The sequence below is a fragment of the Mucilaginibacter tolerans genome (assembly GCF_030519375.1).
Classification (GTDB): domain Bacteria; phylum Bacteroidota; class Bacteroidia; order Sphingobacteriales; family Sphingobacteriaceae; genus Mucilaginibacter.
This window is the reverse complement of record NZ_JAUMKB010000027.1, coordinates 1-48,350: the sequence shown is the minus strand read 5'-3', so window position 1 is coordinate 48,350 and position 48,350 is coordinate 1. Positions and strand designations below refer to the sequence as shown.

Here is a 48,350-nt window from a genome sequence, read left to right as displayed (position 1 = left end):
TCAATAATTTCATCACGTAAACTTTTTTGAAAATGACCCCGCTCGTGGAAACGGGCTACAACCTCTGAATTCTCGTCTGTTGGTTTCATACACTTTTTTTTAAGTGTGTAGTTTTTGCCGGACGAGTCAAATCTCTAATCAATTTTTATAACTGTCCTTCCAATTGCATCAATCTTATTTTTAATATAGCAGCAATGAATACTGAATCGGTGATTTTGCCATGGCAAACCATCTGGTAAACTTCATTAAAAGGCACCTTTTTAATAACCAGTTGTTCTGTGTCTTCTGGCTCTGGTTCAAATTGCTGTAAGTCTTGCGCAAGGTAGATAATGGAAAGTTCATCGGTAACTGAATTTGAAAGATGCATACGCTGTATCTCGGTCCAGCGTGATGCCTTTAGCCCGGTTTCTTCCAGCAACTCCCTTTTAGCAGATTCAAACGGATCGGTGCCTAATGGCGCGCCTCCCTCGGGTATTTCCCAGCTATATTGTCCCAAGGCAAAGCGGTATTGCCCCACCAGGTAGGTATTCATTTCTGCATCAAGGGGTATGACACCAATGGCAAAATTCTTAAACCTGACCTTACCATATATTCCCGGATTACCGGATGGATTGATCACCTGGTATTCGGTCAGGCCAATCCAGGGATTGTCATAGATAGTTGTCTCAGCGGTTACCAGCCAGGGGTTTTCTTCGGGATGTTGCATAGGATGATGTTATTTTGCAAAAATAGAGATTGAATTGTAACTTAAAGGCATATTAACCGTCTTATTGATGTTATGCGTTACTTCCTTTGCATATTATTTCCACCGGCTGCGGTTTTAACAACCGGGCGCATCGGCGCATTTCTGCTAAGTTGTTTGCTTACGCTTTTCTTTTGGATACCGGGCGTTATACATGCAGTATTAGTTACCAACGATTTTTACGAAGCCAGGAGACATCGCCAGTTAATGCGTGCTGTCAGGAGGAATAGCTATTAATTGATGTTGCCTGACTGGAGTAAGAATAGAGACAATTAATAATCCGATTAATAATCCTGAAATTTCGCTCATAATCACTTCGCCATAATCATGGAGTTTTAGTCCTGCTGCAAATCTGATCAGTAATACCAGAATACTTATCACCACTAATTTTATCCAATACATTGTGCTTTCTTTTGCTTTGGTAATTCTTACAACGGGCATTTGATTGATTGCATAAATGATGACTAAAGCACCAATAATAGAACTCAATTGTTGTAATATGCTGTAAAGTGGCACAGGCAAGTGTTTGATCGCGATCTTGCGTGATAGTAAATGGCTGTGCTTTACAAAATATCCCATTGGATGAGTAAAGCTGTTCCAAAAAATATGAGATGCGGCGCCAATCAATAAGCAGATTATAATGACGATAAAGTTAGCCCGAAGTATTGAGGCGTTTCATTTTTATAGACTGATAAGCGTTTATTAAAGTACATGGGGAGGTGATCGATTAGCTTGTCTTTAATAAACCCATTGTAAATGATAAGCAATATTAAAGCAAGCGGCAGATCAAACCAGAACAAGCCGCCCAGAGTGTGGCTATAAATTGAAAGCACTTTCATCCTGATGAAATATTCAAAATCGGGAGTCATGCTGCCGATCGCCAGCGCAGTAATTGAAATCCAGCGTTTGCTGAGGCGACTTAAAGGTAGTATTATAGCAGGATGTGAAAAGGTAAAAGGCATTGGCTTCGTTTTGCTTATTTTTTCTAAATTTAGAAAATGAAAAAGATAATCTCCCTGGTTATTTTAACTGTTGTTTCAGTAACCTTTGCCTTTGCACAATCTACCTGGGTGAATCACAAAGCGGATAACCGGATATCATTGAAATTTCCTAATGAGCCCAAAGAAATTGTCGCCGGTACTTTGGCAGCGCACGATAAAGATAGTATAACTTATGTTTTTACAGTTGTTGATTTTGTCGCTGTTGCAGGCATCGATTCAACCGCCCTGGCCCCTATGCAGGATTCTCCTGAATTTGCGGCTCAGCTAAAACAGGGCATGAACTCGACTTTGCATAATGTAACCCTAAGTGATTTTAAGATCGGTAAATGGAAAGGGCACTCCAGCTATACATCTACCGGTATAAATAATAAAGATAAGTCTCAGTTATATACGTTTATGGTACTCATAGGTAACAAAATGTATAGTTTATCAACAGTTGTTCCTGCCGGAAGACCAACAGCAGGCAGTGATGAATTCTTTTCTTCGTTAGCGCTTACGAATTAGACCGCACAAATGTAGAATCAATAAAAAAGCGACTTCAGTAATACCAAAGTCGCCTTTCCTTTTATCTATAAAGCATTATAACCCGAAAGCTGCTTTTACCTTATCTACGTAATCCAGTTTTTCCCAGGTAAACAGCTCCACTTCCACTTTAAGCTCTTCGCCGTTAGGGCTGAAGAAGCTCTTTACCACTTTCTGGCTTGGTTTTCCAAAGTGGCCATATGCTGCAGTTTCGCTGTATATCGGGTGACGCAATTTAAAGCGGGTTTCGATAGCGTAAGGAGTCATGTCAAAAATAGCTTCCACTTTTTTGGCGATGTCGGCATCGCTTAAACCTACCTTTCCGCTTCCGTAAGTATTCACATAAATACCCATCGGCTGTGCCACACCAATAGCATATGATACCTGCACCAATACCTCGTCGCAAACACCCGCGGCAACCAGGTTTTTAGCAATATGACGCGTTGCATAAGCCGCAGAGCGGTCAACCTTTGATGGATCTTTTCCTGAGAAAGCACCGCCGCCGTGTGCACCTTTACCGCCATACGTATCTACAATAATCTTACGGCCGGTTAAACCGGTATCGCCATGCGGGCCGCCGATCACAAACTTACCTGTAGGGTTAATGTGGTATTTGATGTCATCATTGAAAAAATGGGCATATTTTGGATATTTGGCCTTTACACGGGGAATCAGAATATTGAGGATGTCATCATTGATCTTTTTCAGCATGGTTTTTTCTTCATCAAAGTCGTCATGCTGGGTAGATATCACGATCGCATCAATTCGTGAAGGCTGGCTGTTATCATTATATTCGAGGGTAACCTGCGATTTTGCGTCCGGACGAAGGTATTTTATCTCTTTGTCCTCGCGACGGATGGCTGCAAGCTCTATCAGTAAAGCATGTGCTATGTCTAATGCTAACGGCATATAATTGGCAGTCTCCACAGTTGCATAGCCAAACATCATTCCCTGATCGCCAGCACCTTGTTCCTGTTTTTCTTTACGATCAACTCCCTGGTTAATATCAGGAGATTGTTCGTGAATAGCCGATAGGACCCCGCATGAATTCCCGTCAAACATGTACTCGCTCTTGTTATAGCCAATCTTGTTGATCACGTCGCGCGCAATTTTCTGCACATCAAGGTATGCTTTTGATTTTACCTCGCCTGCCAAAAATACCTGACCGGTTGTAACCAGCGTTTCACAAGCTACTTTTGATTCAGGGTCAAAAGCCAAAAAGTTGTCAATTAATGCATCCGATATCTGGTCTGCAACTTTATCCGGGTGTCCCTCTGATACGGATTCTGAAGTGAATAAATAGGGCATAAAAAATTTTGTTTAGCAATTAATTAAAGTAATTAAAAGCAGGAAATCTAACGGGATCGCGGGTTAAAAAAGGAAACTGGGTTTAGCACTTTTTTACGTGGTTGCAATCCAGTTCTGTACTTTGTTATCAAGTTACAAGAACAATCAAATCAGTCCACTTTCAAAGGGCAAAAATAAAACAATTTTTCACAAAGCAGAAAATACGGTTACTTTTGACGGCCAAATTATAATTAATTGAAAAGGAAAGCCTTATTTATAATAAATCCCATCTCGGGAGGAAAGAGGAAAGACCAGGTTCCCGCACTGATAAACAAGATATTGGATCATACACAGTTTGAAGCCTCTATCGTTTATACAGAACGGGCCATGCATGGGGCCGATTTGGCAAAAGACGCCATTGATACAAATGATTACGTGATTGCAGTGGGCGGAGATGGCACAGTGAATGAAATTGCATCCGCCATAGTAGGTACTACGACAGCATTGGGTATTATCCCCTTCGGTTCGGGTAATGGGCTGGCACGCTTCCTTGGTATACCAATGGATACCGCTAAATCAATTGAAACCATTAATGGCGAGCAGGTGGAAGCTATAGACTCAGCGATAATAAATGGACAAAGGTTCTTTAATGCTGCGGGTATGGGATTCGATGCCCATATCGCGGAGGTCTTTTCGCACGATAAGAACAGGGGCTTTTGGGCCTATGTGAAATCATCCTTGCGCGAAATTGCGAATTACAAGGCTGAGACCTATCATATAAATATTGACGGAACGGACTATGTGCGCGATGCATTTATGCTTAGCATCGCCAACTCATCCCAGTTCGGCAATAATGCACACGTTTCTCCATGTGCCTCAGTGCAGGATGGTTTGCTGGACATCTGTATCATCAAACAATTTCCGTTGTGGCGCTTTATTGAAATGGGCATCCGCATGTTTGCGAAAACAGCGCATAAGTCCAAATATGTGGAGATTATCCGCGGGAAAAATGTAACGATCAAGCGTTCAGCTGACGGTCCGGTACACCTGGACGGCGAGCCACAGATGATGGGGAAGGAAGTGAGGATACAAATGGTGCCTGCATCATTAAGAATAATAGTGGGAAAAACCCTAAATTCTAAGCTCTAAACCCTAAATAAATACGAAATGCTAAACTCTAAATTATTTTGCGTTAGTGAATTTTAGAATTTAGACCTTAGGGTTTAGAATTTAATCAACAGTTATGTCAAAAAAATTCAAAGACTTTTCGGGGATCGTTTATTCTACAGATTCCGACTATCAATACAATGGTGATACCGGATATGCGGCATCAACCCTGCCGCCACAGCAACAGGATCTAAGAATACATCTTGACCGGAAAGGCGGTGGCAAGGTAGTTACCCGCATTGTGGGCTTTGTAGGTAAGGAAGCTGATTTGGAGATAATCGGCAAGCAATTAAAATCTAAATGCGGCGTGGGTGGGGCTGTAAAAAACGGCGAGATATTGATCCAGGGCGACTTCCGTGACAGGGTGCTGACTTTATTACAAGCCGACGGATATAAGGTTAAAAAAGCAGGTGGTTAGTGTATTGACATTTTTCAAAGTAAAGTTTTAAATTGCTTTAAATCAATAATTTACATAAGTGTAAAATTTACATAATGTAAATAAATCTTAAAATTTTCTTGGTTTTTGCTTTTTAAAAGCGGTATTTTTGCATAAACCAATTATACCTATTTTAATGAGGAATGCTTCTAAAAACCTACCTGACCTGGGTTACTTGAACCTGGGTCGGGCGAATACTGTTTTATATCAGTTAACGCCGGCCGAGCTTGTTGAGGCTGCCTTATTGAGGCGCGAGGGCGTGCTGTCAGATACAGGTGCACTGGCAATTGACACCGGCGAATTCACAGGCCGTTCGCCTAAAGACAGATTCATTGTTGAGGATGATATAACCCGCGATACCGTTTGGTGGGGCGAGGTGAATATCAAATTCGATAGCAAAAAATTCGATGCACTTTACAAAAAAGTAACTGACTATCTGAGTGAAGGTGAAATATTTGTGCGCGACTCATCGGCTTGTGCAAATGAGAAATATCATATAGATATAAGAGTAATAACAGAGACTGCCTATCAGAACCTCTTTGTACACCACCTATTCCGTCGACCCGAGGTGGCCAACCCTACATCAAAACCTGAATGGACAGTAATAGCCGCGCCCGGCTTTAAGGCTGATCCTGCTACTGACGGCACCCGTCAGCATAACTTTTCTATTTTGAATTTCAGCAAGAAAATTGTCCTGATAGGAGGGACGGGATATACAGGCGAGATTAAGAAAGGAATATTTTCTGTTTTGAACTTTGTTTTGCCGCACGAAAAGAAGGTGCTTTCTATGCATTGCTCGGCAAACACAGGGGCTAAAGGCGATACCGCTATATTTTTCGGATTGTCCGGCACCGGAAAAACCACGCTGTCGGCTGATCCGGAACGCAGCCTGATAGGAGATGATGAACACGGATGGAGCGATTATACCATATTTAACTTCGAAGGCGGGTGTTATGCCAAATGCGCCGATCTGACGCCTGAAAAAGAGCCACAGATATTTAGCGCTATTAAGTTTGGGGCATTGCTGGAGAATATCAACTTCAATGATGGCACGCGTGAGGTGAATTTTGCCAATATCGATAAAACAGAAAATACGCGCGTAGCCTATCCAATGTATTATGTAAATAATGCGGTGATTCCTTCATTGGGGGCGTCGCCCAAAAACATTTTCTTTTTAACCGCCGATGCGTTTGGGGTATTGCCTCCTATATCCAAATTGACCGATGCGCAGGCTATGTATTACTTTATTTCGGGCTATACAGCTAAAGTTGCAGGTACTGAGGCCGGTATAAATGAACCCAAAACCACTTTTTCTGCGTGTTTTGGCCAGGCATTTTTACCGTTGAACCCAGTTGAGTACGCCAGATTGCTGGGAGATAAACTAAAAGAGCATCATGTAAATGTATGGCTGGTAAATACCGGTTGGACGGGCGGCCCATATGGCACCGGGAAAAGGATGAAGCTGCAGTATACCCGCGCAATGATTACCGCCGCCATAAACGGGCAACTGGATCATTTACATTACAAAAAGCATCCTATATTTAACCTGAATATGCCTGTAAGCTGCCCGAATGTTCCTGATTATATATTAAATCCGCGTAATACCTGGGCTGATAAATACAATTACGACGAAAAAGCAAATAATTTGGCTATGGCATTTATTAAAAACTTCGAACAATATGTAAATCACAGTAATTCAGACATCATAAGTGCCGGTCCCCGGGTAACTATCGCAGTATAGTTACATATTTTTATAGGTGATTGCTTGCTATTATTAAAAAAAATAGTTTTCATTGCAAAAAATTGTCTGTAAGAAAGACAATTTTTTTGTTTGGTGGCGTTATGTAAATCACCAATTACATGTGAATAACACCAATGACTATTAAATAATTATAAAGATTATCAGAAAAAGTTTTTTTATTTAAGTAAAATTCTAATTTTGTTATCCGCTTTTAATACACGCACATTAATTAACTTTATATAAACAAAAACTAAAACTAAAATCTAAAAGTAATGGCAACCGCACCAACAAAACCAACAACTCCTGTAAAAAAAGAGAGCTCAAGCAGTGCAACAGGCATGTTTGCAGTATTGGCGATTCCTATCTGTATTATTGTCGGCATCCTGATTTTCATATTCATATTGGGCAATCCGAGCCATTATGCAGGTGGTGACGTAGAACATGGTTTACCGCAGGATATCTTCGGTACAATCCACAAAGGAGGTCCAATCGTACCGGTGATTATGTCATTCGTATTGATGGTAATTGTATTTTCAATCGAAAGAGCTATCGTGATCGGTAAAGCATCAGGCACCGGCAGCATGGATTCTTTCGTAAGAAAAATTGTTTCTTTGCTTAACGCAGGTAATATCGATGCTGCTAATGCAGAATGCGATAAACAAAAAGGTTCTGTAGCTAACGTTATCAAATCCGGTTTAAAGAAATACCGCGAGATGGAAGCTGATAATGAACTGACCATCGATCAGAAAACGCTGGCTATCCAGAAAGATATCGAAGAAGCAACTTCATTGGAAATGCCAATGCTGGAGCAAAACCTAACCATCATCGCAACCCTGGTATCTATCGGAACACTGAGCGGTCTGTTAGGTACTGTTGTGGGTATGATTGGTGCATTCGCTACATTGTCTGCATCAGGCGCTCCTGACACCTCACAACTCTCAGCTAACATCTCTGAAGCTTTGATCAACACAGCACTGGGTATTACTACATCTGCTTCATCAATCGTGTTGTATAACTATTTTACATCAAAAATTGATAAGCTGACTTACGCTATCGACGAAACAGGTTTCAGCATTGTACAAACGTTTGCTGCTTCCCACGCTGCAAAAAGGGTATAAAAATATTTTAGTGATAGTTTTTTCCCGTTCCGTTAACCTGATTAACGGAACGGGTGTTTAATCATCATACTAACACACTATTATATTTTAAAAGAAATTAATTATGGCGAGGATAAAGATTCCAAGAAAAAGTACAGCAATTGACATGACGGCCATGTGCGACGTGGCGTTTCTGTTGCTTACCTTTTTCATATTAACAGCAAAATTAAAACAGGAAGACCCTCTGCGCGTAGACGTTCCCGGAGCCAGTGTTAAAGTAAACGTACCCGATGTGGATATGGCTACAATAACAGTAGGTCACGGTAAAGTGTTCTTCGGATTAGAAGGTACTGACCTGCGCAAGTCGCTGCTTGAAGAGATGGGAAAAAAATATACTCAGAACTTTACTCCTGAGGAGATACAAAAGTTTTCGTTGATCCCAACTTTCGGCGTACCTGTCAATACTTTAAAGCAATATTTAGCTTTGAGCACAGAAGACAAAAAGAAATACACACAGCCTGGCATCCCAACTGACACAACCACCAACAGTGAATTGTTCAATTGGATTTACGAAGCACGTATCGTAACCAAGAATCTTCACAATAAGGAACTGCGTTTCGCTATAAAAGGCGACTCACATGAGAATTATCCTGAGATTGGAAAAATAATTGATGTGTTGCAAAAACAGGCAGTTAATAAGTTTAGTTTAATAACGGCACTTAATCAAGGTAAGTAAGAAATGGCAGAATTAGATACCTCCGGGGGCGGAGGGAAAAAAGGCGGAAAGGTAAGAAGTAAGAAGGCGTCTACACGTATCGATCTTACAGCAATGGTTGACCTTGCATTCTTACTGATTACATTCTTCATCATGGCCACTACCCTTGCCAAACCCAAGGCAATGGATACATTTTGGCCTGATAAAACTAAAAAAGACGTGCAATTACCGGTACCAGAGTCCCGGACAATGACGGTACTCCTGGGGAGCAACCATAAGTTGGCCTGGTACGTTGGAGCGCCGGGTGCTACGCCACCTACAGTGGATAACTTTGGTAAAAATGGCATTCGCAAAACACTTATTGAAAACAATAAGAAAATTGAAGAAACGCATGCAGGCAAGGATAATTATATGATCGTATTGGTTAAAGCAAGCGACAAATCCACTTACAAAGATTTTGTAAATATTCTTGACGAGCTCAATATTACCGGTATACAAAGCCGCGCTGTAGTTGCAATTACCGCACCTGAAGTAAAGATGCTTAAGGACAACCAGCTGTACTAAAAAATATTATTTCACGTTAAAAATTAAAAGCCAACAAGATGCTAGGATCAAAGTTAGATATACTGAAACCGGAATGGCTTGATGTCGTTTTTACCGACAGAAATAAAGCATATGGGGCTTATGACCTAAGAAAGCAGAACCCCAAAAATACAAGTAAGGCCTTGGTTATCGGCATTATTGTATTTGTGTTTTTGATTTCATTCCAAACTATCCTCAACTTTATCAGCGGCTTTATTCCAAAAGCTAAAGAAAAGGTGAAGATTACCAACGTGGTTTTACAACCACCACCACCATTAGACAAAACAAAACCACCACCGCCACCACCGGAACCACCAAAACCAAAGGTTGACCAGGTTAAATTCCCTCCTCCGGTAGTAAAACCGGACAATGAGGTGAAGGAACAACCACCAACGGTGAAAGAACTTGAGGTTGCTGACCCTGGTCAGAAAACCGTAAAGGGCGACCCTAATGCTGAAATCAAGATCGATGAACCGGTCGGTAATTCGGACGTGAAGCAAGTAACTGAGGAAGACCCGAACAAGATCTTTACTGCGGTAGAGCAGGAACCTTCATTTGCAGGTGGTATTGATAAATTTTACAAATACCTTCAAAATAACATTCATTATCCTGCTGTTGCAAAGGAAAACAACGTTCAGGGTAAAGTATTTGTAACCTTTGTGGTTGAGAAAGACGGATCACTTACCGATATCAAAGTTGCCCGTGGTATAGGCAGCGGTTGCGATGAGGAAGCGATGCGCGTTTTAAGAAACTCGCCAAAATGGAAACCAGGTATACAAAATGGCCGTCCGGTTCGTGTTCAGTACACCATGCCGATCAGCTTTACATTACAAACTGAGGATCAATAATCAGGCAGATGCCTTATAAATTTAATCTTAGGCAAAAATCGCTCAAAAGGCGGTTTTTGCTTATTTTGGGCGTTGCCACCCTTATTGCCTGTGTCAGCTTTGGACTCATGATCATGTTTTATGAGCCGCTTATCGAAAACCTGGATATGTCTAAAACAGAAAGATTGGCACTCGGCGGCTTGCTATTGTTATACAGTGTATTGAGATTTTCCCGGCTGTTTAAAAAAGACCCATCGGATGAAGAATAAGATCATAGTACTGATTTTGAGTTTACTTGTTCTGTTTGCTTTTCAAACTTGTAAACAGAACGGGCCAACTAATTATAATGATACAAAGAACTCAGGTGAGGCGCTTTTTGTATCAGATGAATCCTTCGCACCAATTTTAGACCAGGAGTTATATATTTTCAAAAATGATAACCCAAAGGCTAAGCCAACGATGTATTACAAGCCGGAGAACGACGTTGTAAAGATGTTAGCAGGCGATAGTGCCAGATTTGGGTTTTTATCAAGAGACTTGACGGATGACGAACGTAATGCGCTAAAAGCACATAATTTGCCTGTTTTGGTAAAGAAATTTGCTGTTGATGCTATTGCCATTATTGTAAATAGCGCATCTGTCGACACAGCTATAACGGTTGGGGACATAAAAAAAATGCTTGCCGGACAAACTAAAACCGACAGAAGCATCGTTTTTGATAATCCGAGCTCAAGTTTGGTGAGGTATCTGAAAGAGTTTAGCGGGCAGTCAGATTTTAAGCAAAAGAATATTTACGCTTTAAAATCAAATAAAGAGGTGATTGAATATGTTAGTAAACACCCCGATGCAATAGGGATTACCGGCTTTAGCTGGATAAATGATCCCGACCCCGATTATGCTGATGCGGCCAAAAAGGTTAAGATTTTGGCGATAAGGGATGAGAATAGCAAGACTGCGTCAAATGCATATTTCAGGCCATCGCAGGAAACACTTTATTTGAAACAATACCCCCTGTTTAGGTATTTATATATCGTGAACTGCACCGGAAGAACCGGGCTCGGGTATGGATTTGAGCACTTTATTGAAAGTGATAAAGGACAGCGCATCATATTGCGTTCGGGTCTGCTACCGATTAATATTCCGGAAAGAAATATTATAATTCATAGTAATAAACTTTAATATTGCATTTCTGTTATAATTGAATATTAAACCTTCATTTGTATCATAGATCAATATAAATGATGCAATTTTATACAACGGATTGAAAACAATAAATTATAATACCATACAATAAAGAATGATTGTTTTGTACGTCAATTCTTACACACCACATTACCATTAAAAACTAATTAACAAGATGAAGATTATCAGTAAAATAGCTGTAGCCGGACTGGGCCTGGTATTTACGGGGACATCGGTGTTCGGACAGAGCCTTGCCGATGCGAAAAAAGCTATTGATGCGGAGCAATTCCAGAAAGCAAAATCAATGCTTAAAAATTTGGTGGTTACTCAATCAACCAAGGATGAAAATTATTTTTACCTGGGTTGGGTATACATAAAGCAGGATTACCCGGATTCCGCAAAAGCGGTATTTCAAAAAGGACTAGGTGTGAATGCAAACTCAGCATTAAATCACGTGGGGCTGGGTATTGTTGCCCGGCTGGATAAAGATAAGGGCGGAGCATCAGCTCAATTTGCACAGGCCACTACTTTGGCCGGTAAAGACAGCAAACCTTACGTGTATATGGCAAAAGGTTACCTGTTGCCCGATGCCAATGGCAAAGTTGCTCCTGCCGACGCTACTGCAGCTCTTGACATATTGAATAAAGGCAACACTGCAAGTGCAACAAAAGGCAAAGACAAAAATGCCGTTGCTCAATCAAACGATCCCGAATTGTTTATTACAATGGGTGAAGCTGACCGAGTATTACTGAAAAGTAATGATGCTTACACCAATTTGTCAACTGCTCAAACTCTTGACCCAAGGTCAGCCGCAGCTAATGTAGGTTTGGGTGTTTTATGGAAATATGCCGATAACTTTGAAGATGCCGAAAAACAATTCCAGGCAGCTTTGGCTATCGATCCTAATTACGGCCCTGCTTATCGCGAATGGGCCGAGACAGATTTGCGTTGGGCACAAAGCAACCCCAGCAAAGCATCTGAAAAAGTGAAAGAAGCTGCCGAGCAGTACAAAAAATATATCAGCTTAACTGACTATTCTCCTGAGTCTCAAATGCGTTATGCAGACTTCCTGATCAACGCAGGTGATTTCAAGACCTTGCAGCAGGTAGCTGGTGACATAGCTAAAAACTCAAATTCTAATTTAAGAGCAAACAGATACGTATTGTATTCAGCAGTAGAAAATAAAGATTATCCTGCTGCTATAACCGCCGGAAATACATGGATTAGTAAAGCCGACCCTAAACGTATCATCCCTCGCGACTATTTGTATTTGGGCCGTGCGCAAATAGCCAGCGGACAAGATTCCTTAGGTGTTCAATCTTTGCAAAAGGCTTTGCAATTAGATAGTAGCTTTGTGGATGTTTATCTAGATATAGCAAAATCCAACTTTGCCAAAAAGAAATTTAAAGAAGCAGGTGAAGCTTATGATATCTATGCTTCCAAATCACGTAATGCTAAACTAACCGACCACTTCTATGCCGGTATGGGTTATTATTTTGGATTCGTTATCCAAGGTTCAAAAGGGATAAAGGACCCTAAAGCCCCAAGAACAGATAGTGCGTTACTTGTAAAAGCTGATTCAGCATTCAGCTATGTAGCACAAAAGGCAGGTGCAAATACTCCGGCTATTGCTTATCTGTATCGTGCTCGAATAGCGGATATGCATGAAACAGATAGGAACAACATAAAAGGTTTAGGTAAACCAATGTATGAAAAATTCATTGCCGCAGCTGTTGCTAAAGGCCCTCCGGCTACACAGACAGATAAAGATCAGTTAACCGAAGCTTATGATTATCTCGGTAATTATTACGAATTCAAAGAAAAAGATGAAGCTAAAGCGGCCGAAAATTTTGGTAAAGCTAGGGAAATCGATCCGGCTAATAAAGCGGCGGTGGACTACTTTAAACGCAAAGGCGGCGGTAAGAGCAAGTAATTTTAGAAAGAAAATGCAGGCCTCCCGGATTCGGGAGGCTTTTTTGTTTATAATTATTTCCGCATTGCTATATTTGCACCATGGAAGGACAAAGTTTGCCTGTAGATTATCTACCTATCATTTTCCAGATGGCAGTGGCAGTAGGTTTCGTGGTTACCACCATGTTTGTAACACATAAAATTGGCCCTAAACGTGTTACCAGTGATAAGCTGACCCCGTTTGAGTCAGGTATTGAGGTAATTGGTAATGCCCGCACGCCAATGTCAATCAAGTACTTCCTGGTGGCTATATTGTTCGTATTGTTCGACGTGGAAGTAATATTTATGTACCCCTGGGCAGTTAATTTCAGGGACCTGGGTAAAGACGGCATGATCGAAATGTTCATCTTTATGGGTACACTGTTACTGGGCTTCATTTACGTTATCAAAAAGGGCGCATTAGATTGGGACTAGTAGTGGTGCTCAGTAGTTTAGACTAATTCTAAATAAAATACCCTATCGTTTTGGTGTACATTTTACAGCGTTATTATTATTAAATTTGCATTCGTTATCGATCAACGGTAACGTTTATTCTATTTATATAGATCATGAGTGAAATTCAAATAGTTGAAGCTCCTCCAGGCGTAGAAGGCGCAGGCTTTTTTGCTACCTCGCTTGATAAAGCAATCGGCTTAGCGCGTTCCTACTCATTGTGGCCACTTCCTTTTGCCACCTCTTGTTGTGGTATCGAATTTATGGCTACAATGGCTTCTACTTACGATTTGTCGAGATTTGGTGCAGAGCGATTAAGTTTTTCCCCACGCCAGGCAGACCTTTTGATGGTGATGGGTACAATTTCAAAAAAGATGGGCCCTGTTTTAAGGCAGGTATATTTGCAAATGGCTGAACCCCGTTGGGTAATGGCCGTGGGTGCTTGTGCTTCAAGTGGTGGTATATTTGATACCTATTCGGTACTGCAGGGTATCGACGAGGTGATCCCGGTTGACGTTTATGTTCCCGGCTGCCCTCCGCGTCCTGAAGCCATCATTGATGGATTTATCGGGATCCAAAAATTAGTGCAAACCGAGTCGTTGCGCAGAAGGAATACACCTGAGTATCAAAAATTATTAGCTTCATACGGTATTCAATAATGAGCAAGATAACCAATGAAGAGTTGCTGAACGGCATCAAAGCAAAGTTTGACAATGATGTAACTAATATCAGCGAACCTTTCGGACTATTAACCCTTGAAACCAGCCGCGAAAAGATCATCGATCTGCTGACCTTTTTAAAGACTGATGCTGCATTGCAGTTTATATTTCTGACGGATATTACAGCTATTCACTATCCTGAACGGCAAAAGCCGATTGGCATTATTTATCACCTACATAGCCTGGTGAACAATATCCGCATCCGGATAAAGGTATTTCTGGCTGATGGCGATGTGAAAATGCCTACTGCAACCGGGCTTTGGAACGGCGCCAATTGGATGGAGCGTGAAACTTACGACTTTTTTGGAGTTGACTTTGAAGGTCATCCCGATTTGCGCAGGATATTAAATGTGGATGACATGACGGTATTCCCTATGAGAAAGGAATACCCATTGGAAGACCCGAACCGTGTTGATAAACGAGATTACTTTTTTGGAAGATAATAAAAGATGAGAACTCATCCTGTATATACTGATAACGATCCGCAAACCGAGTACTCGACCCTGAATCTTGGGCCTACGCACCCGGCCACACATGGTGTATTTCAGAACGTGCTGACCCTGGATGGCGAGCGCATTGTAAGCGGCGTATCAACCATAGGCTATATTCATCGCGCCTTTGAAAAAATAGCGGAGCACAGGCCTTTTTACCAGATCACTCCGTTGACCGACCGCTTGAACTATTGTTCGGCGCCGATCAATAACATGGGCTGGCACATGACAGTTGAAAAACTATTGGGTATCAAAATTCCTAAACGTGTGGATTACATGCGTGTCATCGTTATGGAGTTGTCGCGCATTACCGACCACATTATTTGTAATGGGGTATTGGGTGTGGATACGGGTGCATTTACAGGATTTCTCTATATGATGAAATTTCGCGAGGATGTATACGAAATTTACGAGGAGATTTGCGGCTCCCGCCTGACAACCAATATCGGTCGGATAGGTGGTTTTGAACGTAATTTCAATCATATCGCTTTTGCCAAGATCCGTAAGTTCTTAAAAGAATTTCCGGCGGCCTTGAAAGAGTTCGAAGCGCTGTTTAACCGTAACCGTATTTTCATTGACCGTACCAAGGACGTAGCTGCAGTTACTGCTGAGGACGCATTGAGCTATAGCTGGAGTGGTCCGTTGCTGCGCGCCGCTGGTGTGGATTACGATGTACGTGCAATGGAACCATACAGTTCTTATGAGGAATTTGATTTTGAAGTTCCCGTAGGCAGCAATGGCGATGTTTACAACCGTTTCCTGGTTCGTAACGAAGAAATGTGGCAGAGCCTTCGCCTGATCGAGCAGGCCCTGAACAAGTTGGAAAAAGAGCCTTCAGATATATTCCACGCGGATGTACCTGAGTTCTACCTGCCTCCGAAAGAAGAAGTTTACAATAATATGGAAGCCCTCATATATCATTTTAAGATTGTGATGGGAGAAATAGATACACCGCATACCGAAGTTTATCATTCAGTAGAAGGCGCTAACGGCGAGTTGGGCTTTTACCTGGTAAACGATGGCGGACGTTCGCCATACCGTTTGCATTTCCGCCGGCCAAGCTTCATCAATTACCAGATGTATGCACCAATGAGCCGTGGTATGCTGATATCAGATGCGATCATTAACATGAGTAGTTTAAACGTTATAGCCGGAGAATTAGATGCTTAGAGTTGAAGACACTGGCGTTCCGGTTACATTTTCGCCGGAGCTGATAAAAAAGTTCGATGAAATAGTAAGCCGTTATCCGAAAGGAAAACAGAAATCAGGCTTATTGCCTATCCTGCATTTAGTGCAAGCCGAATATGGTTGGGTAAGCTCTCCTGCTATGGATAAAGTAGCGGAGTACCTGGGCATACAGCCAATAGAAGTATATGAAGTGGCTACTTTTTATACCATGTATTTTATGCGCCCGCAAGGAAAATATGTGCTGGAAGTTTGCCGTACAGGACCTTGTGGTATAGTAGGCGCCGAAAAAATAATGGATCACATTGAGGAAAAACTGGGTGTGAAAGAAGGTGAAGTTACTCCCGACGGCCTATTTAGCTGGAGGGGAGTAGAGTGTCTGGCAGCATGCGGTTTTGGTCCGGTATTGCAGATAGGTCCTGAATATACATTTTATGAAAAACTGACCAATGAATCGGTTGATCAGCTGATCGGCGATTTACGGGCAAAAGCAAATAATTAATGACAGTAACTAAAGCGAGAGTAATATATGGGGATGTGGTCTTGTTGATCGCACTCCTCGCATTTTACTTTCTGACCAAACAATTGACCGAAAATGTATTGGCGATGAGTTTGATCATATTACTGTTAGTTGGCCGGAGTATTTTCTGGCATATCAACTGGTACAAGGCAACAGGTAAAATATATTAATGCAATTGCAATCAATTAATATGAGCAGGACCACCCTGATAGTAGCTGATCTGGTATTCGTTGTTGTGATGATCCTCATTTACAATAACGGCGACCTGCAGAAATACCCGGTGATACTGGCGCCTTTTATTATTGCTGCATTTGTAACTTGTGTTATACGTCATATTCACTATTATAATATGACCAAAAGAATTTATTAATAGCAATGGGACGCAAATTACTATTAGAACATATAAACGTACCCGGCATCAACACTTTTGATGTATACCGGTCAAAAGGCGGTTATGCTTCTGTTGAAAAGGCCTTAAAAATGGCCCCGAACGATATTGTGGAGGAGGTAAAGAAATCAGGCTTGCGCGGCCGCGGTGGAGCAGGTTTCCCTACCGGGATGAAATGGAGCTTTTTGGCTAAACCCGAAGGTGTTGCCCGTTACCTGGTTTGCAATGCCGACGAGTCAGAGCCCGGAACTTTTAAGGACCGTTATTTAATGACCTATATCCCTCACTTACTGATCGAGGGTATGATCGTTTCGAGCTTTGCTTTGGGTGCCAATACATCTTACATCTACGTTCGCGGCGAAATGATGCCGCAGATACGCATCCTTGAAAAGGCCATTGCTGAAGCAAAGAACAAAGGATTTCTTGGCAAAAATATATTAGGCAGCGGCTATGATCTTGAATTGTATGTTCAGCCCGGTGGTGGCGCTTATATTTGCGGCGAAGAAACTGCCTTGCTGGAATCACTGGAAGGTAAACGCGGCAACCCGCGTATCAAGCCACCATTCCCGGCGATTGCTGGTTTGTATGGCTGTCCTACGGTGGTAAATAACGTAGAATCTATCGCAGCTGTAGTGCCGATCATTAATGAAGGCGGTGAAGAGTATGCTAAATTAGGTATCGGTCGTAGCACAGGTACTAAGTTGATCTCGGCTGGTGGTAACGTTAAAAAACCGGGAGTTTATGAGATCGACCTTGGCCTGCCTGTTGAAGAATTTTTGTATTCGGATGAATATTGCGGCGGTATAGCCAATGGCAAACGACTGAAGGCGGTTGTTGCTGGTGGTTCATCGGTGCCTATCCTTCCTGCTAACCTGTTCTTGAAAACTGCTAATGGTGAGGCACGTCTGATGAGCTATGAATCATTGGCTGACGGTGGTTTCGTAAGCGGCACAATGTTAGGATCTGGTGGTTTTATAGCCTATGACGAAGATCAGTGTATTGTTCGTAATACCTGGAATTTTACCCGTTTCTATCATCACGAAAGTTGCGGACAATGTTCGCCATGTCGTGAGGGTACAGGCTGGATGGAAAAAGTATTGCACCGTTTGGAATATGGCCACGGCAAAATGAGTGATATGGACCTGTTGGTAGATGTATCGAAGAAGATAGAAGGTAATACCATTTGTCCGCTGGGCGATGCAGCTGCATGGCCGGTAGCCAGTGCTATCCGTCACTTCCGTGATGAGTTTGAATGGCATGTTACCAATCCGGGCGAAGCAACAAAAAGAAATTTTGGATTAGCGCACTATGCTGATCCGCTGCCAAAAGTAGAAACAAAAGTGGCGTAAGCCCTTTATATATTTTGACTTACTATAATGTCAGATAAATTTAAAGTAACGATAGACGGTATACCCGTTGAAGTGGACCCGGGGACAACCATCCTGAATGCCGCAAGGCAGATAGGAGGGGATATTGTTCCGCCGGCAATGTGCTATTACTCCAAATTGCAGGGTAGTGGCGGAAAGTGCCGCACCTGTTTGGTAAAAGTGAGTAAGGGATCTGAAAAAGACCCCCGCCCTATGCCTAAGCTGGTAGCATCATGCCGTACCACAGTGATGGATGGAATGGAAGTGCAGAACATTACTTCGCCTGAAGTAATTGAGGCACGTAAGGGGGTAGTAGAAATGTTATTGATCAACCACCCGCTGGATTGCCCTATTTGCGACCAGGCTGGTGAATGCGATCTTCAGAACTTAGGATTTGAACACGGCGCTGCCAAAACCCGTTATGAGTTTGACCGCCGTACTTTCCATAAAATTGATATCGGCGACAAGATACAGCTGCACATGACCCGTTGTATCCTTTGCTATCGTTGTGTTTTCACTGCCGACCAGATTACGGATCACCGTATCCATGGTATCCTGAACCGTGGTGATCATTCTGAAATATCTACCTACATCCAGGCTGCTGTTGATAATGATTTCTCTGGAAATGTGATCGATGTTTGTCCGGTAGGTGCCTTGACCGATAAAACTTTCCGCTTCCGCAATCGTGTTTGGTTTACCAAGCCTGTTGAGGCACACCGCGATTGCGACCATCCGGGATGTAATGGTAAGGTTACCCTTTGGTATAAGGGAGAAGATGTATTGCGGGTAACTGCCCGTAAGGATGTGTATGGAGAAGTAGAGGAATTTATCTGCAATACCTGCCGTTTTGATAAAAAGAAAACCAGTGATTGGGTAATTGAAGGTCCGCGAAAGGTGTCGAATCAATCAGTGATTAGTGCAAACCACTACGAAACGATGCACCCGCTGCCAGTAGTAAAAACGAACCCGGTATTGCAGGAGGCGAATAAAGAACAATTTGAACGGGAGACGCGATTATAATGGATACTAGAGAAATAATAGTAAGATTAGTACTGATCGTAGTAATATTCCTGATCAGTTTGGTGATTGCCATGTATTCAACATATGCTGAACGCAAGATCGCAGCTTTCTTCCAGGATAGGGTTGGCCCTAACCGCGCCGGTCCGTTTGGTATATTACAACCGTTGGCCGATGGTGCCAAAATGTTCCTGAAAGAAGAGATCATCCCAACCAATTCAAGTAAATTTCTGTTCATTGTTGGTCCTTCACTGGCAATCATGACAGCCTGTATCGGTTCAGCTGTTATCCCCTGGGGGCAACAGATACAGATCGGTACCAGAATGTATGATCTGCAGGTAACTGATATCAACGTTGGTTTGTTATACATATTCGGCGTTGTTTCATTAGGGGTGTATGGCGTCATGATCGGTGGCTGGGCTTCAAACAATAAATATTCGTTATTAGGCGCTATCCGTGCTGCATCGCAAAATATCAGCTACGAAATTGCAATGGGTTTATCCATCATCGCGTTGCTGATGGTTACCAACACGCTTAGCCTGAAAGAAATAGCTGCACAACAGCATGGCTGGCATTGGAACGTGCTTTATCAGCCGATTGGATTTCTCCTGTTTATCGTATGTGCATTTGCCGAGACTAACCGTACACCATTCGACTTGCCTGAGTGTGAAACCGAGCTGGTAGGTGGTTATCATACCGAATACTCATCTATGAAACTGGGCTTTTACCTGTTTGCCGAGTACATCAACATGTTTGTATCATCAGCGGTAATGGCTACACTTTACTGGGGCGGATATAACTATCCGGGTATGGACTGGGTGGCGGCACATGTTGGCCCGGTGGTTGGCCCGCTGATTGGTATGGTGGTATTATTTGCAAAAATATTTTTATTCATCTTCTTTTTTATGTGGGTGCGCTGGACTATCCCGCGTTTCCGCTATGACCAGTTGATGGATCTTGGCTGGAAGGGCTTAATTCCCCTTGCCATTGCCAACATTATCGGAACAGGACTTTGGATCACATTTGTTAAATAACTGGAGGAGGACGAGATTAAATGGAATCATTAAGTAATAAAAGAAAGGTAATTGAATCAAAGCCACTCAGCCTTTGGGAGCGTACCTACCTTCCTGCGGTTGTAAAAGGCCTGGCAATTACCCTGAAACACTTCTTGTTTAGGAAGGATGTGACCGTGCGCTATCCAGAGCAGAAACGTGAGTTTTCTGAAAACTTCCGTGGTATGCACTCACTCAAACGTGACGACGAAGGACGCGAGCGTTGCACCGCATGTGGACTGTGCGCGTTGTCGTGCCCTGCCGAAGCGATCACCATGATCGCAGCAGAACGCAAACCAGGTGAAGAAAATCTGTACCGCGAAGAGAAATATGCTGCGGTATACGAGATAAACATGCTACGTTGCATTTTCTGCGGGCTTTGCGAAGAGGCTTGCCCTAAGGAAGCAATTTATTTAGATGGAGATATTGTCCCTGCCGATTACCTGAGAAAGGATTTTATTTACGGCAAAGACAAATTAGTGGAGGCGCCCTTAAATCAATAAAAGAAGTTTATAACTTTGCCTCACTTTTTTGAGGCAAGGTTATATTGTAAAAAATAGAAATGAGTATATTTTACTTTATCGCATTTTTGTCCATACTGTTCGCAGTACTGGTTATATCTGCAAAAAACCCGGTGCACAGTATACTTTACCTTGTACTAACTTTTTTCACTTTTACTGTTCAATACATCCTGCTGAATGCCCAGTTCCTGGCCATCGTAAACTTTATCGTGTACATGGGGGCCATCCTGGTATTGTTCCTTTACACGCTTATGCTCATCAACCTGAATAAGGATTCGGAACCGATGAAAACTAATATGGTGAAGATAGCGGCGGTATTAGGAGGAGGTTGTTTACTGGTGGTTGTAGTCGCAGCACTGAAGGTGGTCGGTGTGTCGGACCCGGTATTGGTTAGAGACCCTAACCTGGGTTTGGTAAAGAACCTCGGTAAGGTATTGTTCGACGAATTTTTACTGCCATTTGAAATATCATCACTATTGTTGCTATCAGCAATGGTTGGTGCTGTATTGCTTGCTACTAAAGACCCAAAAATTGCGTAATGGATAGCTTTTTTAAAACTGCACAAACCGTACCGCTTAATCATTACATTCTGTTAAGCGCTATCATATTTTCAATAGGAGTTATTGGAGTACTGATCCGTCGTAATGCGATCGTGATCTTCATGTCGATTGAATTGATGCTTAACTCCGTTAACCTCCTGCTCACCGCATTTTCGGTTTATCGCGGCGATGCAACCGGACAGGTGTTTGTTTTTTTTATTATGGCGCTGGCAGCAGCCGAAGTAGCTGTGGGCCTTGCTATTATTGTGATGATCTACCGGAATACCAATTCGATAGATATCAATGTGCTGAACAGATTGAAATGGTAATTTGATTCGGAGGTCGGGCATCCGATTTCGGAGTTAAAGCTTATTAAATAAATATTGGCGTAAAACGCCATACGTACAACTACAACATGGATAAATACATCTGGCTTATTCCTTTATTACCTCTAGCCGGTTTCCTTATTAACGGTGTCGGCCGAAATATCTTCTCAAAAGGAGTTATAGGTTTTATAGGCAGCTTAGTTATTCTGATTTCTTTTGGTTTGAGCCTAGCTGCATTTTTGCAGGTAAAATCGTCAGGTCCGATCAATGTAACCGTATTCGATTGGTTCAGCGTTAATGCATTTAAAGTGCAGTTTGCCTTTTTGGTGGATCAACTTAGCGCCCTAATGCTATTGATCATAACCGGCGTAGGCTTTCTTATTCACTTGTATTCTGTAGGATATATGCACCATGATGAAGGGTTTGGTAAGTTTTTCTCTTATCTCAACCTGTTCGTGTTCTTCATGCTATTGCTGGTCTTGGGATCGAATTATCTGGTAATGTTCATCGGTTGGGAAGGTGTAGGATTATGTTCTTACCTGCTCATCGGGTTCTGGTATACCAATGCTGATTATGCGGATGCTGCTAAAAAAGCTTTTATCATGAACCGTATCGGTGACTTAGGTTTCATTATCGGTTTATTTGTAATTATCGGTTATTTCAACAGTATCACTTTTTCGGATATATTTCCAAAGGCGATCCACATGAACCCAAATGAAGTACCGTTTACTCTGATTACAATTTTGCTTTTTGTGGGTGCCGTTGGTAAATCGGCCCAAATACCATTGTTTACCTGGTTGCCTGACGCGATGGCCGGCCCGACCCCGGTTTCAGCCTTGATACATGCAGCAACCATGGTTACTGCGGGTGTTTACATGGTGGCCAGGTCAAACGCCTTGTTTGCTATGTCGCCGATCACCATGAATATTATAGCCGTGATCGGATTAGCTACGGCAGTGTTGGCGGCATTGATCGCCCTTTCGCAAACAGATATTAAAAAGGTACTTGCTTATTCAACTGTATCGCAGTTGGGCTATATGTTTTTGGGTTTGGGCGTAGGTGCTTATACTGGCGCTTTCTTCCATGTGTTGACTCATGCGTTTTTCAAAGCCCTGTTATTCCTTGGCGCCGGTTCTGTTATACATGCCATGAGCAATGAACAGGATATGCGCATGATGGGTGGACTGAAAAGCAAGTTACCGGTAACTTTCTGGACAATGCTGATCGGTACCATTGCCATATCGGGTATTCCACCGTTTGCCGGTTTCTTCTCGAAAGATGAAATATTGGCTGCGGCATTTGAGCACAGTACAACCATGTGGGTAATTGGTGCTATCACCGCAATGTTCACCTCGTTCTATATGTTCAGGATGCTATATCTTACTTTCTATGGCAAATTCCGCGGAACTTCTGAACAAGAACATCATTTGCATGAGTCGCCAAAAACTATGACAATTCCATTGATCGTACTGGCAGTGCTATCTGTTGTGGGTGGTTTTATTGGTATTCCGGAAGTTTTGGGCGGTCATCACTGGCTTGCTAGTTTCCTGGCCCCTGTGTTTGCGCCATCAGCGGCTGTATCAGTGCATAAGGAAGCGGTTGCTTCTACAGAATATGCGTTAATGGCGGCATCTGTTGTTCTTGCCGTGATCGCTTTAGGTTATGCCTATTTAAGATATGTAAAGAATGGGCATGTGCCTGCTGCCGATACAGAAGAGCGTCCGGGGCCGGTAAGCTTGTCGTATCACAAATTTTATATTGATGAGATATACGATTGGTTGATCCGTAAGCCGCTGGATGCCTTATCCGTATTTTTCTATAAAGTGATTGATTTGTTGGCTATAGATGGCCTTGTAAATGGATTAGGTAAGTTGTCGATAAAATCGAGCAAAGGATTAAGGCTTTTACAGTCGGGTAATGTGGGCTTTTACATCTTTATGATGGTGGCGGGTATAATCGCCATATTAATATTTAGTTTGGTTAAGATATAACAATAAGCGTTTACGATATAAGAAATGACAGTTAGTATTTTACTTTTTTTGCCAATTGTTGCAGCACTTGTTGTTCTATTATTTAAAGGCGAGGTGGCCAAATTTATTGCTTTTGCCTTTTCTATAGCGGAGCTGGCTGTTGCAGGATATTTCTTAAGCAAGTTTGTTCCTGACGGCACTATACAATTCGGTGTTAATTCCATGTGGATGCCTAAAATCGGCATTTGGTTTAATGCAGGGATTGATGGTATCAGCATGATTATGGTGATATTGAGTACCCTGCTCGTACCATTGATCATCCTTACTACCTTCAAGCATCAGTATAAGAGTTTGTTTTACGCTCTGATCCTGTTTATGCAGGCAGGTATGCTGGTTGTGTTTACAGCGCTCGACGGATTTTTATTTTACGTTGGCTGGGAGGCTGCATTGATCCCGATCTACTTTATATGCGCTATGTGGGGTGGTGAAAACCGTATCCGCGTCAATATTAAGTTCTTCATCTATACGTTTGCAGGTTCATTATGTATGTTATTGGGTATTATCTACCTGTATATGCAAACACCGGCAAAACTGTACGATCTGCATGCATTTTATGATCTTACGCTGGACGCCCGCCAGCAAAGTTGGATATTCTGGGCATTCTTTCTGGCATTTGCCATCAAGATGCCGATATTCCCTTTCCATACCTGGCAGCCAGATACCTATACCGAAGCGCCATCAGCCGGAACCATGATGTTATCAGGTATTATGCTGAAAATGGGTATTTACGGTGTTATCCGTTGGCTCATACCTATTGCACCACTTGGTGTTCAGCAATGGGGAACGTTGGCCATGATACTTTCAGTAATTGGCATTGTATATGCTTCCGTTATTGCATTTAAACAAAAAGATGGTAAACGATTGGTAGCTTATTCATCAATTGCCCACGTGGGCTTAATAGCTGCCGGGCTCTTTACTTTTACGCGTCCTGACGGTTCATTTGTATGGGCTTCACAAGGGTTGCAGGGCGCAATGATTCAAATGCTGAATCACGGCATCAACGTAGTGGGCTTATTCTTTGTATGGGATATCATTAGTCGCCGGTTGAATACACGTGAAATAAGCGAAATGGGTGGTATAGCCAAGGTAGCGCCTAAATTTGCAATTGCATTTTTGATCGTTACACTGGGTACAGTGGCACTGCCGCTTACCAACGGTTTTATCGGTGAGTTCCTGTTATTAAATAGCGTTTTCCAGTATAACATATGGGTAGCTGCTGTAGCTGGTTTAACTATGATATTCGGCGCGGTTTATATGTTAAGAATGTATAAAGGCGTGATGCAGGGCGAAACCAACGCATTAACCGCAACATTTACTGATATCAGCGGGTCTGAAGTTTTCGTGCTTGTTATTATATGTGCTCTGATTATTGTAATAGGAGTGTATCCACAGCCTATATTACATCTGTCTGAGGCAAGTGTGAACCAATTAATACATTTAGTACAAGGCAAATTGATGCCGGTAAAACCAATGTAAGATTTTAGAGAATGAACACCTTAATAATATTATCTGTTTTACCTATACTGCTTTTGTATTTAGGATTATATAAAGCAAAAGGCGCGTTATTGCCGGTTACGATTATAGGTTTACTTGCGGCATTGGCAACATCAGTAATGCAGTGGGGAAAAGGCCTTCAGCCGATTTACCATGGTATGATGTTGTTTGACAACTTTTCGGTAGCATTTTCGGTAATTACCATTGCTTCAACCATATTGATATTGCTCCTTTCAAAAGAATATTTTGAAAAGATAAGCACACATGTTGCCGAGTATTATGCGATTATTCTGTTCTCACTGGCGGGTATAATTGTCATGCTTTCATACAACAATTTAACGATGCTGTTTATAGGCATCGAAATTATGTCGGTAAGCTTGTATATCCTGGCAGGTATCAAAAAAAGCGATTTTGCATCAAACGAGGCGTCTTTAAAATACTTCCTGATGGGTGCATTCTCAACAGGCTTTTTGTTATTTGGTATAACGCTGATCTACGGTGCAACGGGCTCATTTAATTTGCAGGCCATCCGCGATTGGGTAGTAACGCACCCAAAGGGCATTGACCCATTATTAGGTACTGGCATTATGCTGATTATTGTTGGACTATGCTTTAAAGTAGGTGCTGCGCCATTTCATTTCTGGACGCCTGATGTTTACGAAGGCTCGCCAACGTTAATTACGGCTTTCATGTCAACAGTAGTAAAAACGGCTGGTTTTGCCGCCTTCCTGCGGTTGTTCTCTGTATGTTTCGCTCCGATGTCTGAATTCTGGGTGCCGGCGTTGCTGATCATTACAATTATTACGCTATTCATCGGTAATATAACCGCGTTGTATCAGCAAAGCTTTAAGCGCATGCTGGCATTCTCTAGTATATCGCACGCAGGTTATTTATTATTTGCGATCGTAGCGCTTGGAGCAAGTTCTGCTAACTCGGTATTCATGTATTCTACTGCTTATTCAATTGCTTCCATTATAGCTTTTGGTGCATTGATACTGGTACATCAGCAGACTGGCAGCGATAATTTTGATACCTTCAACGGTTTGGCGAAAAGGAACCCATTCCTGGCATTGGTACTGACTATTTCTATGTTATCATTGGCCGGTATCCCGCTTACTGCAGGCTTCATCGGTAAATTCTTTGTGTTCTCAGGAGCCTTGGAGCAATACCATACTACGCTGGTTATCCTTGCGGTTATCAATGCTATTATCAGTATATTCTATTATTTCAGAGTGATCATTGCTATGTATTTCCGCAGCAGCGACCGCGAAGAGGTGAGCGTACCTGGATACTTTAACTTTGTTTTAGGGTTAGCTGCTTTGGTGACCATCGTTATAGGTGTTTATCCGGCTTTTATCTCAAACCTCATTTAATCCGTAAGGAGCATACTATTAATTGATTTTATATTAGTAGTTTTACGGTGATAGTGAATGGAACAATTCTGGGAACATCTTCAAAATTTAACAGACGCTCAATCCATCATAAGCAAAGGAGGTTTTTATCTTTTGCTTGTTGTTATTTTCGCCGAGACGGGCTTGTTTTTCGGCTTTTTTTTACCCGGGGATTATTTGCTGGTTTTAGCAGGATTGCTATGTGCTACAAACATACTTGATGTAAGTATCGTTGTATTGCTGTTATCGCTAATGGGAGCGGGTATTTTGGGTAATTATGCGGGCTATTGGTTTGGCTACCGGACCGGGCCAATGCTTTTTAAACGTAATGAATCCTTGTTTTTCAAGAAACGTTATGTAGCCATGGCCGAAGAGTTCTACGCAAAGTACGGAGGTATGGCGCTGGTTTTAGGTAGATTTTTCCCTATAATTAGAACTTTTGCTCCTATCTTTGCGGGTGTGGTTAAGGTGAATTTCAGAAAATTCACCATATTCAATATTATAGGAAGCGCAACATGGGTATGCACCTTAACTTTAGCAGGATTCTTTTTGGGGAAAAAATATCCTGACGAAATTAAGTACTACCTGAAATACGTGATATTGGGGTTAATTTTAATAACATCTATACCGTTGCTGATTGCTTATTTGAAGAAAGCTTTTAAGACAGGAACCACGGAATAGAATTTTCTAACTATAAAATATATAATGAGTACACAACACCCTTGGCACCAGGTTTCTCCGGGCGATAATATGCCTGAGACGGTGAATGCTATAATTGAAATACCAAAAGGCTCAAAAGCCAAATACGAAATAGATAAAGAATCAGGATTATTGAAACTGGATCGCGTTCTTTTCTCCTCAGTAATGTATCCGGCAAACTATGGTTTTATTCCACAAACTTACTGCGACGATCACGACCCGCTGGATATCCTGGTATTATGTTCTGTTGACGTATTCCCGATGTCGATCATCGAAGCTAAGGTGGTAGGCGTGATGCATATGGTAGATAATGGCGAACAGGATGATAAGATTATCGCGGTAGCAAAAAATGATATGTCTGTAAATTACATCAATGACCTGAACGAGTTGCCGCCACATGCTATGAAAGAAATTGTTCGTTTCTTCCAGGATTATAAGAAACTGGAAGGCAAAAACGTAACCATCGAGCACCTTTTGGGTGTGCGTTATGCTCACAAAGTAATTACCGAAAGCCTGGAGCTTTATAAGTCCACTTTCCCGTCGTACCAATAACTGATTAATGGATCCTGCCGGAACAACGATTAATTATTTTTACCTTTTTCTTACAGGCGTGCTGGTGCTGCTCAACGGATTTTTCACGGCCGCTGAGTTCGCTTTGGTTCGCGTGCGCGGCTCACAAATAGAATTAAAAGTGAAAACCGGCAGCAGGGTAGCCAAGATTACACGCGGTATTATGAGTAACCTTGACGGTTACCTGGCTGCGACACAGTTGGGTATTACCATAGCCTCCCTTGGTTTGGGTGTGTTTGGTGAGGAGGTTTTTACTACTATTATGCTTTCAGTGTTCAAGTCGTTTGGCGTGGTTATCACCTCGAGCTTTGTTATTACACTTAGCCGCGTTATCGCTTTCATTCTTATTACTTTTCTGAGCATCGTATTTGGCGAACTTGCTCCTAAGAATATCGCTATTCAGCGCTCGGTACGTACAGCGCTTGCGGTGTCAACACCATTACGCTTCTTCTTTATTGTTTTCAGGCCCCTTATTTGGGTGTTGAACAGGTTTGCAGGTGTTATATTAAAGATGCTTGGGATTAAAGAATTTGAAGGTGAAGCTCACCATAGCTCAGAAGAACTACAGCTGCTTTTAGAACAAGGCAAGGAAACCGGAGCACTCGATTCAACCGAGCATGAACTGATACAGAATGTATTCGAGTTCAACGAGCGCGTGGTGAAAAACATCATGGTTCCGCGGACAAAAATATACGGTATTGACATTAATGCTGATAAGGAAGAACTGCTGGACATGATCATCAACGAAGGATATTCACGTATGCCTGTTTATGATGATACGATAGATAAAATTGTAGGTATTGTTCACGCCAAAGATGTACTTCCATTATTGGTGCGCCACCAGGATATTGTGCTAAAAGAGATCATCCGTAAGCCTTATTTCATCCCCGAGACGAAAAAGATAAACGACCTGATGGCAGAATTGCAGCAAAAACGCATACAGATTGCCATTGTATTGGATGAGTTTGGCGGTACAGCCGGTATGGTAACATTGGAGGATATAGTGGAGGAATTGGTAGGTGAGATCCAGGATGAATATGATGAAGAGCGTCCGATAGTAGAGATCGTAAATGCACACGAATTTATCGTTAATGCGCTCGCCCCCATATATGATGTCAACAGCCATTTGCCGCATGACCTGCCTGAAGACGGGGACTATGATACTGTTTCGGGTTGGTTAGGTGATATTTTTGGTAAGATACCTGACGTGGGTGAGCAAAAAGAAGCTAACGGATATAATATTACCGTACTAAAAAAATCCGATCAGAATATTGAATCTGTTAAGCTCGAACTACTACTTAACGCTGAAGATATTGTCGACCGGCATTAAACCACCCGGAAATGCAACTCTTTTATACACCGGATATTGACGCTGCTTCCACCGCTTATCAGCTAAACGAAGAGGAAAGCAAACATTGTGTACGGGTGCTCCGCCTTCAAACGGGTGATAAGATACAACTGATTGATGGGAAAGGAAACTTTTATACTGCAGCCATTACTGACCCTCATCCCAAACGCACAACATTACAAATCATATCTGTACAAAAGGATTTCCACAAACGCAATCATTACCTCCATATTGCTATTGCACCTACAAAAAATATTGAACGTTTGGAATGGTTCCTTGAGAAGGCCACTGAGGTAGGTATTGATGAAATATCTCTTATCATTTGCCAGCGCTCGGAACGCAGGGAGGCTAAAAAGGAACGTCTGGATAAGATTATTACATCAGCTATCAAACAATCTATAAAAGCATGGCATCCGCTTTTGAATGAGCCCGTTGCTTTGAATAAATTAATAACAGCACCTTTTGATGGACAAAAGTTCATTGCCCATTGTGAAGAGGGGGATCGTTTTACTCTAAAACAGGAGTTGAAGCCATTCGGAAGATATTTAATTTTGATAGGACCGGAGGGCGACTTTACACCAAAAGAGATAGATGATGCGTTAAATAATGGATTTAAAGCTATAACTTTAGGAGAAAGTCGTTTACGAACAGAGACCGCAGCGTTAGAGGCATGTTTCGAAGTGAATTTTTTGAACAGGGTATGAAAGCATTTTCATTTTTAGCTATCGTAGCGTTATTAAGCTTTAGCAGCTTCAATATACCGCCTACTTATAAAATGGCCAAGCTTAAGTATAATGGTGGAGGTGATTGGTACGGGGATAGGACGGCGCTGCCTAACCTGATCAAATTTTGTAATGAAAACCTAAGGACTAATTTTCAGCCTGAAGATGAGGTGGTGGACGTAGGCAGCACCGAAATATTTAATTATCCTTTTATTTTTATGACGGGTCATGGTAACGTGATTTTTTCTGACCAGGAAGCCCGTAACCTGCGTAAGTATTTGACTGGTGGCGGCTTTCTGCATATTTGTGATAATTATGGTTTAGATAAGTTCATCCGCCCGCAGATGAAAAAGGTTTTTCCCGAGCTTGATTTTGTAGAATTGCCCCTTAATTATCCTATCTATCACCAGAAATATGATTTCCCGAATGGCCTGCCGAAAGTTCACGAGCATGATGGTGGCCGGGCGCAAGGTTTTGGCTTGATATACAAAGGGCGCTTAGTTTGCTTTTATGATTATGAGTGTGACCTGGGCAACGGGTGGGAAGACTTTGGCACCTACGCAGGTGATACCCAGGATACGCGTACAAAAGCTTTAAAAATGGGTGCCAACCTCGTTCAATATGCTTTAACGCAATAGAGGCGAAAGATTAGTGATCGGGGATTAGAAATTAGTTAATCTTTAATCAAATAGCTAATAACTGATATTCCGTTGTCGAAAAATTCCAGTAAATTAACCGCTTTGTAACTAGTCTCTAATCACTCACTAACTAATCTCTAACGCCCATGTACAAACTCAAAATAAACGATAAGGCCGAATATAAAATTGAGAAGACCCGGGATAAACTGTTTATTAATGATAAAGAGATTAATGCTGATATACAGCAACTAAATGAGACGGGTTATCACATTATTAATGACCTAAGATCTTATAATGCTGAAGTTGTTAGTTTTGACAAGGAAGCTAAAATTGCTCAGATAAAAGTTAACGGCAACCTATATTCAGTAACTGCTCAAGACCAGTTTGATATCCTGCTGGATCAATTGGGCCTGAACGCTATGAATGCGAATAAGGTAAGTGATATTAAAGCACCTATGCCGGGGCTCGTACTAAAACTACTTGTATCTGAAGGCAGCCAGGTAAAGAAAGGTGATAACCTGTTTGTGTTGGAAGCAATGAAGATGGAGAACATCATCAAATCGCCAGCTGACGTTACCGTTAAATCAATAAAAATTAAGCCAGGTGACAAGGTGGAGAAGGGGCAGGTTTTACTATTATTCCAGTAGAGACGGGACGCATTGCGTCTCTACGCTGGTATCCTTATAAAATAAAAAAAGGTGCACTTATTATGGTGCACCTTTTGCTTATGAAGGAAATATTAATTACTTCGCTTTAAATTCTTTTGCTTTTTTCACGCTGTAGTGTGGTTTGCCTGATGGGCTGATTTCAGGGGCACCCACCATTGTCATTGCACAGCGGAACCCAACTTCGGCGCTTGATTCGTCCTCGTCCATAAAGCGACGGGTAGCAGGGTTTAACCAGTAAGCCAGGTCATTCCATGAACCGCCCTTGTAAACTTTTGAATGGTCGTTAACCAAAGTAGTTGTACCATACAAGGCCATGTTAACCGAGTCGTTTGCACCACGCATATCCGGGTTATAGGCTCTGCCAGAATATTTGATACCTGCTGGTGCTGCAGAAGCTGCACTGCCATTAGCAGGTGCCCCATTTGGCTGACCGTTAGCCGGGGCGCCATTTGGTTGAGTAGCATTCTGTTGTTGCTGGGCTTGCTGCATCGCAATCAGATCGCTGTACTTCATCTTTTTGCCGGCCTTAGCAGGATCTTTTATCGGTTTACCATATTTGTCTTTTGCGTATAAACCTTTAGTAGGATCGGCCAGGCGCTTATCTTTATACTCGTTACCGCGGAATGGATTAAAGTCTTCAAACTCTTCAAATGAGGTTTGGCGATAGGTATCCTGAACCCACTCGTTCACGTTGCCAGCCATGTTGTATAAACCGAAATCGTTTGGAGGGAATGAACGTACAGGAGCTGTAATGTCAGCCTTATCGTTCAGGTAACCACCAACACCCATGTTATCGCCTAAAGCACGTTTAAAGTTGGCTAATATTAAGCCACGGGTTTTCTTTTTAGGTGAACGAACACCTAAGCCGTTCCATGGATAAATTTTATTCTCGCTTATATTTTCAAATTCAGTATTACCAATTAATGATAGTGCAGCATATTCCCATTCGGCCTCTGAAGGTAAACGGTAACCTTGTTTCAATATACCATCCTCAATACGCACTGGTCTTGTTGCTTTAGCAGTTGCTTTACCATTTGAGCCGGTAGCCGGCTTTGCGTTAGGGCTAAGGTCTGGCATCATATTTTTGCCATCGATACCCGGGCCTTTATATTGACCATTCAGATAAATATCAGTATTGAAAGGGTCTTTCGTCATTGCAGCTTGTGTCTGAGCTCCACCTTTGCCTTTGCTTTTCGGGCCATTGCCGGATGCTTCCTGCCAACTGGCTAATCTGTTGGTTTCACGCAGTATATTTTCGTTCATACGGTCGGTTCTCCAGGAGCAGTAATCTTGCACCTGATCCCAGGTTATACCTACAACAGGATAATCCTGGAATGCCGGGTGACGGAGATAGTTATCTACGTAAGGCTCATTATAAGACAATGGTCTGCGCCATACCAGGGTATCGGGCAGCGCATTATAATAAAGCTCATGATCGGTAGGGAAAGTAACGCTTATCCAGTGCAGGTAATCCAGCCAATCCTGATTAGATACTTCGGTATCATCCATGTAAAATGAAGGGACCGTTACCCTGCGGCGAACATTGTTATAATCATAAGTAACATCCTGGTCAGCGCTTCCGCCCATTACAAATGTACCACCTTCAATCGGAACAAGGCCGGGTCCCGGTGCTGGGTGCACGTTTTTGAATCGTTCATAACCACCATTATTCTTATCATTATAAGTTATGCCGGTTTTTTGCGATTGCTGGCGCTTACTGCAGCTGCTAAACAAGGCTCCAACACCCATCAGCACTAAAGCAGTTCTCGTAAAAAGTATTTTCATATTTTTACTATTTAATATTAAGTGGTAAATCTAAAAAATTATATTAATAATTAATGTAACTAAAATAAGCTCAGGTACATTATCAAAACTAAATGAACCTTTATGCCACTTTAAACGTAAAAATTCGCATTGAGTTACACAAATCTACTTTTTTTGCTTTAAGTTGTAAATGTTGGCCCCCTTTGTTCCGATTATATTTTCAAATAAAGCGACGTGGATGCGCTGAGGAGTTTTAACACAAATTATAAAATAATAAGCTATATTGCACCAAATGAATTTTTTCTGTTTACAAATAAAAAGAGCTTTCTTTTTTGCACTGTTTTTGCTGCCATCCTTATCTTTTGCACAACTAGTAAATAACAGCGGTAACGGTGTAAATACTAACGGGACTAGTCAGGCCACGGCTATACAGACCGCTGTACCTTTCTTGCTAATAACTCCCGACTCTCGCTCAGGTGCAATGGGTGAAGCCGGTGTTGCATTATCACCTGATGCAAACTCCAGCTTTTGGAATCCATCGAAGCTTGCATTTCTTGAATCTCCGGATAATATATCCGTTAATTATAGCCCCTGGCTTAGGTCGCTTATTCCTGATGTGACGCTTTCTTATTTAGGCTATGCTCACAAATTGGACGAACGTAATACCATCGGCGCATCTATCCGCTATTTTAATGTAGGTACAATCCAGGCCTATGATAACCTTCAAAATTTTCAGGGCAATTTTATATCCAGCGAATATTCCATTGATGCTTCATTCGCACGAACTTTTGGTGAGGAATTTTCTTTAGGGCTAACGGCACGCTATATTCGTTCCAACTTGTCAAATGGTTATTCTGCATCAGGTGTGACGGCAAAACCTGGTAACGCATTGGCTGCCGATGTTTCCATGTATTATAAAACACAGGCGCAGCAATTTGGTAAGGATGCGACATTCTCATTCGGAGCCAATATCTCTAATATCGGCACCAAGATTAGCTACTCTAATGATGGCACCAAATATTTTTTGCCTACAAACCTTAAAATAGGCATTGCCGATATGGTCAATCTTGATGATGTTAACTCTGTTACGTTTGTATTTGATATCAATAAACTACTGGTACCAACTAAACCTAATAGTGACGTTTCTGTACCATCAGGCCTTTTTGGTTCATTTACCGACGCTTCTTTTACTGAAGAAATACAGGAGTTAAGCTTTTCTCCTGGTATTGAGTACTGGTATAATAAACTATTCGCTGTGAGAGCCGGATATCTTTATCAAAACCCAAACAAAGGCGGCTTGCATTATTTAACACTGGGAACAGGATTTAAATATCAGGAATTTACTTTTGATTTCTCGTACATAGCAGCCAGTCAGCAAAGCAGTCCATTGGCAAATACTTTAAGATTTTCTTTATCAGCTAACTTCGGATCGACCACCAAACAGTAAATGGCTAAAATAAAGGTAGGTTTCGGCTTTGACGTACACCAGTTAAAGGAAGGCCACCCTTTTGTTTTGGGTGGAGTAAATCTTGAACATCATTCAGGCGCCTATGGCCATTCCGACGCGGACGTGCTACTTCATGCTATTTGTGATGCGTTATTGGGCGCTGCCAATCTGCGTGATATAGGTTATCATTTTTCCAACAAGGACGAACGCTGGCGTGGAATCAGCAGCCTGATATTGTTACAGGAAGTTGTGCGATTACTAACTGAAAAAGGCTGGTCGATTGGTAATATTGATGCAATGGTGTGCCTCGAGGCGCCGAAAATCAATCCACATATTCCAGCCATGAAAACCCATATTGCGAAAGCCGCCGGCATAGACGAAGAAGATATCTCGATAAAGGCCACAACCAACGAGCAGTTGGGCTTTATCGGTCGCGAAGAAGGCGTGGTTGCTTATGCAGTTTGCCTGATCGATAAGCTTTAATTACTTCACGGCTTTGGCTGCTTTCCCTTTTACGCTCACACTACCTGTCCGTTTTAGCACACCCCAGCCGCTTAACTCGCCCTTCAATGCTTTGCGTATCGATTTAAACAAGACGTAATACATCAGCTGGCGCCATATAAATCGCTGAGGAATGATATACACGAGCTTCTTGTAATCCTCGCGTTCCATGCGGAAAGCTATTATAGCCACCAGGAAATCAATCATTACAAAAGCTACGTAATAAGCTAATATTTTCCCCGGTTTGTCACCAAGCAGGCCGATGATCATCATCAGATCCGCTAACGGCGAAAACAGTGGCAATATGATCTGGAAGATCAGGATATTAGGCATACCTACCATGCCAAAAAATTTGTATTTCTTATTAAACAGTGCGTCGCGGTTTTTCCAAAAGCTTTGGATCACACCGAAGCTCCAGCGGAAACGTTGCTTTAATAAGGCTCCCAATGTTTCTGGTGCTTCAGTGTAGGCGATAGCTTCAGCACAGTTTTTAATAATATAGCCCTGTTTTAGAATACGCATGGTCAGGTCGCAGTCTTCAGCCAAAGTATCCGAAGTAAAACCACCTGCTTTTTTGATTGCTTTTTTCCGGAATGCGCCTATTGCACCGGGGACTACCGTAATACTGTTGATCAGGTCAAAAGCACGGCGGTCCATGTTTTGGGCTGTGATATATTCAATAGCCTGCCAGCGGGTAATGATGTTGTTTTCATTGCCAACCTTTACCGTACCCGCTACTGCACCAATCTCTTCATCGGTAAAGTAAGTCATCAGATGATAAATGGCGTCATTTTTTAATTGGGTATCGGCATCGATACAAACAGCATAGTCATATTGTGAATGGCTAATGCCAAAGTTTAATGCCGAAGCCTTGCCACCATTAGGCTTGGTGAAAACCTTTACTACCGGATGATTACCATAAGCATTGTTAACCATCTCGTAAGTTTTGTCTTTTGACCCATCGTCAACAAATATGATCTCGAAATTCGGGTAATCCAGTGTCAGCAAACTTTGGATAGTTTTAATTGCTGTGACCTCTTCATTATATGCCGGAACAATAATGCTTACCGGTGGTAAATCTATCGCCAGAGGAAGTTCAGCTTTGTCTTTTTTGTCCTCATAATATTGACGAACAGCCAATATGCCGATCAGTACAATACGTCCCATCGCCAGAAAAATGGCCGTGAGGAACAGGTAAAGAAAAAACCAATTACCAAAAAATATTCCCTGGATGAAAATATCGTACAAAGTGCCCATAATACCACTGTTGGCATCATCCCTTATTGGTGGCATGAGGTCGGCTTTGTCTTTATGTAAAACGTCAGCGATAGTGGTGAACTTATAGCCGTGACTTTTGAAGAAATGGATGATCTCGGGCAATGCCTTTACGGTTTCTTCGCGGGTATCGCCACCTGCATCATGTAGCAATAACATGGTGCCGGCATCTTTTTGCCTTATGGTACGGGCAATGATGCTATCGGCTGTTACTCCAGGCTGCCAGTCCCACGGATCGATAGATTCGCCAATGGTAATATAGCTTTGATTACGGCTTTCCGCAACCGGAATAACTTCGGCAAGAGTTTGCGGTTCCGCATCTGCATTGAACGGCGGACGAAATAATATAGTACTGCGTCCGGTAACCGACTCGATGAGTTTACGCGTTGCATTCAGCTCCAGATTCACTCTTGGAATGCCAATAGTGGATATATCCGGATGGAAAAAGGTGTGGTTGCCTATTTCATATCCTTCCTCAAACTCACGTCTAAGTATGGGTATATTTTTCTCGGCCATTGATCCCACCACAAAGAAAGCTGCAGGCACATGCTCTCTTTTTAGAATATCAAGAATACGTGGTGTGTAATCTGGGTCCGGGCCGTCGTCAAATGTCAAAACGATCTTCCCCGGAGCATAGCCGTAACGCCTGATCACATATTTGGTAGGCAGTTTGATGTAGCGTTGATTGGTTACGGTATAATTGATAGTATCCATCGCCACGTCGATCTGCCCGGTCGTGGGGGTGGTTACCAAATCCAAAACTTCACCTTCACCTGCGTAGTCGATACGGTTATTCAAACCAACAGTTTGCAAGCGCTTAATGTCAACGCCCGTTTTTCTTAATGAGTCAAGTGACAGGTTTTTCTGAAAGAATGACCACATGCGTGGGTCCTCATAGCCCAGGCGCCATAAGGCTACGCCACCTGTTGCCCAATCGTCGGCCTTGCGGATCACGTTGAAATTGGTGGCTGCGTCGGTAAAATAAACAGTATGCTCTAAACTATCCAGGTCGAAATAGGTATAATGCAAGTTTGCCGAGGACGGGTCAAAAGTGATCTTGCTCTTGTTTTCCTGCGCAAAAGAAATAGCCTGCTGATAACTGATCGATTTTCCAGTACTGCTTTCGGGCCAGTCGTAGCCACCGCCCTGGACAGTAAGAATGACCTTTTCGCTTGGGACTTTGGTACAAACATCATCCAGTATTTCTTCGGCCCAGCGCTGGTTGGATAAGTCGCCGGGATTACTGTCTTCTGTATGCTCATCAATAGCCATAATAAACAGGAAATCATTAAAATGAGCCAATTTTACAAGGTCATACTGCTCATCTTCAGGCCATGCATTGGTGGTTACAAGATAACCTTGGGGACGGAGAATCTCGTACATTTCCCTCTGAAAGGCGACGAAGTTTTTCTCGTTACGATCCTTTATATTATCCAGTTCCAGGTTAATGCCTTGAAAATGGTATTTAGCCAATTGCTTAGCGACGCTATTGATAAAAGTGGTGCGCAGTTTCTTGTTCTTTACAATTCTATATACATCCTTGCTATCAAAACCGCCCTTTGTAGCATTATAATTGATATAGTTGGAAATAGAAACGAGTATAGGTTTTTTGTATTTTTTGTTCAGATTGGTTAAACCGGTATCTATTTTAGCAGTAATGGTGTCCATGCCCGGAGTAACGGTAAAACCCTCGGTTACCACCATGTCTAAGCGGCCGATATGGTCAATCAGTGAAGTGTACGCCTGTGGCTCCCACGCCCGGTAAAAGGCTGCATTGATGCGGTCTTTGTTATTCGGATGCTTGAGCTGGTGTTTTTTTAAATTACGCCTTAATACGCCGATTTTTTCTGTATCGATCCGGAAACTTTTAAACTTGGTTGATTTTTTTAACTGCTCTAATTCCTCTTTGGTGAGCTTTTTGGGAGCTGGGTTAAGATTTGGTAGAGACGGATACTGTTTGGATGTAACTGTAACTGCAGCAGCAACAACAGCGGCAGCAAGAACGATCAGCAAGAATCGGCTAAGCCATTTAAAACGCGTCCACCTGCCGGGGGTATCAGCTTGAAAAACCTGTTTTTCGGCCATTAAGATTTAATATTCTTAAAAGTATAATCGGTATTGTGATAAGTGTTTATTTATCTGATTCAGGTGTTTCAATTTTTGAAAAATCCACCCCGCATTTACAGTTTGTTCCGCATCCGCTTTTGGCTGTAAGGCTCTTATAAACCAAACGGCCAAAATAAGCGATGGCAGCTGCAAAAAGTAAAACCACTATGATCAATTGAATATTCACGTCACAAATTTAATACATTTCTAATCTATATACGAATATACAACAGTAATAGTATAAGGTTTTACTTTCGCATGAAGGCAATGGCGCCCCCCACCCAATCAAAGTCTTTATTATAGCGAACACCGATCATTTTTCCTTTACTCAAACGCCCCAGATTAATAGCAAGCGTTGGTTTGTCTTGCCCATCTGGCCATAAATAAAGCAATCTTATTTCTATCTTGACGCCGCCATCAGGGGCCTGCAAGGCTGGCTCATAAGTCACTTTTTGCTGCAAAATCCAGTTTTCAGGGTCCTTTATTTTATCAATGTCCTCTTTGGTCACATCAATGATCACACCCTGGCCGGCAAAGGAGAAAAGCGGCTTCAAAACATAGTTTTCAAGTTCAGCCGGGATAGCCTCTACTTCATTAAGAAATTGCGTTTTGGGTACATAGTCTCCTTTCAGAAAAGGCATAGTGAACTTGCTGATGCGATAAAACCAGTTAGGGTGAGTGATCCATTCCAAATCAAGTGGCTTACGGATATCCACCGCTTTGCTAAAAATACCCGGATCACTTTCTATTTCGTCAAATATCAGGCGGTTATATATTCTTTTGATAGGGGTTAACCCACCGTTAGCTTCATAAAACAGCTTACCATCTTTTTCAATCAAATCACTTAGCGACACAACAGGTGTACCGATGTAATTTTGGGTGAGGTAAAAATCGACAGCTGTTTTTTGCTTTGGTGCGTTCACATCCATCAAGACTACTTCATCTGGCTGATAAGGGCCGATAACAGTTTTCTTGAGCAGATTGAGGTATTCTTCCTGGTCCAGCCCGTTAAAATAAATGGTCCAGTTATCAGGAATATCAAATTCTTCACGATAATGATCGCCAACATATACCTGGAAACTGTACAGTGATGGGAAACCCTGCAATTCAATCAGCTTTGGAACGATTTGCCCATTTTCATCCTTACAAACACCAAAATCAAGTGCGATGAAATGTGGATGATCGTTTTCATTTGCAACACGCCATTTTTCAGGAATCGCGCGTTCGGTCAGCAGTTTAAAATCAGGTTGCAGTATGACATTAATAATGTCTTCGCCTGCGGCCAATAACTTATCACGAAAATCATCTGTAAGGAAAATCGGCGTTTCTGCTACGCGAAAAGGAATTTTCTCTTTCAGGCCGTCATTCAGTGCTGTTAAAAAGCGCTCGTACTTTAATGGTGTAAAGTTGTCGTTGAATGCTTTCCTGGCTGATGGATCCATATGGGGGAAATTCTAAGTTCGAAAAACTAAATTCTAAATCTGCCCTTCAACAATAAAACAATCAGTCTTACGCTTCCTGCAAACTCAAAACCGCCTGGTCCAAAAAGTTTGGAATAACGGTATTTTGTGTGTGCATTATTTTATCCGGGTCCTCCAAACGCTCCAGCATCTCGTTGTATTTGTCGTGGCCATGCTCAGCTATCACTTCGCCTTTCTTGTCTTCTTTTGAAAGATAAGCCTGCATACCTATCGCATCCGCCTCCGGGTGAAACTGTGTAGAGATAAAATACTCACTGAAACGAATAGCCATCATGGCACGCGGCAAATCGACATGGGGGCGTTCCTTTTCTATTGCCAGCAATTGCATGCCCAGGTCGACAAAGCGTTTTTCGTTGGGATGGATCACCTGCCAGACGCGCGAATCAACGGCAAAAAAGGGGTCGGCTAAACCATCAAAAATCGGGTCGCTTAAACCCGCTGTGGTTTGATGCACAGGCAAAACACCAAATGATGGTGAACGGCGTGTGTTCACTTCGCCCAATTGGTATTTACGGCACATCAGCTGAAAAGAATGACATACAAAAAAGGCATGCTTCTTTTGCGGATGGTTAGACAGGTTGTGGTCTTCCAACTTGTCGATCAGGTCGAAATATACCTTTTCCCAGGGTGTCCCTTCAGTGATCAACGGGTCACCCGGACCGCCGCTGGAGATATAAATATCAAAATCCTTATAATCGGGCGTTTCGCATTTCCCGCGCACATCAAATATCTCGTAGCTCAGGTTGAGCTGATTTTTTGTCCTATAGCGTTTTAAAATATCCTGGAACCCACGCATACCCTCATTGGGTATCCCATCGTACAGATCTAATATGGCTACTTTGATTTCGTTCATCATGTTATGCTGAGATATGAGACGTGAGATATGAGGTGTGAGACAAAACCAGGCGGCCTTAATCTTAAATCTCATATCTCAAATCTCATATCTATCTTCAAATTCCCTTCAATGTTTGTGACGTAATGTAATCCACCACGTCTGCAAAGTTACTATTTTGCTGGTAAACTGCCAGTTGGCGGTCGGCGCCGGTTCCGTGCTCCAGTATTTTGTGTACATATTGCAGGTCTTCGCGGCAGCCTAATTCGTCTACTACGTCGTCTACGAAGTCCAGCAGTTCCAATACGAGGGCACGCGTGTTTACTTCCAGTTCCTTACCAAAGTCGATCATTTTACCATCGATACCGTAACGTGCAGCACGCCATTTGTTCTCGTTGATCAACGCCCGGTTATACGTAATAAACGACATGTTTTGTTGGCGAAGCTTGTACAATTTGGCGCATAACGCCTGAAAAAGGGCCGTAAATGCCATTGTCTCGTCAATTAGCATAGGGCAATCGCATATGCGGAATTCGATGGTCTCAAAGAATGGGTGAACCCGGATATCCCACCATATCTTTTTGGCGTTATCGATGCAATTGGTCTTTACCAACAGCTTGATATAACGATCATATTCCTCGATGCTGCTGAAATAATCGGGTATGCCTGTACGTGGGAATTTGTCGAATACCTTAGTCCTGAATGATTTGAAGCCAGTATTCCGACCTTCCCAGAATGGCGAGTTGGTTGAAAGTGCATACACGTGCGGCAAAAAATAACGTACCTGATTGGCTATGTGTATGGCTAAATCGCGCGATTGGATGCCCACGTGCACGTGCAGGCCAAAGATCAGGTTTGAACGGGCGGCCTCCTGCATTTCATCCACGATCTCAAAATAACGGGGGTGATCGGTAATTAACTGGTGCTGCCAGTGCGAGAATGGGTGTGTGCCGGCTGCGCCAATACGCAAGCCAAGTTCCCCGGCCAGCTGCGCTACTGTTCCGCGTAGTTTACCTACCTCTTTGCGTGCCTCGGCGGTGTTGCGGCAAATGTGCGTGCCCACTTCTACCACAGCCTGGTGCATTTCGGCCTTTACCTGATCTTCGTGTATCTTTTGCGCGCCTTCTACAATTTTTTGCTCGTGCGATTTCAGCTCCCTGCTTACAGGATCTATCACCATAAATTCTTCTTCAACACCTAAGGTAAACTCGTTCATAATTGGTTAGGTTTATGCTTTATCATTGTCATGCCGAAACGGGTTCAACATGACGATATTTTATTTTTTTACTACTGCTTTCGGCTTCGCCGATACCTTTTTGGGCGCTGCTTTTTTGAGGGTTCCTTCGGCCGTAATAGCATGATCTATTTTACCTGTTTCAGCATCTTGTTTACTTGCCTTCTTTTCAATTTTCTTTTCTGACGATAAAAGGTCCTCTTTGGCTGCACCGGTTTTCACATATTCGCCCCAGGTTAAATTATCCATGCCGTCCTTTTGTTTTTTTGCGCGTTCAATGGCATAGTCAGCAGCGGTTTCTACCACCCAGTCAAAGTTTTCCTGGCCTACACTGGTCACTTCGGCATCCGGGGCGGGATTGCAAAAATCGATGGCATAAGGTACCCCATCCCGCACCGCAAACTCAACGGTATTAAAATCATAGCCTAAATATTTATTCAGTTTGATGACATAATCTTTTACAGTTTCCAACAATTTCTTTTCAGCTGGCGCTTTACCGTGCTCGTAACGCAGGTGATGCGGATTGCGGGGCTCATATTGCATAACGCGCACATGCTTTCCGCCAATGCAATAGCAGCGGAAATAATCGTCAAAAATAATCTCTTCCTGCAGCATCATCACATATTGTTTGGTCTGGTCGTATTTTGGCCACAGGTCGTCCATGCTGGATATCTTATAAACTTCCTTCCATCCCCCGCCGTCGAATGGTTTCATATAAGCTGGGAATCCTACATAGTTGAATATGCCATCCCAATCCAGCGGATATGCCAGATTGCGAAAGGATTGATCCGTGGTATCGTTTGGTAATTCTTTTGATGGCAGAATAACTGTTTTAGGAACGGGCACACCGATCTTCACAGCCAACGCATTATTGAAGAATTTCTCATCAGCGCTCCACCAGAAAGGGTTATTGATGACTGCCGTTCCACAGATGGCAGCATTTTTAAGTGTTGCCCGGTAAAAAGGTACGTCCTGCGATATGCGGTCGATGATCACCGCATAATCCAATGGTTCGGCTTGCATCACCTTGTCGATGCGTACAAATTCTGCCGATATATTTTTCTCTGCTTTTTGGTTGATCCGTTCAACAAAAGCATGTGGAAATGAATTTTCCTGGCCGAAAAGAATGCCTATTTTTTTCATGGGTATGTTGTTTAAAATTCTGAATCCTAATTTCTAAACTATAAAAGATATCTCATATCTTACACCTATCAGATAGTACTCAAATAATGCGGGAACATAGCCCGCCACATGGGCCAGTCGTGGTCGCCTATACCGCGTACATCCAGCCAATGGTTGATATTTTTCTGCCGTAAAATGTTTGACAACCGGTCGTTATCAGCCCTGCAAATATCATGTTCAGCCGTACCCAGGATGATGTTCATCTGCCATAGCTCCCAGCGGTCGCTGCCAGGCAGGTAATCGGGCGGGTTATTATAAAACACGTCGTTATTATAAAAACCATCCATAAACTGTTTCACGTCAAAGGCTCCACTCATACTGAAGATGTGCCCGGTCTTGTCAGGATGCTTTAATCCAAAGTTGACTGCATGGTATCCGCCAAAACTGCATCCGGCGGTGGCTATTTTATTCACGCCTGTTTCCTGCATGGCCCAGGGGGCTAGCTCTTCGTAAAGCATTTTATCGTAAAAATTATAATTCCTTGCCCGGTCGGCCGGGTGGATGCCTTTGTTGTACCAGGTGAGCCAGTCCAAGCTGTCGGGGCAGTAAATCTTCACTAATCCTTCCTCCACAAACCATCGTGCCGACTCGATCAAACCTTCATCTTTATTCTGAAAATATCTGCCCTGTGAAGTCGGGAAAAGTATAACCGGATAGCCGCGTGTGCCGAAAATCAGCATCTCCACATCGAGGCCCAGGCTGTGCGAGTACCATTTGTGATATTGTTCTGTCAAAGTGTAGCTGCTTTAGTATGTGTAAGTTAATTGCTTTGATTTAAAAAGACAACATTCTGTCAAATTATTCACACCATGTCACTTAATAAATCGAGAAAACCTATTTTTGCCCCCTTGTAATATTTTGAAAGAGATGTATTTGAGTTGGATTGAGAACGAAATGACCCTGACGGAAACCAAAATAACCATTGATTCTGACGCTCTGAAAAGAGGGGTTACCATAACATTATTACTGCCCGAAGAAACTGAAGTTGCTGGGCCTATCAACCTGTTATTGTTAAATGACGGCCAGGAAGCAGATAATCTGAAAATAAAAGAAAGCCTCGAAAATTTATATAACTACGGAGCTATAAAGCCAGTGTTGGTTGCGGCCATACATGCAGGCGACGAGCGTTTGCAGGAGTACGGAACCGCTGGTATCCCCGATTTTAAACAGCGCGGCTCTAAAGCAGCAGCTTATACCAGGTTTATTGTTACCGAATTACTACCCGCCATAAAAAAAGAAACGGGCATCACTAATTTTGATAACACCGCCTTCGCTGGATTTTCTTTAGGTGGATTATCTGCTATGGATATCACCTGGCATTATCCTGAGGCTTTTAACAAAGTAGGGGTATTCTCCGGATCATTCTGGTGGAGGAGCAAAGAATTAGGTAAGGGCTATACCGATAACGACCGCATTATGCACGGCATCGTCCGTAATACCGTCAGCAAGCCCGACCTAAAAATTTGGCTGCAAACTGGTACCAAAGATGAAACTGCCGACAGGAACAAAAATGGCATTATCGACTCCATTGATGATACGATCGACCTGATAAAGGAATTGGAAAACAAAGGCTACAATCGCCCCGCAGATATTCAATACCTTGAAATGGTTGGCGGATCGCACAACGTAGCTACCTGGGCGGAAGCTATACCCAAGTTTCTGATGTGGGCATTTGGAAGGTAATATCAACCCAACTATAAAACATCAAGATCAAAAACGTACGCCTCCTGTATCGAAAACGCACGGGTATAAAATTGTTTTTTGGGTAAAATACTGATTGTGAAATGGTTATTCAATTGGCACATGGTTGGAATCATTGGCAGTATTATGTATTTTGCTAATCAAATGATATAGCAACTGATGAAGACTTTCAAAACGCGAAAACTCGTAACTCTGCTAACAGTGATCCTGTTTTCTGTTGGCTTGACTGCCCGAGCACAGGAAGGCTACAAATACATTCCCGAATCCAAAGAGTTGTACGCCAAGATTGTACACATGGACAGCGTGCTGTTTAACGCCTATAACAGCTGCGATATGGAAACGCAAGCTAAGATATTTTCCGATAACCTGGAGTTTTACCACGATAAAGGGGGCTTAACCACCTCTAAAAAGGACTTGCTGGATGCCATCAAAAGAAACATCTGTGATAAAGTGACCCGAGTACTCGTACCGGGAAGTATAGAAGTTTACCCTATTGCCGGCTATGGTGCGGTAGAGATCGGTCTACACCGATTTATTAATCACCAGGAAAATAACAATTTGTCCAAACCTGATAAGTTTATTTGTGTGTGGCAGCAAAAAGGGGATAGCTGGCAGGTAACGAGGGTGATTAGTTTGCATTGATTTTTGAGGCGAAAGGTCAAATCATTCCGCAAGTTATTTTCCTAACTTAGCGCTATAACATTTCTCATGATGTCAACCCTTCAGCAAAGTTTCGGCAATATCGATATCTACCTGTTCGATCAATTGCTGAAAGGTACATATGATAATTGCCGCAAGGTTTTGGATGCTGGCTGCGGCGGCGGACGCAACCTGGTCTACCTGTTGCAAAATGGTTTCGAAGTTTATGGGATCGATCCCGACGCTGAAGCCGTTAAGGCTGTAAAAGCATTATCCCAAAAATTATCGCCAGGTAATTCACCCGATAATTTCAAAATAGCTCTCGTCGAAGACCTGCCGTTTGAAGATGTTTATTTCGATTTGGTGATCTGCAATACCGTACTTCATTTTGCCGATAGTCAGGATCATTTCGACCAAATGATGCGCTCCATATGGCGGGTTCTGAAACCCGGGGGGTATTTCTTCGCCCGGCTGGCTTCGGATATCGGTATCGAAACCCTCGTACTGCCGCTGGGTAATGGCCGCCATCATTTGCCCGACGGCTCCGACCGTTTCCTGGTCAATCTGCAGTTTTTACTTGATCGTACACAAGCCCTTGGCGCCCAACTGCACGAGCCCATTAAAACTACCAACGTTCAGAATAAAAGAGCTATGACGACCTGGTGTTTGAGGAAAGGCTTATAATTCCAGCGCTTCATATGTCGGCGGCATGGAAAATGGGGATGAGCTTTGATTTCCTCTCCGACGTTTAGGTAATTTACCGCTACTACCTCCTACCACTGCTACTCAAATCGCCAACCTCAATTGTTAATCCTACATCATTATTCCTTTAATAGTCAGGCTAACACTTCCGAATCTGATTAATTAACCGTACCTTTGCGCCAAATTTAGGAGCGGCATTTTCATGCAAAAAATTAGAAATATAGCGATCATCGCACACGTTGACCACGGTAAAACTACGCTGGTTGATAAAATTTTACACAGTTGCGCCATCTTCAGGGATAACCAGGAGACAGGTGAACTCATCCTCGACAACAACGATCTGGAACGCGAGCGTGGTATCACCATCGTTTCAAAAAACGTTTCGGTCCGCTATAAAGATGTTAAGATCAATATCATCGATACTCCTGGTCACGCCGACTTTGGCGGCGAGGTGGAACGCGTGTTAAAAATGGCTGACGGTGTGCTGTTGCTGTGCGATGCGTTTGAAGGCGCTATGCCGCAAACCCGCTTCGTTACACAGAAAGCTTTATCGCTTGGTTTGAAACCGATTGTGGTAGTAAACAAGGTGGATAAGGAAAACTGTCGCCCTGAAGAAGTTTATGAGCAAATATTTGAACTGTTCTTCAACCTTGAAGCTACTGAAGATCAGCTGGATTTCCCGGTGATCTATGGTTCGTCAAAACAAGGCTGGATGAGCACCGACTGGAAAAAACCTACGGAAGATATTTTTCCGCTGATGGATGCCATTTTGGAAAATATCCCTCCGGCTCCGATTGCTGAAGGTACTCTGCAGATGCAGATAACATCCCTGGATTATTCTTCATTTGTGGGCCGTATCGCTATCGGTCGCGTAGCCAGGGGAACCATTAAGGAAAATATGCCGGTATCGTTGGTAAAACGTGATGGTACCATCCAAAAATCAAGAATAAAAGAGCTTTATACATTTGAAGGATTAGGTAAAGTAAGGGCAACAGAAGTAAGTTCAGGCGATATTTGTGCAGTTGTAGGTATCGAAGGGTTTGATATAGGCGATACTATTGCTGATTTTGAAAAACCGGAACAACTGGCAGTAATCAAGATTGATGAGCCTACCATGAACATGCTGTTCACCATCAATACTTCACCGTTTTTTGGCAAGGAGGGCAAGTTTGTGACCTCACGCCACCTGCGCGACAGGTTGCTGAAAGAAATGGAAAAAAATCTTGCCTTAAAAGTGATCGAAACGGAGTCGCCGGATTCATACCTGGTTTATGGCCGTGGTATCCTGCATTTATCAGTATTGATCGAAACGATGCGCCGTGAAGGCTATGAATTACAGGTAGGCCAGCCACAGGTAATTATAAAAGAAATTGACGGGATTAAATGCGAGCCAATTGAAACGCTGATAGTAGATGTACCCGGAGAAGTTGCCGGTAAGGTAATTGAACTGGTAACGCAGCGCAAAGGCGACCTGCTGGTGATGGAACCAAAAGGCGATTTGCAGCATTTGGAATTTGATATTCCTGCCCGCGGTATCATTGGCTTACGTAATAACGTTCTGACGGCTACGGGCGGCGAAGCCATTATGGCTCACCGTTTTAAAGCATATGAGCCATGGAAGGGCAGTATCCCGGGCCGCCTAAATGGCGTTTTGGTATCCATGGATACTGGTAAAACCACAGCTTTTGCTATTGACAAATTACAGGACAGAGGCCGTTTCTTTATCGATCCGGGTGTAGATATCTACGAAGGACAGGTTTTAGGCGAGCACATTCGCGATAACGACCTGGTGATCAATCTGACCAAAGGCAAGCAGTTAACCAACATGCGCGCATCAGGAAGCGATACCAACGTAAGGATAGCACCGGCTATTAAATTTTCGCTGGAAGAATCAATGGAGTATATCCAGGCTGACGAGTATATCGAGGTTACCCCACAAAGCATCCGTTTGCGGAAAATATATCTGAACGAGAATGAACGGAAAGTAAATGCGAAGAAGTTTGTGAATCAGTAATTTATATAATGTAAGGTCCTAAAATAGGTTGACTATTATTGATGATACAAAAGTTGTTAAAAACTCAAACATCCACCAAAGATGT

Annotated in this window: 52 protein-coding genes; 40 read left to right on the top strand and 12 right to left on the bottom strand. The window is 42.6% G+C overall.

The window, feature by feature from the left end; translation table 11 throughout:
* Positions 1 to 145 precede the first annotated feature (145 nt).
* Entirely contained in the window at positions 146 to 706 is a 561-nt protein-coding gene (locus tag Q3A68_RS22530; RefSeq protein ID WP_302903407.1) for an NUDIX domain-containing protein, read from the bottom strand.
* 72 nt (positions 707 to 778) lie between these two features.
* Between Q3A68_RS22530 and Q3A68_RS23225 the strand changes: the two genes are divergently transcribed.
* The gene (locus Q3A68_RS23225) at positions 779 to 979 is read left to right on the top strand and encodes a YqaE/Pmp3 family membrane protein (RefSeq protein WP_368045697.1); all 201 of its coding nucleotides are present in this window, start codon (positions 779 to 781) and stop codon (positions 977 to 979) included.
* Here the strand turns inward: Q3A68_RS23225 and Q3A68_RS22525 are convergent.
* Complete coding sequence (locus Q3A68_RS22525) at positions 947 to 1,369, bottom strand: DUF4184 family protein (RefSeq protein WP_302903406.1); 423 nt, start codon at positions 1,367 to 1,369, stop codon at positions 947 to 949. The two genes, Q3A68_RS23225 and Q3A68_RS22525, sit on opposite strands and share 33 nt — an antisense overlap.
* An 8-nt stretch (positions 1,370 to 1,377) precedes the next feature.
* Entirely contained in the window at positions 1,378 to 1,704 is a 327-nt protein-coding gene (locus tag Q3A68_RS22520) for a DUF4184 family protein (RefSeq protein ID WP_302903405.1), read from the bottom strand.
* Between the two features lie 36 nt (positions 1,705 to 1,740).
* Between Q3A68_RS22520 and Q3A68_RS22515 the strand changes: the two genes are divergently transcribed.
* Entirely contained in the window at positions 1,741 to 2,247 is a 507-nt protein-coding gene (locus Q3A68_RS22515) for a hypothetical protein (RefSeq protein WP_302903404.1), read from the top strand.
* A 75-nt stretch (positions 2,248 to 2,322) separates the two neighbouring features.
* Here Q3A68_RS22515 and metK read toward each other — a convergent pair whose 3' ends face one another.
* Positions 2,323 to 3,573, bottom strand: coding sequence for a methionine adenosyltransferase (gene metK, locus Q3A68_RS22510; RefSeq protein ID WP_302903403.1), 1,251 nt, complete (start codon positions 3,571 to 3,573; stop codon positions 2,323 to 2,325).
* Between the two features lie 234 nt (positions 3,574 to 3,807).
* Here metK and Q3A68_RS22505 point away from each other — a divergent pair, with 234 nt between their 5' ends.
* The 32 genes from Q3A68_RS22505 (at position 3,808) to Q3A68_RS22350 (ending at position 31,366) form a co-directional block, all read left to right on the top strand.
* Entirely contained in the window at positions 3,808 to 4,701 is an 894-nt protein-coding gene (locus tag Q3A68_RS22505; RefSeq protein WP_302903402.1) for a diacylglycerol/lipid kinase family protein, read from the top strand.
* A gap of 94 nt (positions 4,702 to 4,795) precedes the next feature.
* Positions 4,796 to 5,137 carry a translation initiation factor gene (locus Q3A68_RS22500; RefSeq protein WP_302903401.1) on the top strand — a complete coding sequence of 114 codons (342 nt, stop codon included), beginning with the start codon at positions 4,796 to 4,798 and terminating at the stop codon, positions 5,135 to 5,137.
* Between the two features lie 154 nt (positions 5,138 to 5,291).
* On the top strand, positions 5,292 to 6,896 hold the full coding sequence (gene pckA / locus Q3A68_RS22495) for a phosphoenolpyruvate carboxykinase (ATP) (protein ID WP_302903400.1): 1,605 nt from the start codon (positions 5,292 to 5,294) through the stop codon (positions 6,894 to 6,896).
* 272 nt (positions 6,897 to 7,168) lie between these two features.
* Positions 7,169 to 8,014 carry a MotA/TolQ/ExbB proton channel family protein gene (locus tag Q3A68_RS22490; RefSeq protein ID WP_302903399.1) on the top strand — a complete coding sequence of 282 codons (846 nt, stop codon included), beginning with the start codon at positions 7,169 to 7,171 and terminating at the stop codon, positions 8,012 to 8,014.
* Positions 8,015 to 8,117: 103 nt separating this feature from the next.
* Positions 8,118 to 8,729 carry an ExbD/TolR family protein gene (locus Q3A68_RS22485; protein ID WP_302903398.1) on the top strand — a complete coding sequence of 204 codons (612 nt, stop codon included), beginning with the start codon at positions 8,118 to 8,120 and terminating at the stop codon, positions 8,727 to 8,729.
* Positions 8,730 to 8,732: 3 nt separating this feature from the next.
* The gene (locus Q3A68_RS22480) at positions 8,733 to 9,272 is read left to right on the top strand and encodes an ExbD/TolR family protein (protein ID WP_302903397.1); all 540 of its coding nucleotides are present in this window, start codon (positions 8,733 to 8,735) and stop codon (positions 9,270 to 9,272) included.
* A gap of 38 nt (positions 9,273 to 9,310) precedes the next feature.
* Positions 9,311 to 10,138: an energy transducer TonB gene (locus tag Q3A68_RS22475; RefSeq protein ID WP_302903396.1), complete on the top strand. Its 828-nt coding sequence runs from the start codon at positions 9,311 to 9,313 to the stop codon at positions 10,136 to 10,138.
* 8 nt (positions 10,139 to 10,146) lie between these two features.
* Complete coding sequence (locus Q3A68_RS22470) at positions 10,147 to 10,386, top strand: hypothetical protein (RefSeq protein ID WP_302903395.1); 240 nt, start codon at positions 10,147 to 10,149, stop codon at positions 10,384 to 10,386.
* Entirely contained in the window at positions 10,376 to 11,296 is a 921-nt protein-coding gene (locus Q3A68_RS22465; protein WP_302903394.1) for a PstS family phosphate ABC transporter substrate-binding protein, read from the top strand. Before Q3A68_RS22470 ends, Q3A68_RS22465 begins: the two co-directional genes overlap by 11 nt.
* 178 nt (positions 11,297 to 11,474) lie before the next feature.
* On the top strand, positions 11,475 to 13,232 hold the full coding sequence (locus tag Q3A68_RS22460; protein WP_302903393.1) for a tetratricopeptide repeat protein: 1,758 nt from the start codon (positions 11,475 to 11,477) through the stop codon (positions 13,230 to 13,232).
* 80 nt (positions 13,233 to 13,312) lie between these two features.
* Positions 13,313 to 13,684 carry an NADH-quinone oxidoreductase subunit A gene (locus Q3A68_RS22455; protein WP_302903392.1) on the top strand — a complete coding sequence of 124 codons (372 nt, stop codon included), beginning with the start codon at positions 13,313 to 13,315 and terminating at the stop codon, positions 13,682 to 13,684.
* Positions 13,685 to 13,818: 134 nt separating this feature from the next.
* Positions 13,819 to 14,361 carry an NADH-quinone oxidoreductase subunit B gene (locus Q3A68_RS22450; protein WP_302903391.1) on the top strand — a complete coding sequence of 181 codons (543 nt, stop codon included), beginning with the start codon at positions 13,819 to 13,821 and terminating at the stop codon, positions 14,359 to 14,361.
* Positions 14,361 to 14,864, top strand: a complete 504-nt coding sequence (locus Q3A68_RS22445; RefSeq protein WP_302903390.1) for an NADH-quinone oxidoreductase subunit C — start codon at positions 14,361 to 14,363, stop codon at positions 14,862 to 14,864. The genes Q3A68_RS22450 and Q3A68_RS22445 overlap by 1 nt, the downstream gene beginning before the upstream one ends.
* Before the next feature lie 6 nt (positions 14,865 to 14,870).
* Positions 14,871 to 16,082: an NADH-quinone oxidoreductase subunit D gene (locus Q3A68_RS22440; RefSeq protein ID WP_302903389.1), complete on the top strand. Its 1,212-nt coding sequence runs from the start codon at positions 14,871 to 14,873 to the stop codon at positions 16,080 to 16,082.
* Entirely contained in the window at positions 16,075 to 16,599 is a 525-nt protein-coding gene (locus Q3A68_RS22435) for an NADH-quinone oxidoreductase subunit NuoE family protein (protein WP_302903388.1), read from the top strand. Before Q3A68_RS22440 ends, Q3A68_RS22435 begins: the two co-directional genes overlap by 8 nt.
* Positions 16,599 to 16,787 (top strand): hypothetical protein, encoded by a 189-nt coding sequence (locus Q3A68_RS22430; protein WP_302903387.1) that lies wholly within the window; start codon positions 16,599 to 16,601, stop codon positions 16,785 to 16,787. The genes Q3A68_RS22435 and Q3A68_RS22430 overlap by 1 nt, the downstream gene beginning before the upstream one ends.
* Positions 16,788 to 16,807: 20 nt before the next feature.
* Entirely contained in the window at positions 16,808 to 16,987 is a 180-nt protein-coding gene (locus Q3A68_RS22425; RefSeq protein ID WP_302903386.1) for a hypothetical protein, read from the top strand.
* Between the two features lie 5 nt (positions 16,988 to 16,992).
* Positions 16,993 to 18,354 (top strand): NADH-quinone oxidoreductase subunit NuoF, encoded by a 1,362-nt coding sequence (gene nuoF / locus Q3A68_RS22420; RefSeq protein ID WP_302903385.1) that lies wholly within the window; start codon positions 16,993 to 16,995, stop codon positions 18,352 to 18,354.
* Between the two features lie 27 nt (positions 18,355 to 18,381).
* Positions 18,382 to 19,392, top strand: a complete 1,011-nt coding sequence (locus tag Q3A68_RS22415; protein ID WP_302903384.1) for an NADH-quinone oxidoreductase subunit G — start codon at positions 18,382 to 18,384, stop codon at positions 19,390 to 19,392.
* Entirely contained in the window at positions 19,392 to 20,423 is a 1,032-nt protein-coding gene (nuoH, locus tag Q3A68_RS22410) for an NADH-quinone oxidoreductase subunit NuoH (RefSeq protein WP_302903383.1), read from the top strand. The genes Q3A68_RS22415 and nuoH overlap by 1 nt, the downstream gene beginning before the upstream one ends.
* A gap of 20 nt (positions 20,424 to 20,443) precedes the next feature.
* Positions 20,444 to 20,944, top strand: a complete 501-nt coding sequence (locus tag Q3A68_RS22405; protein WP_302903382.1) for a NuoI/complex I 23 kDa subunit family protein — start codon at positions 20,444 to 20,446, stop codon at positions 20,942 to 20,944.
* Positions 20,945 to 21,003: 59 nt separating this feature from the next.
* On the top strand, positions 21,004 to 21,501 hold the full coding sequence (locus tag Q3A68_RS22400; protein ID WP_302903381.1) for an NADH-quinone oxidoreductase subunit J family protein: 498 nt from the start codon (positions 21,004 to 21,006) through the stop codon (positions 21,499 to 21,501).
* Positions 21,501 to 21,830, top strand: coding sequence for an NADH-quinone oxidoreductase subunit NuoK (gene nuoK, locus Q3A68_RS22395; RefSeq protein WP_302903380.1), 330 nt, complete (start codon positions 21,501 to 21,503; stop codon positions 21,828 to 21,830). The genes Q3A68_RS22400 and nuoK overlap by 1 nt, the downstream gene beginning before the upstream one ends.
* Before the next feature lie 86 nt (positions 21,831 to 21,916).
* A complete protein-coding gene (nuoL, locus tag Q3A68_RS22390; protein ID WP_302903379.1) occupies positions 21,917 to 23,818 on the top strand; it encodes an NADH-quinone oxidoreductase subunit L in 1,902 nt (633 codons plus the stop codon).
* A 24-nt stretch (positions 23,819 to 23,842) separates the two neighbouring features.
* The gene (locus Q3A68_RS22385) at positions 23,843 to 25,333 is read left to right on the top strand and encodes a complex I subunit 4 family protein (protein WP_302903378.1); all 1,491 of its coding nucleotides are present in this window, start codon (positions 23,843 to 23,845) and stop codon (positions 25,331 to 25,333) included.
* An 11-nt stretch (positions 25,334 to 25,344) separates the two neighbouring features.
* A complete protein-coding gene (locus tag Q3A68_RS22380) occupies positions 25,345 to 26,724 on the top strand; it encodes an NADH-quinone oxidoreductase subunit N (RefSeq protein WP_302903377.1) in 1,380 nt (459 codons plus the stop codon).
* 57 nt (positions 26,725 to 26,781) lie between these two features.
* Positions 26,782 to 27,423 (top strand): DedA family protein, encoded by a 642-nt coding sequence (locus tag Q3A68_RS22375; protein WP_302903376.1) that lies wholly within the window; start codon positions 26,782 to 26,784, stop codon positions 27,421 to 27,423.
* A gap of 24 nt (positions 27,424 to 27,447) precedes the next feature.
* Positions 27,448 to 27,993 (top strand): inorganic diphosphatase, encoded by a 546-nt coding sequence (locus Q3A68_RS22370; protein ID WP_302903375.1) that lies wholly within the window; start codon positions 27,448 to 27,450, stop codon positions 27,991 to 27,993.
* 7 nt (positions 27,994 to 28,000) lie between these two features.
* On the top strand, positions 28,001 to 29,341 hold the full coding sequence (locus tag Q3A68_RS22365) for a hemolysin family protein (protein ID WP_302903374.1): 1,341 nt from the start codon (positions 28,001 to 28,003) through the stop codon (positions 29,339 to 29,341).
* Positions 29,342 to 29,352: 11 nt separating this feature from the next.
* Positions 29,353 to 30,063 (top strand): 16S rRNA (uracil(1498)-N(3))-methyltransferase, encoded by a 711-nt coding sequence (locus Q3A68_RS22360; RefSeq protein WP_302903373.1) that lies wholly within the window; start codon positions 29,353 to 29,355, stop codon positions 30,061 to 30,063.
* Positions 30,060 to 30,719, top strand: a complete 660-nt coding sequence (locus Q3A68_RS22355) for a DUF4159 domain-containing protein (protein WP_302903372.1) — start codon at positions 30,060 to 30,062, stop codon at positions 30,717 to 30,719. Before Q3A68_RS22360 ends, Q3A68_RS22355 begins: the two co-directional genes overlap by 4 nt.
* A 146-nt stretch (positions 30,720 to 30,865) precedes the next feature.
* The gene (locus Q3A68_RS22350; RefSeq protein ID WP_302903371.1) at positions 30,866 to 31,366 is read left to right on the top strand and encodes an acyl-CoA carboxylase biotin carboxyl carrier protein subunit; all 501 of its coding nucleotides are present in this window, start codon (positions 30,866 to 30,868) and stop codon (positions 31,364 to 31,366) included.
* Between the two features lie 96 nt (positions 31,367 to 31,462).
* On the opposite strand, the gene Q3A68_RS22345 is transcribed toward Q3A68_RS22350, so the two are convergent.
* Complete coding sequence (locus Q3A68_RS22345; protein ID WP_302903370.1) at positions 31,463 to 33,172, bottom strand: SUMF1/EgtB/PvdO family nonheme iron enzyme; 1,710 nt, start codon at positions 33,170 to 33,172, stop codon at positions 31,463 to 31,465.
* A gap of 271 nt (positions 33,173 to 33,443) precedes the next feature.
* On the opposite strand from Q3A68_RS22345, the gene porV reads away from it, so the two are divergent.
* Together porV and ispF are read left to right on the top strand one after the other, a co-directional pair.
* Complete coding sequence (gene porV / locus Q3A68_RS22340) at positions 33,444 to 34,598, top strand: type IX secretion system outer membrane channel protein PorV (protein ID WP_302903369.1); 1,155 nt, start codon at positions 33,444 to 33,446, stop codon at positions 34,596 to 34,598.
* Positions 34,599 to 35,081: a 2-C-methyl-D-erythritol 2,4-cyclodiphosphate synthase gene (gene ispF, locus Q3A68_RS22335; protein ID WP_302903368.1), complete on the top strand. Its 483-nt coding sequence runs from the start codon at positions 34,599 to 34,601 to the stop codon at positions 35,079 to 35,081.
* Here the strand turns inward: ispF and Q3A68_RS22330 are convergent, their stop codons facing one another.
* The 7 genes from Q3A68_RS22330 to Q3A68_RS22300 all read right to left on the bottom strand — a co-directional run bounded on the left by Q3A68_RS22330 (position 35,082) and on the right by Q3A68_RS22300 (position 43,943).
* Positions 35,082 to 38,459, bottom strand: coding sequence for a trifunctional glycoside hydrolase family 18/polysaccharide deacetylase/glycosyltransferase family 2 protein (locus tag Q3A68_RS22330; RefSeq protein WP_302903367.1), 3,378 nt, complete (start codon positions 38,457 to 38,459; stop codon positions 35,082 to 35,084). It abuts the gene before it with no gap.
* A gap of 46 nt (positions 38,460 to 38,505) precedes the next feature.
* Positions 38,506 to 38,667, bottom strand: coding sequence for a FeoB-associated Cys-rich membrane protein (locus Q3A68_RS22325; protein ID WP_302903366.1), 162 nt, complete (start codon positions 38,665 to 38,667; stop codon positions 38,506 to 38,508).
* A gap of 61 nt (positions 38,668 to 38,728) precedes the next feature.
* The gene (locus Q3A68_RS22320; RefSeq protein WP_302903365.1) at positions 38,729 to 39,922 is read right to left on the bottom strand and encodes a hypothetical protein; all 1,194 of its coding nucleotides are present in this window, start codon (positions 39,920 to 39,922) and stop codon (positions 38,729 to 38,731) included.
* A gap of 67 nt (positions 39,923 to 39,989) precedes the next feature.
* Positions 39,990 to 40,817: a type 1 glutamine amidotransferase gene (locus Q3A68_RS22315; protein ID WP_302903364.1), complete on the bottom strand. Its 828-nt coding sequence runs from the start codon at positions 40,815 to 40,817 to the stop codon at positions 39,990 to 39,992.
* Positions 40,818 to 40,911: 94 nt separating this feature from the next.
* Complete coding sequence (locus Q3A68_RS22310) at positions 40,912 to 42,009, bottom strand: carboxylate-amine ligase (protein WP_302903363.1); 1,098 nt, start codon at positions 42,007 to 42,009, stop codon at positions 40,912 to 40,914.
* Positions 42,010 to 42,069: 60 nt separating this feature from the next.
* Positions 42,070 to 43,170, bottom strand: coding sequence for an ATP-grasp domain-containing protein (locus Q3A68_RS22305; RefSeq protein WP_302903362.1), 1,101 nt, complete (start codon positions 43,168 to 43,170; stop codon positions 42,070 to 42,072).
* 68 nt (positions 43,171 to 43,238) lie between these two features.
* Entirely contained in the window at positions 43,239 to 43,943 is a 705-nt protein-coding gene (locus Q3A68_RS22300) for an esterase family protein (RefSeq protein ID WP_302903361.1), read from the bottom strand.
* A 133-nt stretch (positions 43,944 to 44,076) separates the two neighbouring features.
* On the opposite strand from Q3A68_RS22300, the gene Q3A68_RS22295 reads away from it, so the two are divergent.
* From Q3A68_RS22295 to typA, 4 genes are all read left to right on the top strand, one after another.
* On the top strand, positions 44,077 to 44,892 hold the full coding sequence (locus tag Q3A68_RS22295) for an alpha/beta hydrolase (RefSeq protein ID WP_302903360.1): 816 nt from the start codon (positions 44,077 to 44,079) through the stop codon (positions 44,890 to 44,892).
* Between the two features lie 177 nt (positions 44,893 to 45,069).
* On the top strand, positions 45,070 to 45,552 hold the full coding sequence (locus tag Q3A68_RS22290; protein ID WP_302903359.1) for a nuclear transport factor 2 family protein: 483 nt from the start codon (positions 45,070 to 45,072) through the stop codon (positions 45,550 to 45,552).
* A 66-nt stretch (positions 45,553 to 45,618) separates the two neighbouring features.
* A complete protein-coding gene (locus tag Q3A68_RS22285; RefSeq protein ID WP_302903358.1) occupies positions 45,619 to 46,233 on the top strand; it encodes a class I SAM-dependent methyltransferase in 615 nt (204 codons plus the stop codon).
* Between the two features lie 220 nt (positions 46,234 to 46,453).
* Positions 46,454 to 48,265 (top strand): translational GTPase TypA, encoded by a 1,812-nt coding sequence (typA, locus tag Q3A68_RS22280; RefSeq protein WP_302903357.1) that lies wholly within the window; start codon positions 46,454 to 46,456, stop codon positions 48,263 to 48,265.
* Positions 48,266 to 48,350: the final 85 nt, after the last annotated feature.

Bases quoted from the DNA above. Each gene is read 5' to 3' on its own strand.
- Q3A68_RS22530 (WP_302903407.1), bottom strand. From the start codon at position 706: ATGCAACATCCCGAAGAAAACCCCTGGCTGGTAACCGCTGAGACAACT.
- Q3A68_RS23225 (WP_368045697.1), top strand. From the start codon at position 779: ATGCGTTACTTCCTTTGCATATTATTTCCACCGGCTGCGGTTTTAACA.
- Q3A68_RS22520 (WP_302903405.1), bottom strand. From the start codon at position 1,704: ATGCCTTTTACCTTTTCACATCCTGCTATAATACTACCTTTAAGTCGC.
- Q3A68_RS22515 (WP_302903404.1), top strand. From the start codon at position 1,741: ATGAAAAAGATAATCTCCCTGGTTATTTTAACTGTTGTTTCAGTAACC.
- metK (WP_302903403.1), bottom strand. From the start codon at position 3,573: ATGCCCTATTTATTCACTTCAGAATCCGTATCAGAGGGACACCCGGAT.
- Q3A68_RS22500 (WP_302903401.1), top strand. From the start codon at position 4,796: ATGTCAAAAAAATTCAAAGACTTTTCGGGGATCGTTTATTCTACAGAT.
- pckA (WP_302903400.1), top strand. From the start codon at position 5,292: ATGAGGAATGCTTCTAAAAACCTACCTGACCTGGGTTACTTGAACCTG.
- Q3A68_RS22490 (WP_302903399.1), top strand. From the start codon at position 7,169: ATGGCAACCGCACCAACAAAACCAACAACTCCTGTAAAAAAAGAGAGC.
- Q3A68_RS22485 (WP_302903398.1), top strand. From the start codon at position 8,118: ATGGCGAGGATAAAGATTCCAAGAAAAAGTACAGCAATTGACATGACG.
- Q3A68_RS22480 (WP_302903397.1), top strand. From the start codon at position 8,733: ATGGCAGAATTAGATACCTCCGGGGGCGGAGGGAAAAAAGGCGGAAAG.
- Q3A68_RS22475 (WP_302903396.1), top strand. From the start codon at position 9,311: ATGCTAGGATCAAAGTTAGATATACTGAAACCGGAATGGCTTGATGTC.
- Q3A68_RS22470 (WP_302903395.1), top strand. From the start codon at position 10,147: ATGCCTTATAAATTTAATCTTAGGCAAAAATCGCTCAAAAGGCGGTTT.
- Q3A68_RS22465 (WP_302903394.1), top strand. From the start codon at position 10,376: ATGAAGAATAAGATCATAGTACTGATTTTGAGTTTACTTGTTCTGTTT.
- Q3A68_RS22460 (WP_302903393.1), top strand. From the start codon at position 11,475: ATGAAGATTATCAGTAAAATAGCTGTAGCCGGACTGGGCCTGGTATTT.
- Q3A68_RS22455 (WP_302903392.1), top strand. From the start codon at position 13,313: ATGGAAGGACAAAGTTTGCCTGTAGATTATCTACCTATCATTTTCCAG.
- Q3A68_RS22450 (WP_302903391.1), top strand. From the start codon at position 13,819: ATGAGTGAAATTCAAATAGTTGAAGCTCCTCCAGGCGTAGAAGGCGCA.
- Q3A68_RS22445 (WP_302903390.1), top strand. From the start codon at position 14,361: ATGAGCAAGATAACCAATGAAGAGTTGCTGAACGGCATCAAAGCAAAG.
- Q3A68_RS22440 (WP_302903389.1), top strand. From the start codon at position 14,871: ATGAGAACTCATCCTGTATATACTGATAACGATCCGCAAACCGAGTAC.
- Q3A68_RS22435 (WP_302903388.1), top strand. From the start codon at position 16,075: ATGCTTAGAGTTGAAGACACTGGCGTTCCGGTTACATTTTCGCCGGAG.
- Q3A68_RS22430 (WP_302903387.1), top strand. From the start codon at position 16,599: ATGACAGTAACTAAAGCGAGAGTAATATATGGGGATGTGGTCTTGTTG.
- Q3A68_RS22425 (WP_302903386.1), top strand. From the start codon at position 16,808: ATGAGCAGGACCACCCTGATAGTAGCTGATCTGGTATTCGTTGTTGTG.
- nuoF (WP_302903385.1), top strand. From the start codon at position 16,993: ATGGGACGCAAATTACTATTAGAACATATAAACGTACCCGGCATCAAC.
- Q3A68_RS22415 (WP_302903384.1), top strand. From the start codon at position 18,382: ATGTCAGATAAATTTAAAGTAACGATAGACGGTATACCCGTTGAAGTG.
- nuoH (WP_302903383.1), top strand. From the start codon at position 19,392: ATGGATACTAGAGAAATAATAGTAAGATTAGTACTGATCGTAGTAATA.
- Q3A68_RS22405 (WP_302903382.1), top strand. From the start codon at position 20,444: ATGGAATCATTAAGTAATAAAAGAAAGGTAATTGAATCAAAGCCACTC.
- Q3A68_RS22400 (WP_302903381.1), top strand. From the start codon at position 21,004: ATGAGTATATTTTACTTTATCGCATTTTTGTCCATACTGTTCGCAGTA.
- nuoK (WP_302903380.1), top strand. From the start codon at position 21,501: ATGGATAGCTTTTTTAAAACTGCACAAACCGTACCGCTTAATCATTAC.
- nuoL (WP_302903379.1), top strand. From the start codon at position 21,917: ATGGATAAATACATCTGGCTTATTCCTTTATTACCTCTAGCCGGTTTC.
- Q3A68_RS22385 (WP_302903378.1), top strand. From the start codon at position 23,843: ATGACAGTTAGTATTTTACTTTTTTTGCCAATTGTTGCAGCACTTGTT.
- Q3A68_RS22380 (WP_302903377.1), top strand. From the start codon at position 25,345: ATGAACACCTTAATAATATTATCTGTTTTACCTATACTGCTTTTGTAT.
- Q3A68_RS22375 (WP_302903376.1), top strand. From the start codon at position 26,782: ATGGAACAATTCTGGGAACATCTTCAAAATTTAACAGACGCTCAATCC.
- Q3A68_RS22370 (WP_302903375.1), top strand. From the start codon at position 27,448: ATGAGTACACAACACCCTTGGCACCAGGTTTCTCCGGGCGATAATATG.
- Q3A68_RS22365 (WP_302903374.1), top strand. From the start codon at position 28,001: ATGGATCCTGCCGGAACAACGATTAATTATTTTTACCTTTTTCTTACA.
- Q3A68_RS22360 (WP_302903373.1), top strand. From the start codon at position 29,353: ATGCAACTCTTTTATACACCGGATATTGACGCTGCTTCCACCGCTTAT.
- Q3A68_RS22355 (WP_302903372.1), top strand. From the start codon at position 30,060: ATGAAAGCATTTTCATTTTTAGCTATCGTAGCGTTATTAAGCTTTAGC.
- Q3A68_RS22350 (WP_302903371.1), top strand. From the start codon at position 30,866: ATGTACAAACTCAAAATAAACGATAAGGCCGAATATAAAATTGAGAAG.
- Q3A68_RS22345 (WP_302903370.1), bottom strand. From the start codon at position 33,172: ATGAAAATACTTTTTACGAGAACTGCTTTAGTGCTGATGGGTGTTGGA.
- porV (WP_302903369.1), top strand. From the start codon at position 33,444: ATGAATTTTTTCTGTTTACAAATAAAAAGAGCTTTCTTTTTTGCACTG.
- ispF (WP_302903368.1), top strand. From the start codon at position 34,599: ATGGCTAAAATAAAGGTAGGTTTCGGCTTTGACGTACACCAGTTAAAG.
- Q3A68_RS22330 (WP_302903367.1), bottom strand. From the start codon at position 38,459: ATGGCCGAAAAACAGGTTTTTCAAGCTGATACCCCCGGCAGGTGGACG.
- Q3A68_RS22320 (WP_302903365.1), bottom strand. From the start codon at position 39,922: ATGGATCCATCAGCCAGGAAAGCATTCAACGACAACTTTACACCATTA.
- Q3A68_RS22315 (WP_302903364.1), bottom strand. From the start codon at position 40,817: ATGATGAACGAAATCAAAGTAGCCATATTAGATCTGTACGATGGGATA.
- Q3A68_RS22310 (WP_302903363.1), bottom strand. From the start codon at position 42,009: ATGAACGAGTTTACCTTAGGTGTTGAAGAAGAATTTATGGTGATAGAT.
- Q3A68_RS22305 (WP_302903362.1), bottom strand. From the start codon at position 43,170: ATGAAAAAAATAGGCATTCTTTTCGGCCAGGAAAATTCATTTCCACAT.
- Q3A68_RS22295 (WP_302903360.1), top strand. From the start codon at position 44,077: ATGTATTTGAGTTGGATTGAGAACGAAATGACCCTGACGGAAACCAAA.
- Q3A68_RS22290 (WP_302903359.1), top strand. From the start codon at position 45,070: ATGAAGACTTTCAAAACGCGAAAACTCGTAACTCTGCTAACAGTGATC.
- Q3A68_RS22285 (WP_302903358.1), top strand. From the start codon at position 45,619: ATGATGTCAACCCTTCAGCAAAGTTTCGGCAATATCGATATCTACCTG.
- typA (WP_302903357.1), top strand. From the start codon at position 46,454: ATGCAAAAAATTAGAAATATAGCGATCATCGCACACGTTGACCACGGT.